Consider the following 57,671-nt stretch of genomic DNA (forward strand, 5'->3'; position numbering starts at 1 on the left):
CGAGGAAACGGCCCTGCACGCGCTCCCCCAGCCCTTCCAGATCGACCGTTCCGCTGCCCGTGACCGTTCCGCCATTGGGCGCGGTGCCCTTGAAGCGCAGCAGGCGCAGGCGCGATCCGGCGAAATTGCCGCGCACGGCAACATCGCGAATATCCGTGCCCGATAGAGAGCTTCGCACTCGTAGCGCCGTGCTGCGCAGCGAGCCGCGCACGCGCGGGTTGGCAAGCGTACCGGTCACGTCCGCTGCAATGGCAACCGGGCCGGTCAGGTCGAAGGCGTCGACCGCAGCAAGCCTCCACAGGCTCTCCGCTGCGCCCTGATACCGCAATTGCGCCCGCAACGCGCCGCGCCGCAATCGCTCGTCGAGCGTTCCGTCCTGCGGCAATCCGGCAATCACGGCTTGGATCCGTCCGCGCCTGATATCCTGGTTCTCCACCACTACGCGGGCTTCCAGCCGGTTCGCAGTCAGATTGGCAACCAGCGCGAGGTCGACCGGCCGGCTCGACAGGACAAGGCCCGAACGCGTCAGATCGTCTACCTTCACGCGCGCCTGGCCCTGCGGCAATCCATCGGCGCCCTTCGCGAATTCGATCCGGCCCGAAATCGTGCCACCGAGGCCCAAATCGGGCACGGCGATATCGGTGAGCGAAAGCGGCATCTGCGAAAGGGCCAGATCGAATGCGGTTTCGCCGCCTCCGAACCGTCCTGATGCAAGCACGCCGCCTTTGCCGAACTTCACCAGAGTGCGGTCCATTCGCCAGCCGCCATCCTCCAGCTTCGCGAACACGGCGCGGCGCGGCATGGTAATGCGCCGTCCGGCAAATTCGCCCTGCGCCGCCAGCGTGATCCGTTCGGGCGCGATGCCTGCTTTCAGATCCATCGCGAAGCTGCCGCTGCGGCGTCCGGCGATCGAAGCATCAATCGTGCCGCGCCCATTCGTCACTTCGCCCTGCGCAGCGAAGCGACCGATGAAGAGCGTTCCGTAGGTAAGACCCGCGCCGCGCGTAGTGCCGGACACGGTCGAATTGCCATCCGCGATCAGCCCGCGCGCATCGACCGTCGCGCGCGCGATCGTGATCGGAGTGGCACCGCCGAACACCGCGTTGCGCGCTTCCAGATCGAGGTCGAAACCCTGCCCGCCGCCGCGCGGCGCCAGCGCTATCGTGCCATCCAGACCCCCGCCCGCCAGCGCCAGATCCCCGGCAATGCCACTTTCCGTCAGCGTCAGATCGCCGCGCACATTGGTATTCGAGACGCTGAGCCGTTCAATCGCGATCCGCGTCGGCCCGTCACCCGGAGCGAGCACGGTCAGCACGCCGTCGAACGGGCCGAGCGTGGAGCCGCCCTCGGTCTCGATCCGGAAACCGTTTTCGCTCGGCGCTATCGCGAGGCGCACATCTCGCAGCCCCGCGGCAGGCAGAGGATCGGCGAAGACGAGCACAGCCTCCGGCCCGCCAGGCGCAAGCCGTCCTTCGATCGTGAACGGCCCGTAATCGACATGGCGACCCGTCCCGGCCAGCGTCGTCACACCCTGCGCGATCATCCCGTCGAGCCGCGCCGTCAGCTTGCTCGCGGCGACGTTGAGACCGTCGAACCGCAAGGGCGCGCCGGAGCCGAATTGCAATCCACCGCGCAACCGGATCGGCTCGCCCACCAGATTGGCCAGCGTCGCATTCGTCACCGGATTCACCCGCGCATCGAGATCGGCGCGCACCTGCCAGGTTCCGGGTGCGATAGCCGCTCTGATCCGGGCCGAACCGCTCGCCCGCCCGATATCGTCGAAGGCGACCTGCTGAGCGCGCACATCGCCTGCAATGCCGAAAAGGCCGCGCGCCAGATCGCCCTGTACCGCGACATCCGCACTCGCCGTGGGAAACCGCAGAGCGAGATTTTCGGCGGTCAGTCTGCGCCCGCTGAGCACGGCCGTGCCGCGCACCGAGCCATTCGCCAGCCGGGGGTCGAGAAGCGAATTTCCTGTCGTGATGCGCGCCAACCCGGCGTCGAGCGGGAAGGTCCAACGCGAACCGTCATAGCGCGCCGTGCCCCGCTGGACGAGATCGGCGATACGCGTGCCGCCGCTGACCAGCTGTCCGACTTCCAGCGTATGATCGACGGCCAGATCGCGGAACGCACCGTCGATTGTCGCCGCGAGCCGGGCATTCTCCAGCCGAATACCGCCGAACAGGCCGGGATTGCGCAATGTGACGGACAGGGCGAATTCGTCCACGCGATTTTCGGCGAGATCGATCAGCCCTTCGGCCTGCGCGGCGAAGGCGGGTGCCGAGACGGCATAGGTCCCGTCAATCCGGCGATTGTCGATCCGCGCTTCGGCTCTCACCGAAACGGTTCCCTCGAACATGTCCGCCAACAACCCCTCAAGCGCAGGCGCAGGCGTCGCCTGGCCGAGCAGGCCGAAACGCCCGGCGCGATTGGTGATCCGGAAGGCCGCGAAGCGCTCGTCTCCCCGTCGCACCAACAGCGATCCGTCCCATCGGCTCCAGCTGCCATCACCGACGATGCGCGCACGATACGGCGCTTCGGCGCCCAGCAGCCGCGCGATGGCCCCGGTTTCGGGCGCGACGTAATTCAGGCCGAGATCGAAGCGGTCCCGGTCGGGTGCGGCATCGATCAGAGCGGCAAAGCGATCGCCCGATCCCATCGAGCCGCGCGTATCGACCTTCAGCCGACGATCTCGCAGCTGGGCCTCTGCGAGCAGATCGAGCGTCTCGGCCCGGCCGCCCAGGATGCCTTCGGCAAGCGTCAGGCGTTCGATGGCCAGCCTGTCTATCGCGATATCGAAACCGGGCAGGATCGGCCCGTCCTTCTCGCTGGGCAAAAATTCGGGCAGGCGCATCAGCGTGGCGCGCCGCGCGGTGAATTCGTCGATATCGAGCGTATTGCGCAGCCATGCGCCCGGATTCCAGTCCACCTCCGCTTCCGGAATGGTCATGAACGGTCCGGTCGGATCGGAGAGCACCACATCGTGAAGCGTGGCGCGCCCGTAGAGATTGCCCTCGATCCGCCCGATACGGATATTGAGGCCGTTGGGCAGCGTGCGCGCCGCAATACGGTCCGCCAGAAAACGCTCCCCGACGGGTGTGTTCAGCGTGACGACCGCTGCGACGATCAGCAACAGGATTCCCGCCACGATCCCGGCCAGCCATTTCGCCGACCGGCCAGCAATCGCGCGCTTGCGTCCTTTCGGACGCGCCGCATCGTCGGGCGCCGTTTCGACTTCGCGTGGGGGAACGGTCTCCTCGTCCATCAGAACGCCTGACCGAGCGAGACGTAGACTGCGACCGGGCTGTCATTGGGCCCGGGGTTGAGCGGAACACCGACATCGACACGCAAGGGACCGAAGCCGGTGTAATAGCGCAAGCCCACGCCGACCCCCAGCTTGATCTCCTCGAAATCGGGGATCACGTCCGGACTGACCGAGCCTGCATCGAGGAACGGGACGACCGATACCGCGCCGTCGAAAAGCCCGGTGCGGATCCGTGCCTCGATCGCGCCTTCGACCAGGCTGCGCCCTCCGCTGGGGTCGCCCAGAGTGTCGCGCGGGCCGATCTGGCGGAAGCCATAGCCGCGCACCGATCCGCCGCCGCCCGCATAATAGCGGCGCGAGGGAGCGATGTTTTCCAGATCGGTTCCGGGAACGGCGCCGAATGCGACGCGGCCCGCCACCACGACGCTGTCAGTGACCCGGCGATAGGTCGAGGCATCGGTCCGGGCGCGCAGATAGAAGCTCTGCGTTCCGCGATTGCGCGAAACCTCGGGGGACAGATTCGCCGAGACGCGGAAACCTTCGGTCGGATCGAGCAGATCGTCGGTCGTATCGAGCTGGATGAAGCCGGGTATACCCGCGACGAGGAAGGTCGAACGCGGCGCCGCGACGCCATTGACCGCCGGAGGGCGTTCGTCCGTGGCGACCAATTCGACGCCTATCGACCAGCTTACTGGTTTCTGGAACAGCAGCGTCGAGCGCCGCTCATACGTCGCGAGAAGCCCCGCCGTGTTCGCGTCGAAAGCCGGGCTGTCGATCGTGCTGGCATAGGCATCGAGGCTCAGAATGCGGTCGCGCCCGCCGAAATTGTTCTTGCGCAGCCCGACGCCGAGCAATTGTTCCTGCGTACCCAGAATACCGCGCACCTTCAGCGCGCCTTCCGGCGGGAAGAGATTGCGATGCTCCCAGCTCGCCGCGACGCGCACGCCTTCTTCCGAACCGTATCCGATCGCGCCTGCGATGGTGCGCAGGTCGGCGCGTTCGATCCCCACATCCATCGCCACCACGCCCGGCTCGTCTCCCTGCGGCGCGCTCACTTCGCGCGGGTCGATCGTGACCGAAGAAACCAGTCCGGTGGCCGTGATCGCACGGCGCAGATCGAGCTCCAGGCTGCGCTGATAGATATCGCCCGGATCAAAGCGCGCGATGGCGGCGAGGTGATCGCCGGAGAGGAAATCCTCGTCGCTGCTGGTCACCGCGCCGAACACATATTTGCCGCCGGGCGTGACCGGCATGGTCAGATCGCCTTGATTGCGCTCGTGATCGATCAGCAGTTGCGGCTCGTCTATCCGCGCAAAGGCATAGCCGAATTCGCCTAGCGCCGTGTCGAGGTCGAAGCGTTCGGTCTCGATCCGGTCGCTCTGCATCGGATTGCCGCTCTCGATCTCGAAGGCGCGCCTTAAGGTTTCGGCATCTTGCGCCATGGCGAGCGCGCCTAGATCGATCGCGCCGAAGCGATAGCGTTCGCCGGGAATGACATCGAACCGCACGGTAGGATTCGGCGTCGCGCCGTCATTCGCGCTTGCGCCGCCTGGCGCGTTCGTCCCGATGGAACGCGCGATCCGTCCGTCGTAAAAACCGTAAACCCGCAGCAATTCGGTCAGCAATTCCTCGTCCTCGCGAGCACGCGCGGCGAGCTGGGCGATATTCTCGTCGTCGCCGTCCAGCTCCTCGATGGTGGAGAGCGCTTCGAACCGCTCCACGAAATCGCCGCGCTCGGTGAAGGGCGGATCGAGCTGCGGAAAGCCGAGCGTGAGCGAATCGTTGAGGCGCACCAGATCGGCCTCGGTAAAGGCGACATCCGGCCCGGCGACGTCGAGATCGGCGAACTGGATGTCTTCTTCGGGAAGGTCGATTTCGAGCGGCGACAATTGGAGATCGTCCGGCCATTGGACGGCGATCTCCGGAGAGTCGTCCAACGGCGTTTCGGGATCGAGTTCTTCCCCGCCCAAATCCGTCTCGTCCGGACCTTGCCCGAATTCTTCAATGGCCCAGTCCTGCGGGTTCTCCACCGCGCTATCGGGGATCAGGTCTTCCAGGGCGGCGTCGGTCGCCTGATCCTGCGCAGCCAGCGGCATGGCTATGGCGAGGGTGACCATCCCGCTCGCGCAAAGGAAGCGCCCGGCAACCGGACGCAAAATTTTGCCGAAGGTTAGGAAAAGCGTGTCAGCCGACGAAGTCGTAGCGTGCGGATTCCGACGCGTCTGAAGGCACCGCGTCCTTGCAGGCGCGGGCCTGAAGTCGGTCGGCCTTGCGTTCGGGCGAGCGCGAGGCGGTGGCGGAGGCGATGAGCCTCGTCTGCTCCTCATCCGAAATCCGCTCCCATCCCGACCGGGCAAGCCGCTCCAGCGGCCGGAACCTGACCTTGTATTGCATACGGTCCGACCCGGCGACCCAATAGCCGAGATAGACATATGGCAGCCCACGCTCTGCCGCCAACCGCATATGATCCAATATGATATAGGTGCCAAGCCCCGAACGCTCCGCATGGTCGGGATCGTAGAAGCTGTAGATCATCGAAAGCCCGTCGGCCTGCACATCGGTGAGGCAGGCACCAACGAGGCGGCCCGGCCGCCCATCTTCGGTAGGCTCACGATATTCGATGACGGTGCTGGTGACCGGCGTATGCTCCACCATGTCGGCGAAGTCGGTTTCTTCCATATGCGTCATCCCGCCGCCCGGATGGCGAACGGAGAGATATTTCTGCAACAATTCGAACTGTTCTTCGGTCGCCCAGGGGCGGCAATCGGTCGCCACCAGATCGCGATTGGCCTTGATCAGCCGCTTCTGGCTGCTGGACGGGCGGAATTCCGGCGCCACCACGCGCACCGAAACGCAGGCCTGGCAATCGAGGCAGCTGGGGCGATAGGCCACGGTCTGGCTGCGACGGAAACCGATCCGGCCCAGCGCCTCGTTCAGCTCGTCCGCATTCTCGCCGCGCAATTCGGTGAACACCTTACGCTCGCTCTTGCCCGGCAGGTACGGACAGGGCGACGGGGCGGTCACGAAAAAACGGGGGAAGCGGATCGGTGCCGTCACGGCGGGCTGTCTCCTGGGCCTTTACGGACAGGGCGAAGGATGCCGCCCTTGTCTGGAGACATGTTTATGCCTGTTTCGATCCGCCGTTAAAAGGTTCTTAACCACGTTTTCTGCGTAGCCTTGATCCGATGGTCGCATTCGCGGAACGGGACGCGTGGTTAACGGCTGAAAAATCGCCCTCGCGTCAATCGACGGCGACTTCCTCGACCGAATAGCCTTTGTCGCGCAAGGCCGCGACCAGTCCGCGCATCTGCGCCTCGTCCCGGGCCTCGCACTCGATCTCGGTGAACAGCCCCTTGGCGGGCAGCGAGGTGAAGATGCGCTGGTGGTGGATTTCGAGAATGTTGACATTGTGCGCGTCGAACACGCCCATCACCCGGAACAGAGCGCCCGGCCGGTCCTGTAAGGTGATCCTGAGCCGCGCCATCCGTCCGCTGCGCACCAGATCGCGCAGCAGCACATTGGCGAGCAGGCGGGTGTCGATATTGCCGCCGCACAGCACCAGCCCGACCTTGCGCCCGGCGAAGCGTTCGGGATGGTCCAGCACTGCCGCTAGCCCCGAAGCGCCCGCGCCCTCGACCACGGTCTTTTCGATCTGCAGCAGCAGCGAGACCGCGTGTTCGAGCGCCGGTTCGTCCACCAGCAGCACTTCGTCGACCAGTTCCGCGATGATCTGCGAGGTGAATTCGCCCGGCGCCTTGACCGCGATTCCCTCGGCCAGCGTGTCCCCGCCGCAGGCCATGTCCTGCCCGCGCAGATGCGCATACATGGACGGGAACAGCTTGGCCTGAACGCCCACCATCTCGATCGCCGGATTCAGCGCCTTGGCCACCGTGGCCATCCCGCTCATCAGGCCGCCGCCCCCGATGGGGACAACCAGACAGTCGAGATCGGGCTTGGCCTCCAGCATCTCCAGCGCCACCGTTCCCTGTCCCGCCGCGACATGCGGATGGTCGAAAGGGTGGACGAAAGTCAGCCCGCGCTCGCTTTCCAGCTTGCGGGCATGGGCATAGGCCTCGTCGAAGGTCTCGCCATATTGCTCGACCTTGCCGCCCACGCTCTCGGTCTGCATCACTTTGACGGTCGGCGTGGTCGTTGGCATCACGATCGTAACCGGCACGCCCAATCGCGTCCCGTGATAGGACAGGCCCTGGCTGTGATTGCCGGCAGATGCCGCAATCACGCCGCGCGAACGTTGCTCTTCCGGCAATTGCAACAGCGCGTTCAGAGCGCCGCGCTCCTTGTAGGCGGCGGTGAATTGCAGGTTCTCGAACTTGAGCCAGATATCGGCGCCCGTGATCTTGGACAGCGTCTGCGAATGCAGCATCGGCGTTTCCACGATCTGCCCCGCGATACGCCCGGCGGCGGCGCGCACGTGATCGATGGTGAGAAGAGCGGTGGCCTTCTCGGAAGATGCGGTGCTGTCCTGCTGCTGGCTCATGGTCGGTGCCCCTACGGCGCGCGGCCAATCGGCGCAATCGCGCAAAAATGCCGGATGGCTTCGCGCTTAGCCCTTCCGCAAGGCGCCCTTCCCCGATAACCCGTCATCCCATGACATCCATAAAGACCGCCCGCCGTCTGTTCCTCGCCAGCGCCTGCGCGCTCGCGACCGCTCTCACCGCAACGCCCGCTCTCGCCGATCAGCTGATCGAAAATGTCGACGGCGTGCGGATCGACGAGGAGGGGAATATCGACCGCTTTACCGCGCTGCTGATCGACGATGGCGGCCGCGTGAAGGCGGTTTACGACCGGAACGAAAAGCGCCCGCGCGATGTCGATTATCTGCTCGACGGGGAAGGCCGGGTGATGCTGCCGGGCCTAGTCGACGCGCATCTTCACGTGATGCAGCTCGGCATCGCTCAGCTCACGCTCGACCTGTCGGATACCAATTCACTGGAAGAAGCGCTCGATAAGATTCGCCGATTCGCTGCCGAAAATCCCGCCCGCCCTTGGATTTTGGGCCGCGGCTGGAATCAGGAGAAATGGGGCCTCGGTCGCTTCCCGACCGCTGCGGAACTCGACAGTGCGGTGTCCGATCGGCCCGTCTGGCTGAGCCGGGTGGACGGCCATGCCGCCTGGGGCAACACGCTGGCGCTCGAAGCGGCAGGCGTAAGCGCGGCCACCGCCGATCCGGAAGGTGGCCGGATCGAGCGCCTGCCCGGTTCGCGCAAGCCTTCCGGCGTGTTCGTTGATGCCGCCGAAGCGCTGGTCCAGCGCGTCGTCCCCGCCCCGCGCCCCGCCGAGCGCGATCTGGCTCTCTTGCGCGCGCAGGAACTGCTACATTCGATGGGGATCACTGCCGCCGCCGACATGGGCACCAGCATGGACGATTGGCACACCTTCCGCCGCGCGGGCGATGGCGGGCGGCTGACATTGCGCATCATGTCCTATGCGACCGACGCCGATACGATGGAAGCCATCGCCGGTCCGCGCCCGACGCAATGGCTGTATGACGACAAATTGCGGCTCAATGGCATCAAGCTCTATCTCGACGGGGCGCTAGGTTCGCGTGGGGCCTGGCTGAAGCAACCCTATGCCGACGATCCGGGCAATACCGGCCTGCCGCTGATGAGCCCGGCGCAATTGCGCAACGTCATGGTGCGCGCCGCCAGCGGCCAGTTTCAGATCGCCGTCCACGCGATCGGGACCGCCGCCAATGCCGAAGCGCTGAATGCCGTCGCCGATATTTCCGACAGCTTTTCGGGCGATCGGCGCTGGCGGATCGAACATGCGCAGATCGTCGATCCGGTCGATATCCCGAAATTCGCGTCGGCCAAAGTGATTGCCTCGATGCAGCCGGTCCACCAGACCAGCGATCGCACGATGGCCGAAGCGCGCCTCGGCCCGAACCGGCTGGACGGCGCCTATGCCTGGAAGACGATCGCCGCGACGGGCGCAATGCTGGCTTTCGGTTCGGATGCGCCGGTCGAATCGCCCGATCCCTTCGCCGGGCTCGCCGCTGCCTTCACGCGCACCGATGTGAACGGACAACCCTTCGGCGGCTGGCGGCCGCAGGAAGCGGTCAGCCGCGAACAGGCGCTCACCGCCTTTACCGCGAATGGATCCTATGCCGGGTTCGGCGAAGGGCGATTCGGCAAGCTGGTGGTCGGCGAACGGGCCGATTTCGTGCTGGTGGATCGCGATCCTTTGCTGGCCACGCCAGAACAGATCCGCGACACCATGGTGCTCGAAACCTGGGTGGGCGGGCGCCGGGTCTATGCAAAGGATGCCGAATGAGTCTTTGTCTACGGCGTCGGTCGGTCGGGGTTCCGGATCGCGTTAACCTCAGCTAAACCAACCCTCGTCTAGGTCCATGCACGCGATCGGGCCGCACGGGCTCGGTTGCGCCTATGGTGAGATTGTTCGTGTTTGGGAGCGGCCTGACCCGATCTGGGGCTGGTCCGATCCAAAAAGGGGATATCGATGCTTCGCAAGATTTGTTTGGTCGGTGCAGCTGGGGCGATCGCCCTGTCTCCTGTGCTCGCCCAGGCCGAAACGCGCGGTCACGCGCCGATCGAAGGGGAAAGCGCAATCGGCGGACAATCGCCGATCGTTTTTCTCGCCGGGATTGCCGCAGTAGCCGCAGCGATCGTTTTCCTTTCGGAAGATGATGATCCCGTCAGCCCATAATACTTAAATTGTCGCTTTTGGGGCGATATTTAGGTCTTGCATCCAACTCCCACCCTTCCTATCACCGCACATGAACGAGAAACGCTGTGTTCTCCGAAGGAGATTGAAATGAAGATTCGTAACCTCGCTGCAGTTGCTGCTGCTGCCACTCTGGTTTCCGCCCCGGTTGTCGCTGCCGAGCGCAGCGCTGCTCCGGTCGAAGGTGAATCCGAACTCGCCGGCGGCGTCGGTGTGGTCATCGGCGTTCTGGCCGCTGCCGCCATCATCACCGCGGTTGTGATCGCTGCCGACGATGGCGACGACGATGCCGTCAGCCCGTAAGCGGACTGATCATTCCGATTAAGAAAGCGGGGCCGATCGGCCCCGTTTTTTTTGGTCTATCACTGTCGGGCGTTCTGTCGTCGGGGGCAGGACCGAAGCGCGTTCAGCCCATCCCTTCGGTCGAGGATTTCGAAGATCCAAAAGGCGCGCTCGACCGGGTGATCGGATTGCGCGCTCAAGCCAATCGCGCGGCCTGCAACCTGAGACGGACGAATGGACCGCGGTTCAGATAAAGCCGCATTACGAAACGTCGACCGATGAGCCGGTTTCAGAGGCTCTCGGTACTGCCCTTGGACGCATCGCCGCTCTCGTCCTTCGCGTCTTCCTCGCCGCCGGTCTTCCGATCCGCAAGGCGCATCAGGATAAGCGATCCCTCGAACAGCAACAGCAAGGGTATGGCCAGCAAGAGTTGCGATCCGGGGTCCGGCGGCGTGATGACCGCCGAAAGCGCGATCACGAGCACGATGATGTATCGCCGCGCGCCCACCAATTGCTCGCGCGACACGATGCCTGCGCGGTGCAGCAGCAGGAGCAGGACGGGCAGAAGAAAGCTGATCCCGAAGGCGAGGATGAACTGCATCACCAGGCCGAGATATTCGTTCGCTGTCGGCAACGCCTGGATCGCCATTCCGCCCGCTTCGCCCTCGAAGCCGAGAAACCATTCGAACGCAGTCGGCATGACGACGAAATAGGCGAGCGACGCGCCGCAAGCGAACAGCAGCGGGGTGGCCAAAATGAATGGCAGAAATGCCTTCTTCTCGCGCGCATACAGCCCCGGGGCGACGAAGGCCCAGAGTTGGTTGGCGATGATCGGGAAGCTGAGGCAGAAGCCTGCGAACAGAGCCACTTTCAGCTCGACGAAGAACACCTCGTACAGCTTGGTGAAAATCAGCTGCCCTTCCCCGTCGGGGAAGGCGCCTTTCAGCGGCTGGATCAGAAAGCCGAGGATCGAATCGGCGAAATAGAGGCAGATGCCGAAAGCGACGACCAGCGCCAAAACGCAGCGAACCAGGCGCGTACGCAGTTCAATCAGGTGTTCGAGCAGCGGTGCCTGGGTCTCGTCGAGATCCTTCATCGTCCGGCCTCGCCGTTTTCGGGCGGTGGGGGCGGATCGAGCGGCAATTCGGGCTCACCGGCCGCTTCGCCAGACGCTTTGGGCTTAGCGCGCTCGATCGCCGCTTCGGCCCGAGCGTCGGCTTCGTTCGCAACGGGTTCCGGCGCCGGGCCGGGAAGCGGCTCCATTGCCGGTTCTACCGGATCGCTTCCGAACGTCTCGCCGCCCGAACGCGCCATGATCTCGCGATTGCGCTCGCGCCATTCCTTTTCGGCCTCTTCCATTTCCGCTTCGCGGATCATGGCGTCGAGCCCGGTGCGGAAGTGATTGGACATGCGCCGCATCTTGCCGATCCAGCGCCCGGCGGTCCTCAAGGCGCGCGGCATCTCTTTGGGGCCGATCACCACAATCGCAGTGATGACGATCACCAGAAGCTCGGCGGCTCCGATATCGAACATTTACGGGTCCGCCCGCCGTTGCGGATCAGGTGCGGTCCGAAGGCGTGTGCGCCTGCTCGTCCCTCACCGTTTCGGATGCGGGCTTCGCATTGTGCGACGGACCTTCGATCCGGGGCGAATCCCGGTGATCGGACTTGCCGTCCTCCTCGTTCATGCCCTGTTTGAAGCTTTTGATACCCTTGCCGAAATCACCCATCATTTCGGAAATCTTGCCCCGTCCGAACAGGACGAGAATGACGAGAGCGATAATGATGAGCTGCCATGGACCGAGCGACATTTGAGTACCTTTTGCTAGCTGTTCCTCCGATATAGGGGCCCGCGTGCGATTAAGCCAGCGGATCGCGCACAAAACCGTATGTTTCGATGTCAGGCCTCGCCTGCATCCTCGCGATCGGGATCGCTGCCTTCGCCCATGATATCTTCGTACGCCTCCTCCACCGGATCGAGCAGACCGGCGGCGCGCAATTCCGCAAGGCCGGGAAGATCGCGGCGGCTGGAGAGCCCGAAATGGTCGAGAAAGGCGGGCGTCGTCGCATAGATCGTGGGCCGGCCGGGCGCTTCGCGGCGTCCGGCGATACGGACCCAGCCCTCCTCCATCAGCACGTCGAGCGTGCCGGAAGACGTCTGCACCCCCCGGATCGATTCGATTTCGGCCCGGCTCACCGGTTCGTGATAGGCGACGATCGCCAGCACCTCGGTCGCCGCGCGGCTGAGCTTGCGGATCTGTTCGCGCTCCCGCCTGAGGAAATGCGCCAGATCGGGCGCGGTCTCGAAATGCCAGCGCCCTGCCCGCTCGACCAGATGGATACCGCGCCGCTCGTAATGCTCCGCCAGAGCGCGCAGCCCCTCCTTCACCTCGCCGAGCGGCGCGTCGCGCAGGAAGCCGGCAAGCGATTCGGCACTCATCGGCTCGTCCGCCGCGAAGAGAGCCGCTTCGAGCGCGCGCTCCAGATCGGTGCTCATCGTGCGACCCTGCGCAAACGCAGGGGTCCGAAGACCTCGTCCTGCGCCAGCTCCGCCCTGCCCAGTCGCGCCAGTTCGAGCGCTGCGACGAAGCTGGATGCGAGCGCGGATTTGCGCAAGCGCGGTTCGGCATGGGGCGGGAGGAATTCTTCCAGCCGCATCCAGTCGAGCGTCACGCCGAGCATGGCCGACACCCGGTCGAGCGCCGAATCGAGCGTCATCACCGGACGCTCGCGCACCATGTGAACGGCAGGCGCGGTGCGCGCCTTGACCCGGCCATAAGCCTCGATCAGCGCGAACTGGTCGCAGCGCCAGCGCGTCTTGCGCGCGATCTCAAGCCCCTCCGGCCTTCCGCGCAGAAAGACGTCGCGCCCGATACGGTCGCGCGCCATCAACCGCGCCGCCGCCTCGCGCATCGCGCTTAGGCGCTGGAGCCGCAATTGCAGTTTCAGCGCCAGTTCTTCGGCAGACGGCTCTTCCTGTTCGTCCTTCGGCAGCAGAAGCGCGGATTTGAGATAGGCGAGCCATGCCGCCATCACGAGATAATCGGCCGCCAGCTCCAGCTTCAGCGCCTCCGCCTCGTCGATATAGGTGAGATATTGATCGACGAGCGAGAGGATCGAGATCGACCGCAGATCGACCTTCTGGCGGCGTGCGAGATCCAGCAGGAGATCGAGCGGCCCTTCCCACCCGTCCAGTTCGAGATAGAGCGCTTCGTCGGTGCCTAACCGGTCGTTGGCCCTCTCGTCGGCGATTTCCTGCCCATCGGATGCCCGCTGCTCCTCCGCATTGTCGCCGAAGAGAGAGAGCGTATCGCTCACGCGGCGTCCCGCGCGGCGGCGAAGAAGGCATCGCGGCGGGCGATCAGGTCGGCGGTCTCGAACCCTTCAGGCATCGGACCGATCGCATCCATGACCCGATCGAACCGCGCGCGGGCCGAATCGCTTAGATCCGGATTGCGCGCAGCGATGCCCTCCATGTCCGGCATCTTCGCCCAGCAATTGAGCGTCACGTCGCACCCTGCGGCCAGCGCGCATTCGGAGCGCTCGGGCACACTGCCTTCGAGCGCTTCCATGTCGATATCGTCGGTCAGCAACAGTCCGTCGAAGCCGATCGCGCCGCGGATCACATCTTCGATGATCGTCGGCGACTGGGTGGCGGGATGCTCGCCATCCCAGGCGGGAAACATCAGATGGCCGGTCATGCCGAGCGGATGGCCTGAAAGCGCGCGGAAGGGCGCGATGTCCTCTTCAAGCTCCGCTTCGCTCGCATGGACCACCGGCATTTCCTTGTGGCTGTCCACCGTCGCGCGGCCATGGCCGGGCATGTGTTTGAGGCAACCCAGCACGCCCCCACGCGCCATCCCTTCCAGCGTGGCGCGCCCCAGCGCTGCGACTTGCAGGGGATCGGTGCCCAGCGCCCGATCGCCGATCACATCGCTCGTTTCGGGGCGACGCACATCGAACGGCGCGTGGAAATCGACGGTGACGCCCACTTCGGAAAGCTCGCGCGCGATCGCTTCGGCGTTCAAACGGACCGCCTCGATCGCGCTGGCGGGCGCGATCTGGTACAATTCGTCAAAGGCCTGGCCAGCCGGGTAGCGGTTCCATTCGGGCGGTTTCATCCGCGCGACACGGCCCCCTTCCTGGTCGATCGAGATGAAGGTCTTCTCGCGCCCGTGGATCGCCTTCAGCTCGTCGGTCAGCGCGCGCATCTGATCCCGGTCGATGCAATTGCGGGCGAACAGGATGTAGCCGACCGGATCGCAATCCCTGAAGAAAGCGCGCTCTTCAGCGGACAGGCGCGGACCGGCGATACCGAATATGGCAGGTGTCATAGCCGAAAGAATCGCAGCTTTGCCCCCCTGCCGCAAGCATCATAGCAAGCATCGGTGTGGACAGGCCGCGCCTGCCCCTCAGCTATTTGACTCGGCCCTATTTGACTTGGCTCTATTTGACTTGGCAGGGCAGTCCGTCGGACTGAAGCGCGTTGCAGAGGCGACGCGCACCGGCATTGTCGCCGCCCGCCGCCTGAAGCCGGAAGACGGTCCCGATATCGGCGCGACCTTCGACGATGCGATAATCGACGCCCGACAGCGCGTCGGTCTGCCGCTGCAAGGTGCGCCACCCTTCTTCCGCATCCGCCCGGTTGGAATAGGCGCCGACCTGCACCGCCGTGCCGCGCGGCAGGGCGTTGGATCGCGGCGCGGGCGTTTCGGCGGGCGCAGGCTCGCTCGCGGCTGTTTCGGTGGGGGTGGGCGTAACCGCAGGCGCAGGCTCGCTGGCCAGGCGGCCTTCCCGCGCCTGGCCTTCGCCGACTGCGAAGCTGGTATCGCCCGTTCCGGCAAAGGTCTTGCCGCCGGCATCTTCGGGCCGGGTGCGATAGGGCTCGTCCGGCGCTTCCACCAACGAACCGTCCGGCTCGGGCCCGCCTGCGGCGGTCGAATTGGTGAACCACCAGATCGCGCCCACGATCACACCCAGCGCGACGATCATCAGCAGCGCGATTCCGATCAGCTTGGTGGTGTCGAAACCGGTCTGTGTTTGCTCGTCATCCGATTCGAGCCAGGGGAGGCTTTCGTCCCCATCGCCGAAATCGAGCGTCCGGCTGTCGTTAGTGCCCTCCGCGCCCTGCATCACCGTTCAATTCCCTCACATTTCCTCGACGGCTTCGACCCCCAGGATCGCCAGCCCGTTGCGGATTACCTGCCCGATCTGCACCGCCAGGAAAAGCCGCGCTGCGCTCAACGTCTCGTTTTCGGACTGGATCATGCGGAGCGAGGGATCGTCGTTCCCCGCATTCCAGAAACTGTGGAAGGCGGCGGCCAGGTCGCCGAGATAGAAGGCGATGCGGTGCGGCTCGCGCGCGATCGCGGCGGATTCCACCACGCGGGGGAATTGCGCCGCTTCGCGCACCAGCGCCAGCTCCGCCTCGCCCAATCGGTCGAGATGCTCGCCCGAGGGGACGATTCCCTGCTCCTTCGCCTTGCGCAGCGTCGAATGGATGCGGGCGTGGGCGTACTGGACGTAGAAGACCGGATTGTCTTTCGATGCTTCGACCACCTTTGCGAAGTCGAATTCCATCTGTGCGTCGGGCTTGCGGGTCAGCATCGTGAAGCGCACGACATCCTTGCCGACCTCCTCGACCACTTCGGCTAAGGTCACGAAAGTGCCTGAACGCTTGGACATCTTCACCGGCTCGCCGTCGCGCAGGAGCTTGACCATCTGCACCAGCTTGACGTCGAACGGCACGCTGCGCCCCGCCCCTTGCGTCAGCGCGGCGACGGCTGCCTTGATCCGCTTGACCGTGCCCGCATGGTCCGCGCCCCAGATGTCGATCAACGCATCGGCACTTTCCGCCTTCTGGAAGTGATAGGCGAGGTCGGCGCCGAAATAGGTCCATTTCCCGTCCGATTTCTTGATCGGGCGATCCTGATCGTCCCCGAATTGCGTGGAGCGGAACAGGGGCAGTTCGACCGGCTCCCAGTCTTCGGGCGGCGCCTTGCCCTTGGGCGCTTCGAGCACGCCGTCATAGACGAGGTCGCGCGCGCGCAGCCATTCCTCGGCCTCTTCCGGCTTTTTCGCGGCCTGCAACTCCGCTTCGGACGAGAACAGGTCGTGATGAATGCCGAGCAGGGCGAGGTCGGCGCGGATCATTGCCATCATCGCCGCCACGGCGCGGGTGCGGAACAGGGCGAGCCATTCGCTTTCGGGCGCATCGGCGTAGCGATCGCCGAATTCCTCGGCCAGCTGCTCGCCGACCGGGATCAGGTAATCACCAGGATAGAGCCCTTCGGCGAGTTCGCCCGCATCTTGCCCCAGAGCCTCGCGATAGCGGTGGTGGGCCGAGCGGGCGAGCACGTCGACCTGGCCGCCAGCATCGTTGACGTAATATTCGCGCGTGACCGTGTGGCCTGCGAATTCGAGCAGGCCGCACAGCGCATCGCCCACCACCGCGCCGCGGCAATGCCCCATATGCATCGGCCCGGTCGGATTGGCGGAGACGTATTCGACGTTCACGCGCTTGCCGCCGCCCATCGCCGAGCGGCCATATGCATCGCCCATCTCCGCGATCGCGGCGATCTCGCGCCGCCAGGCTTCGGGTTCGATGCGCAGATTGATGAAGCCCGGCCCCGCGATGTCGAGCGACACCACGTCGGGATCGCGCTCAAGGTGCGAAACGATCTTCTCCGCCAACGCGCGCGGATTGCTCTTCGCCTGCTTGGCGAGGACCATGGCGGCGTTGGTCGCGAGATCGCCATGCGCAGGATCGCGCGGCGGCTCCACCGCGACGTTCGCGCGGTCGGTTTCCGGCGGCAGCGAGCCTTCCATTTCGAGCGCGTCGAGCACCGCATCGATCCGCGCGGCGAAATGGGCGTAGAGAGTCGTCGTGTCGGTCATAGAATCGTCCATGGCCGCGCGGTGCCCGCGCGGCAACCAGTGTCGCGTGTCGAATGGCCGGAGCGCGAGGCCCCGATCGGCTTAGCGCGTGGCGTTGTAGGCGAGTTGCTGTTCGGTCAGCTGAAAGCCGATCAGCAATTCGAACGTGGCGCGCTGCACTGCCGCGCGCACCGCCGGATCGGCCAGCGGGTCGAGCGCGGCGTCGGGGTCGCCCGGCTTGCGGCGTCGCGTGATCTGACGGCGGATATCGTCGGGCAGAGTGGCTTCCGAACGATCGACGAAGGCCCCGGCTTTCGCGCTGGCCTGCGCGCGCTCCGCACCGGCGGGGAAATTCAGCGTCACGCTGCCGACCCGCTTGGTCACGATGGCGCTGCCGCCGCGCAGGACGGTGCTGAAATAGGGCAGCGTAACCTGGCGCGCCGCGCTCGTATCGGTCCGGCGGGCGACCACGTCGAAGCTCGCCTCGCTATACACCCGGTCGCCGCTTTCATTGCAGGTCGAGCGGACATTGGTGATCGCCGCGGTCACGTCGATATCGCTGGCGAGCCGCGAATTCGGGCTGCGGAAGGTGGTGATGTCGCCGGTGTAGTCGGGCACGCCCACTGCGGGGCAGGCGGTGCGCACCGCCGTGATGCCGACGCCCTGGTCGAGCACCAGCTCGCCTTCCGAACGGCAGCCCGCCAGAGCGATACCGAGAGCGAGGATCGAGAACAGGCTGGAGCGCGAGGTCATGAGCTGGAACGTCCCTGGCAAATTGGGTCAATACGAAGGCAGCGGACCGGAGCCCGCGAGAAAGCGCTTCCCCTAGCGAGAGCGCGCACAAAGCGCTAGGGGTCGGGTTATGAACGCCCCCTTGCACCCAAGCCCCCTCTCCGCATCTTCGACCGACTCACAGGACAAGCCGCCGCTGGCGCTGCTGATCGCCGCCCCGCGCGGATTCTGTGCCGGAGTCGATCGCGCGATCGAGATCGTGGAGCGCGCGCTCGAGAAATACGGCGCGCCGGTCTATGTCCGGCACGAAATCGTCCACAATCGCTACGTGGTGGATGCGCTGCGCGAAAAGGGCGCGGTCTTCGTCGAGGAACTGGACGAGGTGCCCGATGGCGCGCCCGTTGTCTTCAGCGCCCATGGCGTGCCCAAATCGGTTCCCGCCGAAGCCGATCGGCGCGAAATGCTGTATGTCGACGCCACCTGTCCGCTGGTCAGCAAGGTGCACCGCCAGGCCGAACGCCAGATCGAAAAGGATCGGCACATCATCTTCATCGGTCATGAAGGCCACCCGGAAGTGATCGGCACGATGGGCCAGGTCGAAGACGGGCAGATGACGCTGGTCGAAACGGTGGACGATGTCGCGAAGCTCGATTTTCCCGCCGGGACCGAGCTGGCCTATCTCACCCAGACCACCTTGTCGGTCGACGATACGGCGGATGTGATCGCCGCGCTGGAACGGCGTTTCCCCGACATCTCCGGCCCCAAGGCGGAAGACATCTGCTATGCCACGTCCAATCGCCAGGCCGCAGTCAAGAAAATCGCGCCGGGCAGCGATCTGGTGCTGGTGATCGGCGCGCCCAATTCGTCGAACTCGCTGCGGCTGGTCGAAGTGGCCGAGCGGTTGGGGACGGATGCCTATCTGATCCAGCGCGCATCGGATATCGATCCGGAATGGCTCGAAGGCGTCGGGACGCTGGGGCTCACGGCCGGCGCCTCCGCGCCCGAACTGCTGGTGCGCGAAGTGGTCGACAGGCTCGGCGAATGGCGCACGGTGGAAGAGACCACGATCATGGCCGCCGAAGAAAAGATGGTCTTCAAGCTGCCCCGGCAATTGCTCGACTGATCAGGCGGCGGCGGACGCATGGCGGTCTATACCGATCTCGGCACCGAGCGGCTGGCGGAGCTGATCGCCGCCTACGATGTCGGCGATCTGGTGTCGGCCAAGGGCATTGCCGAGGGTGTGTCCAACAGCAATTGGCTGATCGAAACCTCGGGCAAGGATGGCGGCCCGGGGAAGGACTCAGCGCAAAGCGCGCGGTTCATCCTCACCATGTACGAACGCCGCATCGAAACGGCGGACCTGCCCTTCTTCCTCGACCTGCTCGATCATCTTTCCGCCGCCGACTGCCCGGTGCCGCGCACCATTCACGACCGCGAGGGCGCAAGCTTCCGTATGGTCGAGGGCAAGGCGGTTGCGCTGATCGAATTTCTGCCCGGCGTTTCGCCCACCGCGCCCAGCGCCGCTCAGGCCCACGCCGTCGGCGTGGCCCTGGCGCGAATGCACGCCGCGGCGCAGGATTTTCCCGGCTCGCGCGTCAACGATCTGGGGCCGCAAGAAAACTGCGCCACGCTCGAATCGTGCGGTAGCGCCGCGCTCGCGCAGATCGACCCCGACCTTCCCGAAGTGCTGCCCCGCGCCCGCGCCGTTGCGCAAGCCTGGCCGAGCGACCTTCCGCGATCCATCATCCATTCCGATCTCTTTCCCGACAACGTCCTCATGCTGGGCGACCGGGTCAGCGGCCTGATCGACTTCTATTTCGCCTGCCACGATACGATGGCTTACGATCTCGCCGTGACGCACGCCGCATGGTGCTTTTCCAAGGACGGAAGCCGCTTCGATGCCGCGCTAGGCCATGTGCTCGTCGGCGGGTACGAATCGGTGCGCCCGCTGGGTCGGGACGAGCGCGATGCGCTTCCCCTGCTGGCCGAAGGCGCCTGCCTGCGCTTCGTCGCCAGCCGCGCGCACGACTGGATCGAAACGCCCGCGGGCGCGCTCGTCATCCGCAAGGATCCGATGGACTTCGTGCGGCGATGGAACACCTATCGCGATCTTGGCCAAGAGGCTTTCGCCTGAGGGCGAGAGCGCGCTAAGAGCCCCGACGATGAAACGCGTAGACCTGTTCACCGATGGCGCCTGCAAGGGCAATCCCGGCCCCGGAGGCTGGGGCGCGCTGCTGCGGCTCGGCCAACACGAGAAGGAATTGTCGGGGGGCGAGGCCGACACGACCAACAATCGGATGGAAATGACCGCCGCGATCCGTGGGCTGGAAGCGCTGATCGAACCTTGCGAGGTCGATCTCTATACCGACAGCAAATACCTGATCGACGGGATCACCAAATGGGTCCACGGCTGGAAGAAGCGCGGCTGGATCAATGCCAGCAAGAAACCGGTGCGCAACGCCGATCTGTGGCATGAACTGATTGCGTTGACCGAACGGCACCGGGTCGAATGGCATTGGGTGAAGGGCCATTCGGGCCATGCCGAAAACGAACGCGTGGACCGCTTGGCGAGCGACGCGGCCGAAACCTTTCAGGGCGGCTGAGGGGCGCTAGCCGAAGCGTTCCGGCGCGTAGAGGCCGGCATCCAGAGCGCGCGTCATCGCATCCCGCTCCAGCCCGAGCAGGATCTGCGATGCGAGGCGCGCGGCAGCGGGTGCCGTCTGGATGCCGAAACCGCCCTGCCCCGCAAACCATGCGAAGCCTTCGGCGCGCGGATCGTAGCCATAGACCGGACGCCGGTCGGGCGCGAAGCTCCTGAGGCCCGCCCACCGTCGCTCGACCGCTTCGACCCGCCAGTCGACCACGCCCTGCAACCGGTCGATCGCTTCGGCCACTGCCAGTTCTTCGGGCGCCGCATCGCAAGCCTCGCTCGGCTCCTCGTCATGCGGGCTCAGCCAGACGCGCCCGGCCTCGGGCTTGAAATAGAAGCGCCCCGAAATATCGAGCACCAGCGGCATGTCGGATGGCGGGGCGGGATCGACCCGCAATTGGACGACCGTCCGGCGCAAGGGCTGAATGCCGAGCGGGCGAATGCCGGCAGCCTCGGCGAGTCCGTCCGCCCACGCCCCCGCCGCATTGACGAGCGTGGCGGCACGGAATTGCTCGCCGCTTTCGGAGGCAAGGGTCCAAGCCCCATCCTCACGCTCGACCTGCGCAATTCGGGCTCTCGTACGCAGGTCTACGCCGCGCGTTTTGGCTTGTTGCAGATAATCGGCGTGCAGTCCGGCAACGTCGATATCGGCGCAGGCCGGCTCCCACACCGCGCCGGTCCACTCGCTCCGCAGGCCCGGTATCCTTTCCGCCAGCGCGGGGCGTTCCAGCCGCTCGATCGTCGCGCCGGTATCGCCGAAGCGGTCCATGAACGCATCCAAAGCGCCACGCTTGCCCTCGCGCCCGACATACAGCGCGCCGCGCCGGTCGAGAAAGCCGCGATCTCGAAGGTAAGTGCCCGAAGCCAGCGTCAGCGGGACGATCTCCGGCCCACCATAGCATTCCTCCCAGAACGCGGCGGAACGGCCGGTGGCGTGATAGCCGGGCGCATCTTCGGCTTCGAGCAGCAGGACGCTGGCATGCTCGGCCAGCTCGGCGGCGAGGCTTGCGCCCGCCATGCCGGCGCCGACGATGGCGAAATCGTAAACCGTCACTGGGCCGGTTGGGGTGCGGATACGGGTACTACGCGATCGAGAAACTCGCCGATCGCGTCCATCGCCCTGCCGCGCACGCTATCGGTCTCGCGCAGGATTTCGTGCCGCGCCTCGGGCCCGAATTCGGCCAGCTCGCCTTTGGGCAACCGCGCGATTGCCCGTTTGATGGCGGCGTGGGAGACGAGCTTGTCGTCCGATGTCGCCACGATCAGGACGGGCACGGCGAGCCGTTCGAGGCGGCCGTGCTCGAACAGCGCTATGGTGGAGGCATAGGCGCGTTCGACCCAGCGCCAGCTGCCCGGCCCCATCACCAGCTCGGGGCGATGCTCGCGCCACCAGAGTTCGTCTTCGTAGCGATCGTCGTCATGGGTCAGGAGGTCGCGCCGCCGGGTCGGCATTTCGCCGGGCTTCTCGCTCCATTTCCAGGCCGGACGCGCGGGATCGCCGATCAGCGTCATCAGCTTGGCGATGGGTTGGAGAATGCTTGGCGGCAAAGGCGGCCCGGCCATGCCCAGCATGGGCGCGGACAGGACCACCGCATCGGGATCGACCAGATGTTCGACTGCGGCGCGCAGGACGATATGCCCGCCCATCGAATGCGCGGCGAGCACGTGAGGGCCGGGCGTTGCCGTTTTCCACGCCCGCCAGAAGGCCGCCAGATCGTCCAGCCAGATCTGGAAATCCTCGACATGGCCGGTCGTCGCATCGCCGCCCAACCGGCCCGAGCCCGCCTGGCCCCGCCAGTCCGCCGCCGTGACGCGCCAGCCCGCCCGGTGCCATTCTTCCAGCGTTTCGAGATATTTCTCGTAATGATCCCCGCGCCCGGGAAAGAAAAGGATCGATCCGCGCGCCGTATCGTCTTCTATCGGCCAGTCGATCCGGCGCACCTCGTGCCCATCGGGCGCGGTCCACACCGTCTCGTGCGCCGCGTTCGGGATCGTTCGCCGATCGATCGGGTCGGATGATGCGCTTCGAGTGATCGCCCGCGTCCTTAGGTATGGTTACCGTTTGGTAAGCCGCACCCTGTAGCACGGCCCATCGAAAGGGGCCCCTGTGGGTACGACGCTACATCAGATCGCGCATTACGGACTGCTCGGGGGCTTGGCAATCGCGCTGCTGATCGCGATCGCCACCGACTTGAAGAGCCGCCGCATCTACAATTGGCTGACGCTCTCCATCGCGCTTGCAGCGCCCTTGTATTGGTGGAGCAGCGGCCTCGCACCCTGGCCCGGCATCGCCATCCAGATCGCCGCCGGTTTCGGTGTCTTCGCAGTCTGTTACCTGTTCTTCGTTCTGGGTCAGATGGGCGGAGGCGATGTCAAGCTGCTCGGCGCGCTCGCTCTGTGGATCCCGTTCGACCGCCTCCCCGCCCTCGTCGTGATGATGGCGATCATCGGCTGGCTTCTCACCATGGGCATGGCCGCCTGGCGCGTTCGCGCGTCGAGCGGCGGCGGGCTGAGCCGCGACATGATCGTGTTGAGCGTCTGTTTCGTCATCGCTCTTGCGATCGGTACGATGCTCCTCGGCGGGCTGGCCATGCCGCCCGCTCTGCGCAGCTTCGGCGCCAGCGGCCTTGCCGGAGCGCTCGTGGTCGCGCTTGCGCCCTCGCTCGTTCTGCTGGTCGCCACCCTCGTCTCTTTGCGCGTGATCAAGCGCCACGCCCGACGCATCCAGGTGCCCTACGGTCTCGCCATCGCGATCGCAGGACTGTGGATCATCGCCAGCGATCTGGCGGCGGTTTCCGGCGGCCCCGCGCTCACGGCCTGAATACGCGATGTTAACCACTCACCCTTAAGCCGGAAAACCATACCTGCCCGCCATCCGGGCGCGGGCCATCGAAGGGGGCTTATCAAGCCATGGACAGGAAGAAACTGGCTCTGCTGCTTGTCGCGCTGATCATCGCGGTCGGCACGGCAATGGTCGCGCGGAGCATGTTCGCAGGCGCTTCCGCGCCGCAGGCGCAGGCGGCGCCCGTCGTTCCGACCGGGCCGAAAGTGCTGGTTGCCCAGCGCGCCCTGCCCGCAGGCACGATTATCACCGCCGAATCGATCGGTTTCCAGTCCTGGCCTGCCGAAATGGTGGCCGACGCCTATTTCCTCGAAGGCGAATCGGACCTTGCGAAATTGTTGGGCACCGTGGTGCGCCATCCGATCACTGCAGGTGAGCCGGTCACGCAGGGCTCGCTCGTGAGCCCCGGCGATCGCGGCTTCCTCGCTGCGGCTCTCAGCCCGGGGATGCGGGCCATCACCGTGCCCGTCTCCGCGCAGACCGGCGTCGCCGGCTTCGTCTTTCCGGGTGACAGGGTGGACATCATGCTGACGCAGGAAGTGGCCGGCGTGGAGGGCGCGGCGCTGAAGGCGTCCGAGACCATCATGCGCAATCTGCGCGTGCTCGCCACCGATCAGTCGACCTCGCAGGAGACCGAGAACGGCAAGACCGTGGTGCGTGAATCGCGCACCGTCACGCTCGAAGTCACGCCCAAGATGGCCGAAAAGATCGCAGTTGCGGAAACCATCGGCCAGCTCAGCCTGTCGCTCCGCTCGCTCTCCGACAATCAGTCCGATCTCGAAAGCGCGCTGGCTTCGGGCGATATCTCGATCCCCGACAATGCGACTCCCGAGCAGGAAGAACGCCTGCTGCGCCGTGCGATGGCCCGACCGGACGACAAGATCGGCTCGTTCTCGACCGGCGGCGATGTCTCGCGCTTCCAGCGCTCGACAATTCCGCCGCAGGTCGCGCGCAATCAGGGGCCCCAGCAGATGGGCGGCACAGGTCCGGTGCAGAATGCGGTCGGCGCAGAGCCCGCCAGACCGACCGGACCGCAGGTGCGCATCATGCGCGGCACACAAACCGACGCCGTGGGAATCGACAAGAACGGCCAGGCCGTGCCCGCCGGGGCTGGCACGCGATGAGCCGCTTCAATTCCGACCGTATATCAGGCGAAGCCATCAGGGGGCTTGCAACCATGAAACCGCGTATCTTCAACAAAGTGCTGCCGACCGTCTGGCCCAAGGCGGTCATGGCCGGACTGGCGCTCGCACCGGTGGCCGCCGCCGCGCCCGCCACAATGGCAAACGCCCAGACGGTGGTGCGCCCTTCGCAGGATATCGTCCTGTCCATCGGCCGCGGCGAGCTGATCAACGTACCCGGCGCCATGGCCGACGTCTTCGTCGCCAATAGCGAAATTGCGGACGTGCAGCTCAAATCGCAACGCGCGCTCTACGTTTTCGGCGTCGGCGGTGGAGAGACCACGATCTACGCCAGCAATTCGCGTGGCGACATCATCTGGTCGGCCAATGTCCGGGTGGGATCGAACATCGGCAGCATCGACCAGATGCTGGCCCTCGCCATGCCCGAAGCCAAGATTGCGGTCGCAACCATGGGCAATAACACCGTGCTGCTGACCGGCACCGTCGCCGCCCCGGAAGATGCCGCCGAAGCGCAGGATCTGGTGGAAGCCTTCGTGGGCGATAACACCAACGTAATCAGCCGCCTGCGCATGGCGACGCCCCTGCAGGTCAATCTCCAGGTGCGCATCGCCGAAGTCAGCCGCAGCGTCGTGCGCTCGCTGGGCGTGAACCTCGCCACGGTCGATAGCACGCAGGGCTTCCAGTTCGGCGTGGGCCAGGGCCGCCAGGGCACCTTCCCGCAATACACTCCGGGAAGCCCCGCAGGTTTCGGCGTCAACTTCCAAGAGGCACCTGACGGCGGTTCGCTCGTCACCAAGATCGGCCAGGGAACCACTCTGGGCCTGGCCGGCGAATTTCTCGGCCTCGACATCGGTGCCGCGATCGATCTTGCCGAAACCCAGAACCTCGCCGTAACGCTCTCGCAGCCGAACCTGACCGCGCTGTCAGGCGAAACCGCGGAATTCCTTGCAGGCGGCGAGTTCCCGATCCCGCTCAGCCAAGGCCTCGGCACCACCACCGTCCAGTACAAGAATTACGGCGTCAGCCTGTCCTATACTCCCACGGTGCTCGCCAATGGCCGCATCTCGCTGCGGGTGCGACCCGAAGTGTCGGAACTCACGAGCCAGGGTTCGGTCAATCTCAACGGGTATCAGGTGCCCGCACTGATCACGCGCCGTACCGAAACCACCATCGAACTCGGCTCGGGCCAGAGCATGATGATCGCCGGCCTGCTGTCCAATTTCTCGCAGAACGCGATCGAAAAGGCGCCCGGCCTCGGTGACGTGCCGATCCTGGGCAATCTGTTCCGGTCCACCAATTTCCGGCGCGGCGAGACCGAGCTGGTGATCATCGTGACGCCTTATCTGGTGAAGCCGATGAACGCCGCAGATGTTCGCCTGCCGACGGATGGCTATCTCAAGCCCACCGAGAACCAGCGCATCCTGCAATATCGCGACGCCGATGGGGTGACGGGCGGAACGCGTCCGGAACCGTCGGCAGTGCCCGCAGCTCCGGCAAATCCCGCCATTTCGCGCAAGGTCGAGGCCGAGCCCGTGCTCGCTCAGTCCTACGTTCCACGCAATCGGGAAAAGAGCGCATCCGCCAAGCCCGGCTTCAGCTTCAAGTGAGGGGACCGATCATGCCTTCCCATTTCCTGTCCCGCCCGTTCACGCGTATCGGGGCACCACTCGCCGTCCCTCTGGCGCTCGCGCTGGGCGCGTGCGCGGGAACGGTGAACACGGACAATCGCTCGCTCTATAGCGTGAAACAGCCGGTCGTCGAACGGACCAACTTCGCGCTCGACGTCGCCACCACCGGTGACGGCTTGCCGATTTCGGAACAACGCCGCCTTGCCAGTTGGTTCGAGACGATGGAACTCGGCTATGGCGATCGTGTCGCCATCGACGATCCCACCAGCTCCTACGGCGTGCGTGACGATGTCGCGGCGCTGGCGGGTCGCTATGGCCTGCTGCTTTCCGAAGCGCCGCCGGTGACGGCGGGGGCGCTCGCACCGGGCCAGGCGCGCGTGATTTTGACCCGCTCAGTCGCTTCCGTTCCCGGCTGTCCCGACTGGTCGCACACGGCCGAAGGGAACGATGCGAACGCCACCAATCCGAATTACGGCTGCGCCACCAACGGCAATATCGCAGCCATGATCGCCGATCCCGAGGATCTGGTGCAGGGCAAGCGCGGCACGGGAGAAACCGTTTTGCTGACCTCGACCAAGGCGATCGAAGCCTATCGCGAAGCCGCACCCACGGGATCCGAAGGCCTTACCGAACAGCCTACCACCGGAGGGAACTGACGTGAACGCACCCTTGAAAGTCAATCCCAACGGCGACCGCATCCCCTTCGCCGCCTATGTGTGCGACGAAACCGCGCTCGACACGCTGCGTCCGGTGGTGATCGAGCTCGGCTGGGCACCCGAAAAGTGCAACAAGGGCGGCCTGCGCAACGCGATCCAGTCGCTGTCGGTCAGCGCGAGCCCCAATATCCTGCTGGTCGATCTGTCGGAAAGCGGCGATCCGCTCAACGATATCAACTCGCTGGCGGAGGTGTGCGAGCCTGGAACGATCGTGATCGCGATGGGCCAGGTCAACGATGTGCGCCTGTATCGCGATCTGCTGGCAAGCGGTATCTACGATTACCTTCTGAAGCCCTTGTCGGCCAACACTCTGCGCGATGCGCTGACACAGGCTCAGGCGTCCTTCAACGCTCCCAAGGCGAACGATCCCGATGCGGCCCACAACCACGTCTCCACTGCGGTGGTCGGAATGCGCGGCGGTGTCGGCGCCTCCACTCTCGCCACTTCGCTCAGCTGGTATTTCGCTTCCAAGAAGAACCTCCAGACCGGGCTGCTCGACCTCGACGTGCATTTCGGCACGGGTGCGCTGGCGCTGGATCTCGAACCGGGTCGCGGGCTTACCGATGCCATCGACAATCCGAGCCGCATCGACGGGCTGTTCATCGAACGCGCCATGATCCGCGCGCACGACAATCTCTCGATCCTGTCCGCCGAAGCGCCAATCAACGCGCCGCTGATGACCGATGGAGCCGCCTTCCTCCAGCTGGAGGAGGAATTCCGCCAGGCCTTCGAGATGTCGGTGATCGACCTGCCGCGTTCGATGCTGATCACCTATCCCCACTTGCTCAACGAGGTTAACGTGGTGGTGGTGGCAGTCGAAATGACGCTGGCCTCGGCCCGCGATGCGATCCGCATCCTGTCCTGGCTCAAGAGCTATGCGGCGCACGCGGTCCCGATCGTGGTCGCCAACAAGGTCCAGACCGGTGCGCTGGAAATCAGCAAGGCCGATTTCGAAGCCTCGATCGAGCGCCCGATCGATTTCAGCATTCCCTTCGATCAAAAGACCGCCGCCAATGCCGCCAAGCTCGGCCAGGCCTTCATCGAGGCCAATTCGACGAGCAAACCGGCCAGCGTGATCAAGGCTCTCGGAGAGCGGATCATCGGTGCGAGCGAAGAGGACGCGCAAGGCGATGACGCTCCGCATGCGGGGAAGAAATCGCTGCTCGGCAGCTTCGATCTGAAATCCCTGCTCGCCAAGAAGACCAAGCCCGTACCCGCCACGGCGGAATGACGGGCCGCAGCTTCACGAGATCCGCAATCGCTTCGAACGGAGACACGGCATGGACATGATGCAGCTGGCCCTCTTGCTCGTGGGAGCGATGGCGGCGTTCGGGATCGCGGGCTACGCCTTCGTCGGCCCGTCGCCGAGCAAAGCCTCGCAGCGGCGGCTCGAACAGCTGCGTTTCCGCCATTCGGAAAGCACGGATGCGAAGGTCCAGTCGCAGTTGAAGAAGGCCATCGCCTCGCGGCGCCCCACGCGGCAGGTGATCGCGGGATCGACGTCGCGGGTGGATGCCCTGGCCTTGCGGCTCGACCGGACGGGCAAGGGCTGGACGCTGATGCAATATGCCTATGCCTCGATCGGCCTGGGTCTGGTGATCGCCCTGCTTCTGTTTCTGCGCACCGGCGCGCTCCCGCTCGCGCTGGGCGTGGGCCTTCTGTTCGGTGCGGGCGTGCCGCATTTCATCGTCAATCGCGCGATCAAGAAGCGCACGACGGCCTTCAACGCCAAATTCGCCGACGCCATCGATCTGCTGGTGCGCGGCCTTCGATCCGGTCTTCCCGTTACGGAGACTCTGTCCGTCGTCGCGCAGGAAGTGCCTGGGCCAGTGGGCGAGGAATTTCGCGGCGTCGTGGAACGCATCAAGATCGGTCGCACGATGGAGGATGCTCTCCAGCAGACCGCCGATCGGCTGGGAATCCCGGAATTCAACTTCTTCTGCATCACGCTTGCAATCCAGCGGGAAACGGGTGGCAACCTCGCCGAAACGCTCGCCAACCTGGCCGAGGTGCTGCGCAAGCGCGCGCAGATGAAGCTCAAGATCCGGGCGATGAGTTCGGAATCCAAAGCGTCGGCCTATATCGTCGGCGCCCTGCCCTTCATCGTCTTCGTCCTGATCTGGTGGATCAATCCAGGCTATATCGGGACCTTCTTCGAAAACGAAACTCTGATCGTGATCGGTATGGGCGGGCTCGTCTGGATGTCGATCGGCGTGTTCATCATGGCCAAGATGGTCAGCTTCGAAATCTAATCGCGCAGAACGGGACGAGATCATGGAAAGCCCTGCTGGCCCTACGCTTCTCGGTGTCGACATCATGGTCGTGGGCTCGATCCTGGCCGCCGTCGCCGCGATGGCCGTGCTGTTCGCGATCTACACGGCCGTCACGATTACCGATCCGATGTCGAAGCGGGTCAAGGCGCTCAACGCCCGGCGCGAGGAGCTGAAGGCCGGGGTCGTCACCGCGACCGCAAAGAAACGCCAGAGCCTGACGCGCAAATCGGACACCACAGAAAAGGTCAAGGAACAGCTTGGCCGCATGAAGGTGCTGCAGGATTCGCAGGTCCGCGAAATGCAGCAGAAGCTGGCCTGGGCCGGATATCGCAACCAGGAAGTCGCGGTCATCCTGATCGCGCTCCGCGCCATTCTGCCGATCGTCGTCGGCGGGTTCGCCTTCGTGATGCTCTACATGGTCGAGATCTATCCCGACTGGCAGATGAAGCGAGTGGGCGCGCTCGCGCTGGTGATCTTCCTTGCCTATAAGGGCCCGGAACTGTTCCTGAAAAACAAGGCGACCAAGCGAACCGACGCCATCCGCAAGGGTCTGCCCGACGCGCTCGATCTGCTCGTGATCTGTGCCGAAGCCGGACTCACTGTCGATGCCGCCTTCAATCGCGTGGCCAAGGAACTGGGCCGCGCCTATCCCGAACTGGGCGACGAATTCGCCCTTACCGCGATCGAACTGTCCTTCCTCAACGAACGCAAGAAGGCGTTCGACAATCTCGCTTTCCGCGTGAACCTGGAAGCGGTGAAGGGTGTGGTGACCACCATGGTCCAGACCGAACGCTACGGCACTCCGCTCGCGTCCGCGCTGCGCGTGCTGTCCGCCGAGTTCCGCAACGAGCGCATGATGCGCGCGGAAGAAAAGGCCGCGCGCCTGCCCGCGATCATGACCGTGCCGCTGATCATGTTCATCCTGCCGGTGCTGTTCATCGTCATTCTCGGCCCGGCGGCCTGCTCAATCACTGCGGCGTTCGAATAAACGACCGCAGACGCGAGGTCAGTCCTCCAGCGCCGCGGCGTCGAAGTCGCCCGCCGCTTCGCGCAGACGCAAGAGCATGGATTTCAACTGCTCGCGCTCGCTCTCGTCGAGGGCGGAGAACAGTTCGCGTTCGATGTCGAGCGCCAGCGGCATGATCCGCGCATGGACCGCCCGCCCCTCCGCCGTCAGTTCGAGCAAGTGCGAGCGCCCGTCGGCCGCGTTCGGCTTGCGCTCTGCAAGGGCGCGGCTCTCCAGCGTCTTGCAGGCCCGGTTGACCGGCACCTTGTCCATCAGCGTGATCTGCGACAGGTCGCGCTGGGTCAGCGGGCCGCTATCGCCGAGCACGGCCATGATCCGCCATTCGGTGGTCTTGAGCGCGAAGCGGCGCCGATATTGTTCGGCGATCCGGCTCGACACCGCGTTGGACGCGATGGAAAGCTGATAGGGCAGGAAATCGGCGAGCCGCTGCGAGGTGTGCGGCGAAGGAGATTTGTCGGGCATGAACCCGTCCTACAATTCGCCCGCGCAAGCGCAAGGCCGTCGCAATCGCAACTATCTATATTCCGGCTCGTCCCACCACGGATAGAAATCGGGCATGTCCGCGCTGACCGTATCGGGATAGTCGGGCGGACGCTTTTCGAGGAAGCTGGCGACCCCTTCCTTCGAATCCGCGCTCTTGCCGAGGCGGTAGATCGAGCGGCTGTCGATCCGGTGCGCCATCATCGGGTGTTCGGTGGACGACAGGCGCCACAACATCGCGCGGGTCATCGCGACCGAGACGGCGGAGGTGTTGTCCGCGATCTCGCGCGCCAGTTCGATGGCGGCAGGCATCAGGTCTTCGGGGGCGTGGAGAGAACGGACGAGCCCCTGGTCCAGCGCATCCTGAGCGGAGAATATGCGCCCGGTCATGCACCATTCGAGCGCGGTCTGCATCCCCACGAGGCGCGGCAGGAACCAGCTGGAACAGGCTTCGGGCGTGATCCCGCGCCGGGAGAATACGAAGCCGAAGCGCGCGGTCTCGCTCGCCAGCCGGATGTCGAACGGCAATTGCATCGTCGCGCCGACGCCCACCGCCACGCCGTTGCAGGCGCCGATCAGGGGTTTTTGCGAATTGAACAGGCGCAGCACCACCCGCCCGCCCCCGTCGCGCACTCGCTCGTCGGACAGGTCCTCGACCGGATCGTGGCGCGCGAAGATATTGCCGCTGCTGCCTTCGGGCGTCAGGTCCGCGCCCGCGCAGAACGCCCGATCGCCATGGCCGGTGACGATCACGGCGCGCACGCTGTCGTCCGCGTCCGTCACGTCGATGGCATCGATCATCTCGTCCATCATCGTGCGGGTGAAGGCATTCATCTTGTCCGGGCGATGCAGCGTCAGCGTCGCGATCCCGTCGGCGATATCGAGCTTGATCTGGGTGTAGTCTGTCATCGTCCGGTCCTTCAGAGAGTGTCTCCCCGCCGGACCGTGTCCGGCGGGGATGGTCGCATCAACGCGGCGCCATGCGGATCGCGCCGTCGAGGCGCACGTCCTCGCCGTTGAAATAGCCGCATTCGAGCATGGTCAGTGCAAGCTTGGCGTATTCCTCGGGATTGCCCAGACGCTTGGGGAACGGGACGCTGGCGGCCAGCGCCTCCTTCACCTGCGGCGGCGCGGCGTTCATCAGCGGGGTGTTGAAAATACCCGGCAGGATCGTGTTCACGCGGATACCCTCGCTCATCAGGTCACGTGCGATGGGCAAGGTCATGCCGATCACACCGCCCTTCGACGCGGCATAGGCGGCCTGGCCCATCTGCCCGTCTTCACCCGCGACAGACGCGGTGTTGACGATCGCACCGCGATCTCCGTCCTCGCTCAGCGGGTCCAATGTCAGCATGCCCGCCGCCGACTTGGCGATGCAGCGGAAGGTGCCGATCAGATTCACCTGGATCACGAAATCGAAGGCGGAGAGCGGGAAATGCTTGATGCTACCGTCTTCCTTCGATCGGCTGGCGGTCTTGATCGCATTGCCGATCCCTGCGCAATTGACCAGGATACGCTCCTGCCCGTGGGCCTCGCGCGCCTTGGCGAAACCGGCATCGACATCCTCGTCGCTGGTGACGTTCACCTTGCAGAAGATGCCGCCGATATCCTTCGCGACCGCTTCGCCCTTTTCCTCGTTCATGTCGAAGATCGCGACCTTGGCGCCCTTCGCCGCGATGGCGCGCGCCGTCGCTTCGCCGAGGCCGGACGCGCCACCGGTGACGACGGCGGGAGTGTTGCTGCTGATTTCCATGGGGTAGTCCTCTCTATCTCTCGAAAAATTCGGGTGTAACGGGGTCAGAGCGCCTCGACGATGGTGACATTGGCGACACCGCCGCCTTCGCACATCGTCTGGAGCCCGTATTTCTTGCCGTGGCGGTGCAGCGCGTGGACCAGCGTCGCCATCAGCTTGGTGCCCGACGCGCCCAGCGGATGGCCGAGCGCGATCGCGCCGCCGTGGACGTTGAGCTTGTCCGGGTCCGCGCCGGTATGCTTCAGCCAGGCGAGCGGCACGGGGGCGAAGGCTTCGTTGACCTCGTAAAGGTCGATATCCTCGATCCGCAAACCGGCACGTTCCAGCGCGCGATCGGTCGCGAACAGCGGTTCTTCCAGCATGATCACCGGATCGCCCGCCGTCACCGTCAGATTGTGAATGCGCGCGAGCGGCGTGAGGCCGTATTCCTTAAGCGCCCGTTCGCTCACGACCATGACCGCGCTCGATCCGTCGCAGATCTGGCTGGCGCTCGCCGCCGTGATCTTGCCGTCCGGGCTCAGCAGCTTGACGCCCGCAATCCCTTCCAGCGTGGCGTCGAAACGGATGCCCTCGTCCACCAAGTGGCAGGCCTCGCCCTCCGGCGTCTCGATCTCGACGCCGACGATTTCCTTTTCGAACGCGCCGCTTTCGGTGGCCCGGATCGCCTTCTGATGACTTTCCAGAGCAAAGGCGTCGAGCTGGTCCTTCGAGAACCCGTGCTTGTCCGCGATCGTCTGCGCGCCGGTGAATTGGCTCCACTGGATGCCGGGATATTTGTCTTCGAGACCCGGCGATTTGTAGTGGCCCAGCCCCTCTTTCATATGCAGCATCGCGGTCGATCCCATCGGCACGCGGCTCATGCTTTCGACGCCCGCCGCGATCACGACATCCTGCGTTCCGCTCATCACGGCCTGCGCGGCGAACTGGATCGCCTGTTGCGAAGACCCGCACTGGCGATCGATCGTGACGGCAGGCACGCCTTCGCCCAGCCGCTTGGCCGCCAGCACCGCATTGCGCCCGACCTGCATGGCCTGTTCACCGCCCTGGCTGACGCAGCCCATGACGACATCGTCGACCGCCTGGGCCTCCAGCCCCGTCCGCTCCATCACCGCATCCAGCGTGACTGCAGCGAGATCGACCGGGTGAACCCCTGCGAGCCGCCCCCCGCGCTTGCCCCCGGCAGTACGGACGGCTTCGACGATATAGGCTTCGGGCATCGGTCACTCTCCTCGTCGCGTTTCGGAACGCGTTGCTTTTCAGGACCGGGTTATGGGAGGCTTACGTAAGCGTCAAGTTGCCGATCCGGTTTCCTATCGTGAGGGGGCTCCTGCCACCCGGCGCTTGCAATTGGCGCGGAGCCCGCCCTAGTCATCACGCCATGAGCGAAGCGATCAACATTTTCGAAGTCAACGGCGCGCTGGATACGGCAGGTCTCGCCGAAGAATTCGCCCGCAACCGCCGGATTCAGATCCGCAACGTGCTGACCGATCCGACGGCGGAGGCCCTGCGCGCGGCTCTGGCCCAGACCACCCCGTGGGGCATGGCGTTGCAGGCGGCGGATGGCGAACCGCAGGATTTCCGGGTGGAGGAACTGCGCCAGCAAGCGCACGCCCAGCGTGCTCAGGCGCTCAACAAGGAGGTTCACGAAGCGGCGGCGAAGGGGCATTACTCCTTCCGCTACGCCCGCTATCCCATGGTCAGGGCCTATCAGGAGGGGTGGAATCCCGGCGGGCTGCACGATGTGCTGATCGAATATATCAACACCGAACCCTTTCTCGAACTGGTGCGTCAGGTCACGCGCATTCCAGAATTGAAGAAGGCGGATGGGCAGGCGACTCTGTTCGGCCCGCAACACTTCCTCGGCCTGCATCAGGACCAGCAGCTCGAGGAAGGGTGGCGTATCGCCTATGTGCTCAACATGACAGCCTTGGAATGGCGGCCCGACTGGGGCGGTTATCTGCTGTTCTTCGACGACGATGGAGACGTGATCGAAGGCTTTATGCCGCGCTTCAACACGCTCAACCTGTTCGCCGTGCCCCAGCATCACGCGGTCAGTTTCGTCCCCCCCTTCGCGCCGCAGGGCCGGATCGCGATCAGCGGCTGGTTCCGCGACAGGTGAGCGGCAAATCCCCCCGGCAATGGCTCGAACAGGCCGGAGCCGCGGAGCGACGGGGCGAGCGGGCAGAGGCGCTCGCCGTGATCGCGCAGGCCGTCGCAGACCATCCGCGCGACGCCGCTCTTATCAACGATGCCGGTTCGCTGGCCCAGCGGCTCGGCGAATACGAGCTGGCGGAGGCAAGGTTCGCCGCCGCTCTCGCGCTCGCTCCCGATAACACCGATTTCGCCGTCAATCGTGCCATCGCCCTGACGGCGCTCGGCAGACCGCGCGAGGCGGTGCAAATACTGCATCCGTTCGAAACTTCGGGAGAGCGGATCGCGCGTTATTGGTCGGTGCGCGCCAATGCGGAGCGCGCGGCGGGCATGGCGGCGCAGGCCGGTCGATCCTACGATCGCTGCCTCGCCTTGCAGCCGAACCATCCCCGCGCCCTGCACGGAAGGGCCCGCATCGCGATCGAGCGCGGAGAAGGCGATGCAGTGGCCCGCTTCGATCGCGCTCTCGCCGCCAATCCGCGCGATCCCGATCTCTGGCTGGGAAAGGCGCAAGCACTGGACGTGGCGGGAGACATGGCGGGTGCGCGCGACCTCGTCCAGCAGATCCTGGCACAGGCCCCCGGCTGGATGGACGGCCTGCGGCTGATGGCGCAGCTGAACCTCGCGCAGGGACGCTCCGATTTTGCCGAGCACTACGCGGAGGCCGCCGCCCGCGCGCCGGACAATCCCGCCATTCCCGTCGCGCACGCAAACCTGCTCGCGGTCCACGATCGCTTTACGCAAGCCGCAGACATCGCGACGGAAGCGCGTGGCCGCTTTCCCAACGATCCGTCGCTCGCTTTGCTCGAAGCGAGCTACACCGCCTCTGCCGGAGACGATGGGCGGGCCGAGGTGCTGTTCGCCGCGCTGGATTTGGAGACCAGCGAACGCTGGCTGCAGGAAGCGCGGCACGCTCTGCGCCTTCACGATGTCAGCCGCGCCCACGCTCTGCTCGACCGAGCCGAGGAGGAAACTCCGTGGAGCGTCAGCGGGTGGGCCCTGCGCGGCCTCGCCTGGCGCCTTTCGGACGATCCGCGGGCGGAATGGCTCTATCGTCCCGATGAAACGATCCGACCGCCCCCCCTTGGCGGGGCCGACGATCTGATCGAACGCGCCGTCGCGGTCCTGCGCGATCTGCACCAAGGCTCTCCCCTCCCGCTCGGCCAATCGCTAAGAGGCGGCACCCAGACGCGGGGGCGCTTGTTCGATCGTACCGAGCCGGTTCTCGCGGAACTGCGCCAAGCTATCGAAGGCGCGGTCGAACGCTATCGACAGGGCCTGCCGGATGCGGATCCCGAACATCCGCTCCTTCGCCATCGCGATGCCGGTTTCGCTCTCGCCGGATCCTGGTCGGTTCGGCTGACCGGAGGCGGCGATTTTCACATCGCGCATATCCACCCGGAAGGCGTAATCTCGTCCGCGCTCTATCTCGTCGTGCCGGACGATGCGCATGGGCCAGATAAAAGCGGCTGGCTCGAACTCGGCCGCCCGCCGCCCGACATGCGCCTCGACCTTCCCCCCATAGCGACGATCCAGCCCGAACCAGGCCGGCTGGCGCTGTTTCCCAGCTATCTCTTTCATGGCACCACGACCTTCGGTAGAGCCGAACGAATGACGGTCGCCTTCGACGGCGTGCCGCGCGACCAGGGGCCGCAGAACTGAGCGGACCGAGAATGGCGTATGGGGGAAAACGATATGGCGCAGGCAAGCGAACAGGCGGCGTGGAACATGTTCTGGGAACAGAACGCGCGCGGTGGATCATCCGGCTGCCTCCCGCATAGCTGGCAGGCCATCGAACAGGCACAGAAAAAGGCCTGGCAGGCCTTCGCAGCCCAGATCCCGAAAAATGCCAAACTGCTCGATCTGGCGACCGGCGACGGCCGCGTCCCGGCCTGGATCGGCGCGGACCGTGCCGATCTGGAATGCCACGGGGTCGATCTCGCACCCAGCCTGCCCCCGGCCCCGCCGGGCGTTACAGTGCGCGGCGGGGTGCCGATGGAGGAGCTGCCATTCGAGGCTGCGAGCTTCGATGCGGTGACCAGCCAGTTCGGGTTCGAATATGGCGACACCGCCCGCGTCGCGACCGAGATCGCGCGAGTGCTCAAGCCGGGCGGAGGGATCGGGCTGATGATGCACCGTGGGGACGGGCCGATCGTCGCGCATAACCGCACTCGGCGGGCCCAGCTCGAATGGGCGTTAGAGGAAAAGGCGATTGTGGCGAAGACGCGTCAGTCGATCGGCACTGGGTCCGACCTTTCGCCTGCCCTGCCCTATGCGACCGAAACGGCCCAGGAAGGGCTGGAGCAGTTTGGTGAGAGTTCACCCGCATGGGAAATCCCCGAGGCCGTTCGACGCACTCTGCTGATGGGCGCGCGTGCGGGGCGGCAATTCGTACTCGACACGCTGAACGCGATCGAGGCGCAGGCAGGAAACGAGATCGGCCGCATAAAGGCCCTGATCCGCGCCAGCGCCGTGGCCGACGATCGCCAGACGATCGAGGATGGCTTCGCATCGACCGGCATCGAACTCGTCGAATCCAAGACGATCGAGGACGAGACGGGCACCGCCTTCGCCGGTTTTGTGGTGCTGACCAAAGGGTGACCTAACCTAAGAGATCGGGCGAACCTCACTTAGCGGTTTGTACTGACTTTCAGGACATAAAAAAGGGCGGCGGACCGAAGTCCGCCGCCCCTCTTTTTCTGCTTTCTCAGCCCGCGGCTTAGAACCGGTAGGAAGCCGAGATGAAGAAGTCCCGACCCAGCACGTCGAAGGTGCTCGGATAGGTGTTCGCCTGTTCCTGTTCGAAACCGAGGAGCAGCGAGTTGACGTCGTTCGTCACGTTGAGCCCAGCGTCGAGGATCGGCGTGGTCGGCAGCGTGTCGAAAAGGTTGTTCACACCGAAGTTGAGAACGAACCGCTCGCTTGCCGCGAACGAGAAGGCGAGGTCGAGCAGATCGTAGCTGTCGATCGATTCGGCCGGATTGCCTTCCTGTTCCACGCCGTCGAGGTGACGCCAGCGCAGCGAGGTCGTGATCGGACCGTCGATGAACGAAGCGCGGCTGGTCCACTTGAACTCAGGCGTCGGCTCACCGCAGTTTCCGCCGAAGAAGCCCGCGCACTCGAACTCGTTGGTCGGGTTGCTGGCATCGGGACGGAAGAACGAGCTCTCATTCCAGGTTCCGAGGAAGGACAGATCGAGGCGCTGCTCACCCGTGTCGGTGAAGACCGAGAACGGAATGTCGAGCCCGTAGTTGATCTCGAGATCGATACCCGAAACGCCGAGCGACGCGATGTTCGCACCACCCTGGAGCGGCGGGTTGGTACGAGTGAAGGCACCATTGGCATCGCGGATACCGACGAAGCCCGAGCACTGCGGCGAGGCCAGATTCTGAACCTGATCGAAGCAGATGTCGAACGCGGTCTGAAGCGAGATCGTGGTGATCGCATCTTCGATCTCGATGTCGAAGTAGTCGGCCGTGATCGTCAGGCCCGGAACGAAGCTCGGCTGCAGGACGACACCGAAGGTGTAGCTGGTCGAGGTTTCTTCGGACAGGTTCGGGTTACCGCCGAAGTTCGTCTGGATCTGCGAGTCGGGCTGCACCAGCGAAGGCACGCCCTGGAACAGATTGCCCGCCGGAACGCCGCTGTTGACGCACAGCTGACGGATCGTGGCGTTACCCGCATTCGCACGGTCGGCACACGGATCGATAGCACCCGGGAAGTTCACCGCTGCGCCCTGGAAGAGCTCGGCGATGTTGGGTGCGCGGATCGCGCGCTGATACTGACCACGCAGGATCACGTCGGGGATCGGTTGGAATTCGACGCCGCCCGCGTAGGTGAACACGTCACCAACGGCTTCCAGCGAGTAGTCGGAATAGCGACCTGCGCCGGTGAGCTCGAGACGAGCCGAACCGAATTCGATCGGAATGTTCAGCTCGGCGAACACTTCCTTCACATCGTAGCTACCCGAGGTCGGCTGACCGGCGTTGAAGCCCTGAACGTCGCCCGAAGCCAGGAACTGGTCCGGCGTGAAGTCGGCCGAAACCTTGCGGTATTCGGTACCCAGAGCGAAGCCGACCGGAGCCGAGTTGGCGCCGATGGCGAAGTCGCCGAACGTACCCGAGATAACCGCAGAGGTAACCTGAAGCGTGGACGTTTCACCGTTCTGCGCCTGGACGGCGAAGGCGTTGACCTGCGCGTCGGTCAGCTGGTTGGCACCGAAAATGTTGATCGGGATCGACGTGCCGAGGTTACCCGTCAGACCGTCGATGAAGCGCGACGTCGAAGCGTTGCCCTGCTGGGTCTGGAAGTTGCGGGTACGAGCGAACTGATAGTACACGTCGTAGTTCAGGTAATCCGTGATCGGACCGGTTACCCCGCCGAGGACGCGGAAGGCGTTGCGCTCGTCGAGATTATTACGACCGCCGACCTCTTCGAGGCGACGACGAACCTGAACGTTGACCACACCGTCACCAGCCTGCGTGCCGGTTTCGGCAGCGTCGAGAGCACGGAACGCGGCCAGCTGCGACGCGGTCAGGAACTGACCGATGCGGTCGAGCGGAAGACCGACATTCACTAGGATCGGCGTCGCAGCCAGCTCGGCTGCAACACGGTTATTCACGAAGGTGACTTCGGTGTAGAAGGTGTTGCCACCACCGACATCGAAATCAGCATAACCACCGATCAGGTACCGTTCCTGCGGAAGCTGCAGGTAGTTCACCGGCGCATAGTTGTAGAGATCCTGCGGCGTCACATACGGACGCAGCTGGCCCGGAGTCCCGAAGATGCCGAGATTGTTCGCGCCGAAGCCGGCCGCGAGACGAGCGGCAGACGGAGCGTTACCCTGATAGGTCAGGCGGGTTTCGGGCGGAAGCGACGAACCGCCGGCAACCAGCGTTCCCGCATTGTTGTCACCGTTGAGGGCGACGGAGGAGAAACCGCGATCGCCCTGGAAGATCGGCTTGCGGTTGTAGTACTCGGCAAAAACCGTCGCGTTGCCGCGACCGTCAGCGAGGCTCGTTCCGATGGCACCATGCACTTCGTAACGGGCGCCGTCTCCACGCTCAGTGAGGTTGTACTGGCCACCAAGCTCCACGCCATCGACCTTGCGAAGGCGGAAGTTGACGACACCGGCAAGCGCGTCGGAACCATAAACGGCCGAGGCACCGCCGGTCACGACGTCAACCGAATCGAGCAGGAAGCTCGGAATGGTGTTGAGGTCGACGATCTGGTTGGTGTCGTAAGACAGGTAACGGCGGCCGTTCACCAGCACCAGGGTGCGGTTCGATCCGAGACCACGCAGGTTCAGCGTAGCAGCACCGTTGCCGGGGTTGTTCGAGAAGGACGTCGTGCCCGGAACCACCTGCGGCAGAGTGTTGATCACGTTCTCGACGTTGACCGTACCCGAGAGCTTGAATTCCTCGTCGTTGACGACGGCGATCGGAGCTGCGGTTTCGACGTTGCGGCGTGCGATGCGCGAACCGGTGACGACGATCAGACCTTCGGCTTCATCGGGAGCGGCCTGCAGTGCGGGCTCCTGATCGGTCAGGTCATCGGTGTTGTTGGTGGCGGTAGTCTGAGCCGCCAGCGGAGCGGCCATCATGGCACCCGCCATGATGGTGCCGGTCAGCAAAGAGGCCTTGGTGAAGCGATAAGACATTGCAATCCCCTCATATGCGGGAGGCCGGAGGGCGTCCCGATCGCATGAAAACGGATTCAGACATGTGTCCGAATAGGGGCCCTCTATGATAAGGGGCTCGTATCGGGCAATGCATCCCACACCTTCGCAGATGCGGAAGCTTTCGAGTGTGACATTCGAGAGACACCGCCTGCACCCCCTCTCCGAGGTCGCCGGGGATAGGCATAGTCGAATTTTGGAAAAGCATTTAAGGCGTTACAGCTCTGATGGAGATTTACGAATGACCCGCGCCATGAACGTCGCAGCCGAAAGCACCGAACCCCCTCTTATCCGTTCGCGAGCCAGCACACGTTCTGCCGCGGCGATGCTTCTATTCGCCAGCCTCGCTTTCGCCTCGCCGACCTCAGCTCAAGATGGCACTGGAGAGAAGGATTTGCTCGCAGAACTGCAAGCCTGTCGCTCGATAGCGGTGCCGGCGGAGCGCCTCGCATGCTTCGACCGTGCTTCGGCTACGCTCGTCGAGGCGCGTGACAGCGGCGAGGTGCGTCTCGTCGATCGCGAGGAGATCCAGCAGACTCGGCGCGGCCTGTTCGGCTTCACCCTGCCCAAACTCGACATCTTCGGCAGCGGGAATGACGATGAAATCGACATGCTGGAATCGACGATAACCGGGGTCAGCCGCTATGGTCGCAACGGCTACCGGATCAAGATCGAGGAAGGAAGCGTCTGGCAAATCGACAGCGCTCCTTCGCGCCTTCGCATGCCCAGGCCGGGAGACGAGATCGTGCTTAAGAAGGCCTCGCTTGGATCCTTCTTCATTCGAATCGCTGGCCAGATCGGCGTGAAGGGGAAGCGCGTGGAATGAACGCGCCCCCCGTCCGATAGAGGGCTGGGCAACGGATCAGCCTGTGCAGCGATCCGGTATTTCAGCAAGCGCCACGCAAGGGTGTTGCAATTGTGTTACTGATACCGTGCAATCATGCCGGTCATGCAGCATTCATCACCGCCGCGCTTGCCTTGCCTCTCGCCTCTATGCTTGTGTCCTCAGGCGGGTCGGAGCAGACCGACCTTCTTGTAGGGGATAATCCAGATGAAAACCACCTTCGCCACCGCGCGAGGCCGCGCCCTTCTTTGCGCGGGCGCAAGTTTTGCCGCACTAGCCCTTTCCACACCTGCATTCGCCCAGAATGCCGAAGACGACGGTACCGTCACTCCGGATTGCGCCGATGTGGACAATGATGGCGAATGCGATCCGTCAGCCGATGCCGGTGCGGGCGCGACGAGCAGCGGTCTGATCATCGTGTCCGGTACGCGTATCGCGCGGCCGAACCTCGACTCGCCGGTTCCCGTCACCTCGGTCGAGGCGTCGGAAATCCTCGACGATGGCGCCATCTCGCTCGGCGACGCGCTGAACGACCTTCCCTCGCTGCGTTCAACGTTCTCTTCGTCGAACTCGCAGCGCTTCATCGGCACGACCGGTGTGAACTTCCTCGATCTTCGCGGCCTTGGAACGAGCCGCACGCTGGTCCTCGTCAACGGTCGTCGCCACGTCACGTCGAGCGCGGGCGACTTCCAGGTCGACGTCAACACCATTCCCTTCGAACTGCTCGAGCGGACCGACATCATCACGGGTGGCTCTTCGGCCGTGTACGGTTCGGACGCCATCGCCGGGGTGGTGAACTTCATTCTCAAGCGCGACTTCGAAGGCCTTGAACTGAACGCTCAGGCCGGCATTTCCGAGCGTGGCGACAATGGCCGGTATTCCACCAGCCTCGCCTTCGGTCGCAATTTCGCGGACGGTCGCGGCAACATCGCCCTCGTCGGCGAATACAGCAAGATCGAAAGCGTCCTGAATTCGCAGCGTCCCGAAATTTCGGGCTTCGGACGGGGTTTCCGGTCCTTCATCACGGTCGATAGCGACACCGAACTGACCAATTCGGACGGCAACCCCGACACGATCCTCGCTGATCGTCTGGTGTATGACTTCATCTCCGAAGGCGGTACGGTCGCTTCGTTCTGTCGTCGCGGCTTCGAAGCTCGTCAGCCCACCAGCTGCCCGACCGGCAATTCCTTCGGACGGTATCGCTTCGGTCAAGACGGCCGTCTCTTCTACGAGACCAATGGCCCGATTTTCGGTAGCTTCACGCAAGGCGGGACCGGTTCCACTCTCTCGGACGGTTCGCTTATTCCCGACATCGAACGCTACAACATCAATCTGCTCACCCATTTCGATGTCAGCGATGCGTTCCGCCCCTACCTCGAAGCGAAATATGCTCGCATCGAAGCCCTCGGCCAGGGTACGCCGACCTTCTTCAACAGCTTCTGTGGCGGCCTGAACGGCCTGTCGGGCCTCGATCCCAGCTGTACGAACGGCCTGACCTCCCCGCCCTTCTTCATCCGCTTCGACAATCCGTATCTGAACCCGGCCGATGCGGCGGTGATCCGGAACAACGTTCAGGGTGAACTGCTCCGGGCATTCGGTGCAGGTGGTTTGACAGCGGCATCGCAAGGCTTCTTCATCAATCGCAACAACAGCGATTTCGGCACCCGCAATGACAGCGTCGTGCGCGAAACCTATCGTGTGGTTGCCGGTGTCGAAGGCGATATCGCGGCCAACACGCGGTACGATGTTTCGTTCAATTACGGTCGGTTCGAAAGCGAGCTCCTCGCTCAGAACCAGATCATCTACCAGAACACCCGTAATGCTCTCGACGCCGTGCGTGCCCCGTCGGGCCAGATTGTCTGCCGTATCAATGCGGACGCCGATCCCAGCAATGACGATCCGGCCTGTTCGCCGCTCAATGTCCTCGGTGCCGGTGCTCCGAGCCAGGCCGCGCTCGATTACATTCTTGTCGACGCTGGGCTGAGTGAGCGTGCGGAACAGTACAACGCGCTCGCCTATATCAGCTCGGACAGCTCTTCGTTCTTCGAACTTCCCGGCGGGCCAATCGGCGCGGTTCTCGGCACCGAATGGCGCCGTGAAGAAGCCTTCTCCGAGCCCGACGAACTGTCGGCGAGCGGGGCGACGTTCTTCAACGCGTTCCAGGTGTTCGATCCTCCGGCACTCGAAGTGTTCGAAGTGTTCGGCGAACTCAGCCTGCCGCTGCTTGCCAACGTTCCGTTCTTCAACGAACTGACCGTTTCCGCAGCCGCTCGTTACTCGGACTACAATTCGGGTGCCGGCAACACCGGTGGTGTCTGGGCCTATAACGGCAACCTCGTCTGGGAGCCGGTCGACTCGCTGCGTCTGCGCGCGAACTATTCGCGAGCGGTTCGTTCGCCGACTCTGAGCAATTTGTTCTCGCCGCCGACGGAAAACTTTCTATTCCTGAACGATCCCTGCGACGCCGACAACATCCAGAACGGCACCGCCACCCGCGAAGCTAACTGCCGCGCCGCCGGTGTTCCGGTCGGGTTCCAGGATCCGGTGACGGGCAACCGTTCCGTGCTCCAGGGCGGTAACGATCTGCTCGAAGCGGAAAAGTCGGACAGCTACACCATCGGTGCGATCTTCCAGCCGGACTTCCTTCCCGGGTTCACCGCCTCGGTCGATTACTACAATATCGAGGTGGAAAGCGTCATCGCGAACATCAGCGGTCAGCAGATCCTGACCAACTGTTTCGATGCGCCGTCGCTGGACAACCGGTTCTGCCCGCTTATCGCTCCGCGTCTGCCCGATGGCTCGCTTGCGAACACCAATGCGATCAACATCGCGCCGATCAACTACGCGAACCTGACCGCCGAAGGCATCGACTTCGACGTTCGGTACACGAAGACGTTCGACAACGACGATCGGATCAGCTTCCGCGTCTTGGCCACCCACGTCATCGACCGGACGAACTTCCTCGACGTCGACAATCCCGATCTGCCGAATATCGTCAAAGGCGAACTCGGCGATCCGGAGTGGCAGTTCAACTTCAACGCGTCGTATCAGACCGGACCGATCTCGTTCAGCTATAGCTGGCGCTGGATCGACTCGCAGTACATCGGAGCTGCCGAAAACTACATCCCGTACACCACGGAATGTATTTCGGACGGTGCCGGTGGCGGCGTAATACCGCGCACCACCACCAGCTGTACGGTCGGCGAATTGGTGACTGCACCCCCGGCCAATCCGGACTTCACGGCTGAGCGCAAGTATCCGGTCAAGGCGTTCCACGACATTCGCTTCGGTTACGACGTGAATGAAGAGTTCACCTTCTACGCCGGTGTCGACAACCTGACCGACGAACTCCCGCCCTTCGGCCTGACGGGCGCAGGCGCTGGATCGGGTATCTTCAGCAATACCGGTCGGTACTTCTATGCCGGGATCACCGCCGACTTCTAAGTCAGCCGGAGAGATCCGCTCAAAACCAAAAGGGCCCCGGGAGACCGGGGCCCTTTTTCGTTATTGCTTACGCAGTCGAGGGCGTGATGGTCGGAACGTCAGGCGTTTTACTCCACCGCCATCTCCAGCGCCCCGTCGCCTTCGTCGATCCTTACCGAGCTGCCATCGGGCACTTCACCGCGCAGCATCTTGTCGGCGAGCGGGTCCTGCACATAGCGCTGCACCGCACGTTTCAACGGTCGCGCACCATAGACCGGGTCGTAACCGACCCTCCCCAGCCAGCGCTTCGCCGCTTCGGTCAGGTCGAGCGCGATCTTGCGATCCTTCAGGAGCTTCTGGACTCGCGCGACCTGGATTTCGACGATCGGGGCCATGTGATCCTGACCGAGACGGTGGAACAGGATGATCTCGTCCAGCCGGTTGAGGAATTCGGGGCGGAAATGGCCGCGCACCACGTTCATGACCTGCGGTTCGACATCCTCGACCTGCTGGTCGTCGGTCATCTGGGCGAGGAACTGGCTCCCGAGGTTCGATGTCAGGATGATCAGCGTGTTCGAGAAATCGACCACCCGGCCCTGCCCGTCCGTGAGGCGTCCGTCGTCTAGCACCTGCAACAGCACGTTGAAGACGTCGGAATGCGCCTTTTCGACCTCGTCGAAAAGCACCACCTGATAGGGACGCCGACGGACCGCTTCGGTCAGCACGCCACCTTCTTCGTAGCCGACATAGCCCGGAGGCGCGCCGATCAGGCGGGCAACGGCGTGCTTTTCCATGAACTCGCTCATGTCGATGCGCACCATCGCCTGGTCGTCGTCGAACAGGAATCGGGCGAGCGCCTTGGTCAGCTCGGTCTTGCCGACGCCGGTGGGGCCGAGAAACAGGAACGAGCCGAGCGGCCGATTGGGATCCTGCAAGCCCGCGCGCGCACGGCGCACCGCTTTCGACACCGCATCGATCGCCTGCGATTGGCCGATCACCCGCTTGCCGAGAATCTCTTCCATCTGGAGCAACTTCTCGCGCTCGCCTTCGAGCATCCGGTCCATCGGAATACCCGTCCAGCGGCTGACGACGCCCGCGATGTCGTCCTCGGTCACTTCTTCCCTGAGAAGCGCGTTCTCGGCCTGGCCGGATGCTTCGTCGAGCTTCTTTTCAAGCTCGGGAATACGCCCGTAAGACAGCTCGCCCGCCTTCGCGAGATCGCCCGCGCGCTGCGCCTGTTCCAGCTCCAGCCGCGCCGCATCCAGCTCTTCCTTGATCCGCGCTTCTGCATGGATCTTGTCGCGCTCGTTCTGCCAGCGCGTCGTCAATTCGCTCGACTGCTGTTCGAGCTCGGACAACTCTTTTCGTAGCGCGTCCAGCCGATCGCGGGACGCTGTGTCGCTCTCTTTCTGGAGCGCCTGCTCCTCGATCTTCAGCTGGATGATCCGCCGGTCGAGACCTTCGATCTCTTCGGGCTTCGATTCCACTTCCATACGGATGCGCGACGCCGCCTCGTCCATCAGGTCGATCGCCTTATCGGGCAGGAAGCGGTTCTGGATGTAGCGGTTCGAAAGCTGCGCCGCCGCCACGATCGCACCATCGGTGATGCGCACGCCGTGATGAAGCTCGTATTTCTCCTTGATGCCGCGCAGGATCGAAATCGTATCCTCGACACTCGGCTCCTCGATATAGACGGGCTGGAACCGCCGCTGGAGCGCGGGATCCTTCTCGACATATTTCTGATATTCGTCGAGCGTGGTGGCGCCGATGCAATGCAACTCGCCGCGGCTGAGCGCCGGCTTCAACAGATTGCCCGCATCCATCGAGCCTTCGGATGCGCCCGCCCCGATCAGCGTGTGCATTTCGTCGATGAAGAGAATGATCTGCCCGTCCGCGCCCTTCACCTCGTCGAGCACCGCCTTCAGCCGCTCTTCGAACTCGCCGCGATATTTCGCGCCTGCGATCAGCGCGCCCAGATCGAGCGACATCAGCGTACGGTTCTTCAAGCTATCCGGCACGTCGCCATTGGCGATCCGCAGGGCCAGACCTTCCGCGATCGCGGTCTTACCCGTGCCGGGCTCGCCGATAAGAGCGGGATTGTTCTTGGTGCGCCGCGCAAGGATCTGGACGGTGCGACGGATTTCCTCGTCACGGCCAATCACAGGGTCGAGCTTGCCGTCGCGCGCCGCCTGCGTCAGATCGCGGGCGTATTTCTCCATCGCGTCATAGGCCTGTTCGGCGTTGGCGCTGTCCGCCCGGCGCCCACCGCGCAATTCGGTGATCGCAGCCTCCAGCTTGGCCGGATCGACCTGCCCGGCCTTCAGCGCCTGCCCCGCCGAGGTCGTGGTGGCGAGCGCCAGCGCGACCAGCAGCCGCTCCACCGTCACATAGGAATCGCCCGATTTCTGCGCGATCTGTTCGGCCTGGTCGAGCACGCGCACCGCATCGTTATCCAGCCCCGGCGTCGCCTGCGCGCCGCCGCCCGTAACCGCCGGAGTCTTTGCCAGCGTCGCGTCCAACTCGTCTTCCACCATGCGCGGCTGGCCTCCCGCACGTGCGATCAGGCCGGACGCCATGCCCTCGCTATCCTCGATCATCGCCTTTAGGAGATGCGCGGGGCTGATGCGCTGGTGGTTCATGCGAATCGCAACGGTCTGCGCGGCCTGGAGGAAGCCCTTGGCGCGGTCGGTGAACTTTTCGAGATTCATGGGCGGCTACCTTTGATGCTGTGTCTCGAACGATATGGTGTTGCCATTCCGCAACACAAGTGTGGTCTAGATATTCTCAAGCCACAAGGGTGTGTTAGTCGAATATAGGACCCGCATTCCGGCTGGACAGTCCCTCGGGCCAAAATTTTCCGGCACCGGGCTTGTTCCTGCGCTCCGCCCGTCTAGGCAGGGCGCAGGAGAGATTTGCGATGAAAAGATGGTTGCCGCGCGTCGGCTTTGTCCTGCTGGTCTTGCTGATGGCGGCTTTCGTCGCTCTGGCCACGTGGGAGCCTTTCTTCGCCCGGCAGGATACCAGCGGCAGCTCGTCCGGCCGGATCTACAGCGCGGAAATCATCCGCGACGAATTCGGCGTGCCGCACATCTACGGCGAAACTGATGCGGACGTCGCCTATGGCGTCGCCATCGCCCATGCAGAGGACGATTTCTTCACGCTGCAGGATGTGATGGCGATGAGCCGGGGACGCTATGGCGCGATCGCGGGACAGGACGGGGCGCAGGTCGATTACGTCTATCACCTCCTCGACGCGCGCGGCACGGCGGAGCGGCGCTATCCAGACCTTCCCGCCGATACCCGTGCCCTGTTCGAAGCCTATGCCAGCGGCCTCAACCAGTTCGCGGCCGCCCATCCCGACGAGCTCAAGATCGCCAATCTCTTCCCCGTCGACGGAACGGACGTGGCGGCGGGCTTCGCGCTACGCCAGCCATTCTTCTTCGGGCTCAACAATGTCATCGGGCCGCTGGTGGCGGGCGAGGATTTGCGGCCGGAATTCGGCCCGCCGATCATGCCCGATCCCACTGCCGCGGACGACGGCATCCCGCCTGCCCGTGTGATCGAGGATACGGCGGACCATAGCGCCGCCGCCCGGCCCGAACCCGCTCGCGCGCCCCTCCCCCTCGGTAGGGACGGCGCGCTGGCAGGCTCCAACGCCTTCGCCATCGCGCCGGAGAAATCGGGTGGGCCCACTCTGCTCGTCTCCAATGCACACCAGCCCTGGCGGGGCGGCGTCGCCTGGTACGAGCTGGTCGTCGAAAGCGGCGAAGGCTGGCATTATGCGGGCGCGAATTTCCCCGGCAGCCCGTTTCCCTTCCTCGGCCATAACGAGAATCTCGGCTGGACCAACACGGTCAACCGGCCCGACATGGTCGATGTCTACGAGCTCGTGATGGACGATAGCGGCACGCGCTACCGCCTCGGCGACCGCTGGCTCGAACTCGAGGAGAAGACCGTCACTCTCCCGGTCAAGATGGGACCACTGGTTCTGCCGATCCGCCGCACGGTCTATCGCAGCGTCCACGGGCCGGTCATCAAGAACGACAGGGGCGTCTTCGCCTTCCGCTATGGCGGGATCGACAATCTCGGCCAACTCGATGCGTATTACCGGCTGAACAAGGCAGAGGATTTCGAGGAATGGGAGAGCGTGCTGGCGCGCATGGACATCCCCAGCACCAATTTCATCTACGGCGATCGCGAGGGCAATATCGCCTATATCTACAACGCCGCTCTGCCCGACCGGAAGCCGGGCGTGGACTGGCGCGGCATCCTTCCGGGTGACGATCCCACGCTGATCTGGACAGGACCGGTCGCCTACGACCGCCTGCCGCGCTATTTCAATCCGGCGAGCGGCTGGCTCTACAACGCGAACAATGCGCCCTACACCGCCGCCGGGCCGGGCAGCGACCTGTCGCCTGACGATTTCGCACCTGAACTGGGCGTCGAGACCAAGCAGACCAATCGGTCGCGCAGGGCCTGGAAACTGATGAGCGAATCCAGCCTGATCGACCGATCGCAGCTTGAGGAGATCAAATACGACACGGGCTACGAGCGGAGCGGCTATCTCGCGCGCATGTTCGCGGAGATGGAAGCGCTCGACCTTTCGGATGCGCCCGAGCTGGCCAAGGCACGCGACCTGTTGCTGACATGGGATTTCACCGCCGACAATGTCGGGAGCGCGGATGCGCTCGCCCTGCTGCTGGTGCGCGATTTCATGTCGTCGGAATACCAGAACAATCCCTGGCCCGATGCGCGCGAGGAACTGGCCGACGCGGTCGAACATCTCCAGACTCATTTCGGGCGGATCGATCCGCCGATGGGCGATCTGCTTCGGCTGCGCCAGGGGCCGGGGCCCTATGCCGTCGATCTGCCGCTGGACGGAGGATCGGACACACTGCGGGCATCCACCACCTGGGATGTCGCGGATGACGGGCGGCTCGCCGTGCGTCACGGGGACAGCTTCATCCAGTTCGTCGAATGGCAGGACGGGCAGCGAGTCCGTTCGGAATCGATTCAGCCCTTCGGCGCGGCGACCACACGGCCGCAAAACCCGCATTTCACCGATCAGGCTACGCTGTTCGTCCAGCACCGCTTGAAGCCGGTGCATTTCTGGCGCGAGGATGTCCTCGCGAATGCCGCGTCTCGAAAGCGAGTGACGAATGCCCGCTGACGCGATACGACTTCACTTTAAGCTGTTGTCTGGCTTAACGAAAATCTTGGGGGACTGACCATGCGCATAAAATCCATTCTTGCCGCGAGCGCCGCATCGCTCGTGCTTGCCGCCTGCACCACCACTGCAACCGATACGGACATGGCGCGCACGTCCACTGCCGCCGCGCCGATGGCCGATGCGGGCGACATGACGACGGCGGAGCCTGCCGAGCTCGCCTCGCTGATCGACGAAGTCGAAATTCCGTACGAGAAGTTCACGCTTGAAAACGGACTGGACGTGATCGTCCACACCGATCGCAAGGCACCGATCGTGGCGGTCGCGGTGTGGTACAATGTCGGCTCGAAGGACGAGCCCAAGGGCGAAAGCGGCTTTGCCCACCTGTTCGAACACCTGATGTTCAATGGATCGGAAAACGCGCCGGAAGACTATTTCCAGTATCTGCAGGAAATGGGTGCCACCGATTACAACGGCACCACCAATTTCGACCGCACCAATTATTTCCAGACCGTCCCCACCGCCGCGCTGGAACGCGCGCTGTGGCTCGAAAGCGACCGCATGGGCTATCTGCTCGGCGCGGTGACGCAAGCGAAGCTCGATAACCAGCGCGGCGTCGTCCAGAACGAGAAGCGCCAGGGCGACAACCAGCCGGGCGGGCTCGTCTTCTACGAGATCGTCAACACGCTGTTCCCCGCGCCCCACCCCTACGATCACACGCCGATCGGTTCGATGGCCGATCTCGATGCGGCGACGATGGACACGGTGCAGAACTGGTTCCGCGACAATTACGGCCCGAACAATGCCACGCTGGTCCTTGCCGGCGACATCTCGCCCGAACAGGCGCGCCCGATGGTCGAGAAGTATTTCGGCCCGATCGCGCGCGGCCCGGTCAACGAGCCCGCCATGGCCGAAATCACCGAGCTTCCCGCCGATGTACGCACCGTGATGAAGGATCAGGTGGCGGCCACCAACATCGCCAAGTACTGGACCGCGCCGGGCATGCTCGATCGCGAGCTGACCGCGCTCACCGTGGGGATGCAGATCCTCGGCGGCCTTGCCTCCAGCCGTCTCGACAACGCGCTGGTGCGTGACGAGAAGCTGGCCGTCGGTGTCTCGGCCGGCAATTTCAGCTTCCAGCGCGTCGGGATTCTCAATGTCGGTGCCACTGCGCGCCCTGGCGTCGATCCGGCGGTCGTGGAAAAGCGCCTCAACGAATTGGTCGCCGATTTCATCCGCACCGGCCCGACCGAAGACGAAGTGCGCCGTGCCGCTACCAGCACCGTCTCCAGCACGATCCGTGGCCTCGAACAGGTCGGCGGTTTCGGCGGCAAGGCCGTCACTTTGGCCTCCGGCGAAGTGCTGGCCGACGATCCCGATTATTTCGCCAACCAGCTGGAAATCCTCGCCACGCTGACGCCGGGTGAAGTTCAGGCCGCGATGCAGCGCTGGATGACCCGCCCGGGGATGACGCTGGTCCTCGAACCGGGCGAGCGCGAAGGCAAATACGCCGAAGCCGCCTCCGTCGCCGCCGAGCCGACCGCTGCCGAAGAAGCGGCTGCCGAAGAGCAGATCACCGTCACCAAGGTCCGGCCCAAGCCGCCGATCTCCGGCACGGCGGAACTGGACTTCCCCGATGTCCAGCACGTGACGCTCGCCAATGGGATGCGCCTCAATTACGCGCAGCGCGACGCGGTGCCGGCGACTTACGTTACCATGTCCTTCGATGCGGGCAGCGCCGCCGATCCGCGCGACAAGCGCGGGCTGGAATCGCTGGCGCTGGGCCTGTTCGACGAAGGCACCACCACCATGACCTCGCAGCAGATCGCCGAAGCGCGCGAGCGGCTTGGGGCCAGCATTTCGACGGGAGGCGGCGCCGATCGGTCGAGCTTCACCCTGTCCTCGCTCTCCGCGAACCTGGTGCCCTCGCTCGAACTGATGAGCGACATCATCCGCAATCCGGCCTTCGCCGAGGCGGAGATCGAGCGAGTCCGCAATCAGCAGCTCACGGGCATCCAGCAGGAACTCCGCACGCCGCAGAGCATCGCGGTGCGCGCGCTGGCACCGCTCGTCTACGGGGCGGACAACCCCTATGGCGGGCCGGGCAGCGGCACCACGGAATCGGTCCAGTCGATCACCCGCGCGGACATCACCGGCTTCAAGGATCGCTGGATCCGGCCCGATAACGGCCAGGTCTTCGTCGTTTCCGACCGTCCGTTGAACGAGATCGTCTCCGCGCTGAACGCCGTCTTCGGCGATTGGCAGGCGCCGAACGTGGCGAAAGGCACCAAGAGCTTCGGCAGCATGGCCGCCATGCCGACCGAGCCGCGCATCGTGCTGATCAACCGCCCGAACTCGCCCCAGAGTTTCATTCTGGGCGGACAGCGCACGCCGGTCGATCCGCGTGAGCCGACCTATGTCGACTTCCTCAACGCCAACAACGCGCTCGGAGGCAATTTCCTCGCGCGCCTCAACATGAACCTGCGTGAGGACAAGGGCTGGAGCTATGGCGTGCGCGGCGCGCCGCAGACGAACGAGAACGCGGTCGGCTATCTCATCTCCGCCCCGGTCCAGGCGGACCGGACGGGTGACGCGCTGGCCGAGCTGATCCGCGAAACGGGCGAATTCCTCGACAGCGACGGTGTCACCGATGCCGAGCTGGAGCGGATCGTCACGGCGCAGATCGGCGAATTGCCGGGCCAGTTCGAAACCTCGGGCGCGGTCCTCGGCGCGATGCAGCAGAACGCGCTCTATGGCCGTCCCGACAATTACTACGAGACGCTGGCGGCCCGTTACCGCGCGCAGACGGGTGAAAGCCTCGATGCCGCAGTCCGCGCCGCGATCGATCCGGACCGCTTCGTCTGGGTCGTGGTCGGCGATGCGAGCGTGGTGCGCCCGCAGCTCGACAGCCTCGGTCTCGACATCGAAGTGCGCGAGATGGGCCAGTAAGGTTTGGGCAATCGCGCTTATTGACATCCGTGTCAGCAAGCGCGATTGAACGGGCCGTAATTCGAACTGCCTCAACCTTTTTCTTCAGGAGAGCATACATGTCCGTAGCCGGAACCTACGATACCGTCGTCAAGAGCCCGATGGGCGACCAGAAGGGCACCTTCACCGTCGTCCCCGGTGACGATGGCAACACCTTCACCGGCTCGATGGCCGGCGGCATGGGCTCGATGGACGTCAAGGACGGCACCATTGCGGGCGATACGCTCAAGTGGAAGATGGACATGACCGTCCCCATGCCGATGACGCTCGATTGCGAAGCCACCGTCAACGGCGACCAGATGACCGGCAAGGTCAATGCGGGCGCATTCGGCGACATGGCGCTGACTGGCGAACGCCAGGGCTGATCGCCGTCGAAACGACACATAAGGGGCCGCCGGAGCGATCCGGCGGCCCTTTTCGTTTGCGCGCCGTCGATCGATGCGGAACCGGCAAGCCCTCTCGCGGCTTGAGAAAGTAGCAATGGACGACGATTTTCCCGACACTTTCGATTCATCCCGCCACCGCGCCGTACCCAGCAGCCGGGTGGCGCGCCTCGGCACCTTCGGGCGGCTGGCGGGCGGTGTGGCGGGCGGCGTTATCGGTGAAGGCGCACGCCGACTGGCGCGGGGCGAACGCCCGAAAATGCGCGACTTGCTGCTGACGCCCGGCAATGTCGGCCGGCTTGCGGACCGGCTGTCACATCTGCGCGGGGCGGCGATGAAGCTCGGCCAGATGATTTCGATGGATGCGGGCGATTTCCTGCCTGCCGAACTGGCCGCGATCATGGCGCAATTGCGCGAGCAAGGTTACCGCATGCCGCCCAAGCAACTCGGCGATGTGCTGGCGCGCGAATGGGGCGCAGACTGGAAATCGCGCCTCTCCGCCTTCGACGCGAACCCCATCGCTGCCGCATCGATCGGCCAGGTCCACCGCGCACGGCTGCCCGACGGGACCGAGCTGGCGATCAAGGTGCAATATCCCGGTGTTGCCGAAAGCATCGATGCCGATGTCGACAATGTCGCGACGCTGCTGCGCGTTTCCGGCCTGCTGCCACGCGAACTCGATCTCGGCCCGCTGCTGGACGAAGCCAAACGACAATTGCACGAGGAGGCCGATTACGAGCGCGAGGCGGGCGAGATGCGCCGCTTCGCCGATTGGCTGGAGGACGATGCCCGTTATCACGTTCCGCGCCCGATCGAGGCGCTGACGACGTCGCGTATCCTGGCGATGGAATTCGTGGCGGGCGAGCCGATCGAAGCGTTGGAAACCGCACCGCAGGCGCTACGCGACACGGCGATGCGCGACCTGATGGCGCTGGTGCTGCGCGAGCTGTTCGAATTCGGCGCGATGCAGACCGATCCCAATTTCGCCAATTACCGCTACGACCGCGAAAACGAACGCCTGGTCCTGCTCGATTTCGGCGCGGCGCGCGATCTGAAGCCCGACACGGCGGGAGGCTATCGCGCCATACTCGCCGCAGGATTGGCTGAGGACCGCGCGGCTGTGCGCCGCGCCACCATTGCGGCGGGCTTTCTGGGCGAAGCGGCGGCGGAGCGGCACGGCGCGCTGGTGGATCGCATGATCGACATCATCGTGACCGAAATGAACCGCCCCGGCCCCTTCGATTTCGGGGATCGCGCTTTCGTGGCCACCTTGCGCGAACAGGGCATGGAAATGGCCGCCGACCGGGCGACCTGGCATATCCCGCCGGTGGACACGCTGTTCGTCCAGCGCAAGATCAGCGGCACTGCGCTCCTCGCCGCGCGCCTGAAGGCCCGCGTGGACGTGCGCGATCTCGTCCGGCCCTACGTCACGACATGAAAAAGGGCCACCGGATCGCGCCGACGGCCCCTTTCTTTGTCGCGAACGGATCGGATCAGTCGACGATGTCCATCTCATCGATCAGCGCGTCGGCGCCATCGACCTTGTCCATCACCCACAGCATGTAGCGCGTGTCGACATGGATGGTCCGCGTGGTCTTGGGGTCGAAATCCCAGTCCGAATTGACGCTTTCGTACGTCCCGTCGAACAATAGCCCGACCAGCTCGGCCCGCGAATTGAGCGTCGCCGAACCGCTGTTCCCGCCGGTCGAATCGAGGTCGGATAGGAAGTTCACCGGAACGCTGCCGATGCTGTCGAGCTTGTAGGGCCCGTAATCGCGCTGGCGGATTTCCTCCAGCTGCTTGGCAGGCGCATTGAAGGGCTCCTCGCCCGTGTCCTTCTCCAGAATGCCTTCCAGCGTCGTGAAGGGCAGATAGGCCATTCCGTCACGCGGCACGCCGCCCAGCACCTTGCCATAGGTCACGCGCAGCGTGCTGTTGGCGTCGGGATATGTGACGACGCCCTGCGAGCGCTGCCAGTCTGTGATGGCTTCCATATAGGTCGGGCGCACCGCCAGCATCCGGCCCGCGCGCGCTTCGCCCTCGGTCTCCTGCGCCCGCTCGTAATCGTAGAGCGCCACGGCGAGCTTCATGAAAGGATCGCTGCTCGCTTCCAATTGCGCGGGCGTCGCATCCATCAGGGCCAGCCGTTGTTCGGCCGTATCGAGATCGGTCTGAGCGTAATAGCCATCGAGCCGCTGCGACAGCGCGGCGCGATCGACTGTGCCGGTCAGCCCCAGCGCCCGGTCGAGAACGGCCACGCGCTCGCTCGCCGGTTGGTCGAGATACTGGTCGAGGAACAGCATCCATTCCGCCTTGTCGACCGCCGGGTCATAGCGCCGGTCGAGCGCCTGGAGGCCCTGGCGGAAGAACGTCATGTCGCGTTCCTGAAAACCCGGATCGCGCTGAGCATCGGGCTTCTGGCGCTCCTTCGCCAGACGATACAGGCGCTGCGCGGTGCTCAGCATCTGCGAATTGGTGGCGTAATTGTAGAGATAGTCCTCCCGCGCCGCTGCCGCGCTTTCCGCGCTCAGCGCCTGAAGCTCGCGCACCGCACGGCCATATTGGGCGCGGGCACGATCCTGCGCGATCCAGTCCGCCAGCGACGCTTCGCGAATGCGGCGCCGGTCGATCAGGCCAACGCGGCGCGCGCCTTCGATCTGCCCGCGCAGATTCTTCTCGTAATTGTTGAGGCCAGCGAGGCGCGATTCGTATTTCACCCGCGCGTCCGATCCTTCGGGCGCGGTTTCCTCGATCGTGTCGATCCACTCGTTGAGCATCGTCACCATCGTCGGATACTGCCAGCCGAAGGTGTTCTCAACCTCGGTCAGCGTGGCGTAGCGCGAGGTCGAGCCGGGATAGCCCGCAGCCATCACGAAATCGCCATCCTCGAGGCCGGCGCGGCTCACCTTCAGATGGTGCTCGGGCTTGAACGGCACGTTGTCGGGCGAATAGTCCGCAGCCGTTCCGTCGGGCGCGACATAGGCGCGGTAGAAGGCGAAGTCGCCGGTGTGGCGCGGCCACATCCAGTTATCGATATCGCCACCATATTTGCCGATCGAATCGGCAGGCGCATAGACCAGCCGCACGTCGCGCACTTCGAGGCGCTTGATGAGCTTGTATTGGTCCCCGCCGTAGAAGCTCGCCACGAGGCAACGATAGCCTGCGTCCTGCTCGCATTCGGCAGTGATGTCCTTCATGCGCTGCTCGATCGTGTCGTAACGCGCATTGGGCGTGAGGCTCTCGGTCCCGGCGCGCATCCGCTCGGTCACGTCGCTTTCCGCGACCGTCACGTAGATCCGCGAACCCGGGGCGGCCTGCAATTCGGCGCCCTTGGTCTTGGCGAGGAAGCCGTTTTCGAGATAATTGTTCTCAGCGGTGGAATTGTACTGCACCGATCCGCGCGCGCAGTGATGGTTCGTCACCACCAGCCCTTCGGGCGAAACGAAGCTGGCCGAACAGCCACCCAGAGAGACGATCGCGCCCATCGGGAAGCCGGTGAGGTCGCTCAATGCCTCGGGCGAGATTTCGAGGCCCGTTTCGCGCAGATCGGCGGCGATTTCGGGCAATTGATCGGGCGTGTACATGCCCTCTTTCGCGGCGGCGGGCATGGCGATGGTGGCAGCACCGGCGAGCAGCGCGGCGATGGTAACGTGTTTACGCATGATATGGATCGGTTCCTTTCCCCGACGCGCTTTAGGGGCGCGTCCTGCGGCATGGGCTAGGCCGATCGCGGACGCGCTTCAAGCGAGCTTATCGGCGAGCGACTTGAGCGCTCTACCGGGGTCGAGCGTCAGATATGCGCCCGCACCGCCTGATAGGCCGCCGCCGCCACCGTGTTGGCGAGATTGAGCGAGCGTACCTGGTCGGATCGCATCGGCAATTTCACGAGCGCATCGCGATGGGCGGCCAGAATCGGCTCGGGTATCCCCTTGGTTTCGCGCCCGAACACCAGATAGGCGTCCGCCGGATAGTCGGGTTCGTAGAAGCTGCGGGTGGCGAATTCCTCGAACAGGAACATCTGGTCGCCGCGCGGCGCGCGCTCGGCCATGAACGCCTCCCACGAAGCGAATTCGACCAGCCGGATATGCTGCCAGTAATCGAGGCCGGAGCGCTTCACGCGCTTGTCCGAAATCTCGAAGCCGAGCGGGTGGATCAGCACCAGCTCCATATCGAGCGCCACACAGGTGCGCCCCACCGCGCCGGTGTTGCCGGGGATCTCGGGCTGGACGAGGACGATGGAGGTCACTTGGTGCCGCTCGCCGGTATGATAGCCCTGACAGTGTAGTCCCCTGGCGGAAGCAACAGCGGAATATCTTCGCCGGGTTCCAGATAGACACGGTCCATCGGCACGGCGGAAAAGGGATCGCCCGCCCGGAACGCTTCGACGATCAGCGGCCCGGCGCGGTTGCGCAGCTCTGGCGGCAGGTTAACTTCGGCGTCTCCGACCTCGCGCCGCCACATTGGACGGCCGCGTTCGAAACGCGCCACCGGCTGCGACAGGACCAGATCGACCAGCCCCGCGGGTTCGTCCTGCGGCAGCTCGGCGAGGAACGGCAAGCCGCCATCGCTCCGGCAAAGCGTCTGCGAGACCGTGAGCGGATCGATGCCCGTCAGCGCCTTGAGGCGCGCCGCCATCCAAAGGTTCTCGCTTCCGTCTCCGTTCGGAAG

The 57,671-nt window shown here is 64.5% G+C and carries 45 protein-coding genes (2 of these 45 only partly in view); 21 read left to right on the plus strand and 24 right to left on the minus strand.

Annotated elements, in window-relative coordinates:
* From J7347_RS07110 to J7347_RS07125, 4 genes are all read right to left on the minus strand, one after another.
* Window positions 1-3,265: the 5' portion of a translocation/assembly module TamB domain-containing protein gene (locus J7347_RS07110; protein WP_209161476.1), read on the minus strand. The gene continues 971 nt to the left of window position 1, outside the view; only the first 3,265 of its 4,236 coding nucleotides appear in the window; the start codon lies at window positions 3,263-3,265; the stop codon falls past the left edge of the window.
* Window positions 3,265-5,382 (minus strand): BamA/TamA family outer membrane protein, encoded by a 2,118-nt coding sequence (locus tag J7347_RS07115; RefSeq protein ID WP_209161477.1) that lies wholly within the window; start codon window positions 5,380-5,382, stop codon window positions 3,265-3,267. Before J7347_RS07115 ends, J7347_RS07110 begins: the two co-directional genes overlap by 1 nt.
* A gap of 67 nt (window positions 5,383-5,449) precedes the next feature.
* Window positions 5,450-6,322, minus strand: a complete 873-nt coding sequence (locus J7347_RS07120) for an arginyltransferase (RefSeq protein WP_209161478.1) — start codon at window positions 6,320-6,322, stop codon at window positions 5,450-5,452.
* Window positions 6,323-6,506: 184 nt separating this feature from the next.
* Complete coding sequence (locus J7347_RS07125) at window positions 6,507-7,763, minus strand: threonine ammonia-lyase (RefSeq protein ID WP_209161479.1); 1,257 nt, start codon at window positions 7,761-7,763, stop codon at window positions 6,507-6,509.
* Window positions 7,764-7,873: 110 nt separating this feature from the next.
* Here J7347_RS07125 and J7347_RS07130 point away from each other — a divergent pair, with 110 nt between their 5' ends.
* Together J7347_RS07130 and J7347_RS07135 are read left to right on the plus strand one after the other, a co-directional pair.
* Complete coding sequence (locus J7347_RS07130) at window positions 7,874-9,559, plus strand: amidohydrolase (RefSeq protein ID WP_209161480.1); 1,686 nt, start codon at window positions 7,874-7,876, stop codon at window positions 9,557-9,559.
* Between the two features lie 501 nt (window positions 9,560-10,060).
* A complete protein-coding gene (locus tag J7347_RS07135) occupies window positions 10,061-10,273 on the plus strand; it encodes a hypothetical protein (RefSeq protein ID WP_067679983.1) in 213 nt (70 codons plus the stop codon).
* A 268-nt stretch (window positions 10,274-10,541) separates the two neighbouring features.
* Here the strand turns inward: J7347_RS07135 and tatC are convergent, their stop codons facing one another.
* The 9 genes from tatC to J7347_RS07180 form a co-directional block, all read right to left on the minus strand.
* On the minus strand, window positions 10,542-11,348 hold the full coding sequence (gene tatC, locus J7347_RS07140) for a twin-arginine translocase subunit TatC (protein ID WP_067679980.1): 807 nt from the start codon (window positions 11,346-11,348) through the stop codon (window positions 10,542-10,544).
* The gene (gene tatB, locus J7347_RS07145) at window positions 11,345-11,785 is read right to left on the minus strand and encodes a Sec-independent protein translocase protein TatB (RefSeq protein WP_067679977.1); all 441 of its coding nucleotides are present in this window, start codon (window positions 11,783-11,785) and stop codon (window positions 11,345-11,347) included. Before tatB ends, tatC begins: the two co-directional genes overlap by 4 nt.
* A 25-nt stretch (window positions 11,786-11,810) precedes the next feature.
* Window positions 11,811-12,062 (minus strand): twin-arginine translocase TatA/TatE family subunit, encoded by a 252-nt coding sequence (gene tatA / locus J7347_RS07150; protein WP_209161481.1) that lies wholly within the window; start codon window positions 12,060-12,062, stop codon window positions 11,811-11,813.
* A gap of 89 nt (window positions 12,063-12,151) precedes the next feature.
* The gene (gene scpB, locus J7347_RS07155; protein ID WP_209161482.1) at window positions 12,152-12,748 is read right to left on the minus strand and encodes an SMC-Scp complex subunit ScpB; all 597 of its coding nucleotides are present in this window, start codon (window positions 12,746-12,748) and stop codon (window positions 12,152-12,154) included.
* Window positions 12,745-13,503 carry a ScpA family protein gene (locus J7347_RS07160; RefSeq protein ID WP_348521595.1) on the minus strand — a complete coding sequence of 253 codons (759 nt, stop codon included), beginning with the start codon at window positions 13,501-13,503 and terminating at the stop codon, window positions 12,745-12,747. Before J7347_RS07160 ends, scpB begins: the two co-directional genes overlap by 4 nt.
* A gap of 62 nt (window positions 13,504-13,565) precedes the next feature.
* Window positions 13,566-14,585, minus strand: a complete 1,020-nt coding sequence (gene nagZ / locus J7347_RS07165; protein ID WP_209161484.1) for a beta-N-acetylhexosaminidase — start codon at window positions 14,583-14,585, stop codon at window positions 13,566-13,568.
* A gap of 112 nt (window positions 14,586-14,697) precedes the next feature.
* On the minus strand, window positions 14,698-15,384 hold the full coding sequence (locus J7347_RS07170) for an SPOR domain-containing protein (RefSeq protein ID WP_209161724.1): 687 nt from the start codon (window positions 15,382-15,384) through the stop codon (window positions 14,698-14,700).
* A 15-nt stretch (window positions 15,385-15,399) separates the two neighbouring features.
* A complete protein-coding gene (gene argS / locus J7347_RS07175; RefSeq protein ID WP_209161485.1) occupies window positions 15,400-17,148 on the minus strand; it encodes an arginine--tRNA ligase in 1,749 nt (582 codons plus the stop codon).
* A gap of 81 nt (window positions 17,149-17,229) precedes the next feature.
* Window positions 17,230-17,880: a hypothetical protein gene (locus tag J7347_RS07180; RefSeq protein WP_209161486.1), complete on the minus strand. Its 651-nt coding sequence runs from the start codon at window positions 17,878-17,880 to the stop codon at window positions 17,230-17,232.
* A gap of 109 nt (window positions 17,881-17,989) precedes the next feature.
* Between J7347_RS07180 and ispH the strand changes: the two genes are divergently transcribed.
* The 3 genes from ispH to rnhA are packed head-to-tail and all read left to right on the plus strand — an operon-like array spanning window position 17,990 to window position 20,462.
* Window positions 17,990-18,982, plus strand: a complete 993-nt coding sequence (gene ispH, locus J7347_RS07185; protein ID WP_209161487.1) for a 4-hydroxy-3-methylbut-2-enyl diphosphate reductase — start codon at window positions 17,990-17,992, stop codon at window positions 18,980-18,982.
* Between the two features lie 18 nt (window positions 18,983-19,000).
* Window positions 19,001-19,993 carry a homoserine kinase gene (locus J7347_RS07190; protein WP_209161488.1) on the plus strand — a complete coding sequence of 331 codons (993 nt, stop codon included), beginning with the start codon at window positions 19,001-19,003 and terminating at the stop codon, window positions 19,991-19,993.
* A gap of 28 nt (window positions 19,994-20,021) precedes the next feature.
* Window positions 20,022-20,462 (plus strand): ribonuclease HI, encoded by a 441-nt coding sequence (gene rnhA / locus J7347_RS07195; RefSeq protein ID WP_209161489.1) that lies wholly within the window; start codon window positions 20,022-20,024, stop codon window positions 20,460-20,462.
* 6 nt (window positions 20,463-20,468) lie between these two features.
* Here the strand turns inward: rnhA and J7347_RS07200 are convergent, their stop codons facing one another.
* Both J7347_RS07200 and J7347_RS07205 read right to left on the minus strand, forming a co-directional pair.
* Complete coding sequence (locus tag J7347_RS07200) at window positions 20,469-21,563, minus strand: FAD-dependent oxidoreductase (protein WP_209161490.1); 1,095 nt, start codon at window positions 21,561-21,563, stop codon at window positions 20,469-20,471.
* Window positions 21,560-22,477, minus strand: a complete 918-nt coding sequence (locus J7347_RS07205; protein ID WP_348521583.1) for an alpha/beta hydrolase — start codon at window positions 22,475-22,477, stop codon at window positions 21,560-21,562. The genes J7347_RS07200 and J7347_RS07205 overlap by 4 nt, the downstream gene beginning before the upstream one ends.
* A gap of 139 nt (window positions 22,478-22,616) precedes the next feature.
* On the opposite strand from J7347_RS07205, the gene J7347_RS07210 reads away from it, so the two are divergent.
* From J7347_RS07210 to J7347_RS07240, 7 genes are all read left to right on the plus strand, one after another.
* Window positions 22,617-23,330: a prepilin peptidase gene (locus tag J7347_RS07210; RefSeq protein WP_209161491.1), complete on the plus strand. Its 714-nt coding sequence runs from the start codon at window positions 22,617-22,619 to the stop codon at window positions 23,328-23,330.
* An 89-nt stretch (window positions 23,331-23,419) separates the two neighbouring features.
* Window positions 23,420-24,475, plus strand: a complete 1,056-nt coding sequence (gene cpaB, locus J7347_RS07215) for a Flp pilus assembly protein CpaB (RefSeq protein WP_209161492.1) — start codon at window positions 23,420-23,422, stop codon at window positions 24,473-24,475.
* 155 nt (window positions 24,476-24,630) lie between these two features.
* Window positions 24,631-26,100, plus strand: a complete 1,470-nt coding sequence (locus J7347_RS07220; RefSeq protein WP_245173954.1) for a type II and III secretion system protein family protein — start codon at window positions 24,631-24,633, stop codon at window positions 26,098-26,100.
* Between the two features lie 11 nt (window positions 26,101-26,111).
* Window positions 26,112-26,777: a CpaD family pilus assembly protein gene (locus tag J7347_RS07225; RefSeq protein ID WP_209161494.1), complete on the plus strand. Its 666-nt coding sequence runs from the start codon at window positions 26,112-26,114 to the stop codon at window positions 26,775-26,777.
* 1 nt (window position 26,778) lies between these two features.
* Window positions 26,779-28,068 (plus strand): pilus assembly protein CpaE, encoded by a 1,290-nt coding sequence (locus J7347_RS07230; protein WP_209161495.1) that lies wholly within the window; start codon window positions 26,779-26,781, stop codon window positions 28,066-28,068.
* 49 nt (window positions 28,069-28,117) lie between these two features.
* On the plus strand, window positions 28,118-29,089 hold the full coding sequence (locus J7347_RS07235; RefSeq protein WP_209161496.1) for a type II secretion system F family protein: 972 nt from the start codon (window positions 28,118-28,120) through the stop codon (window positions 29,087-29,089).
* A gap of 19 nt (window positions 29,090-29,108) precedes the next feature.
* On the plus strand, window positions 29,109-30,098 hold the full coding sequence (locus tag J7347_RS07240) for a type II secretion system F family protein (protein ID WP_067679934.1): 990 nt from the start codon (window positions 29,109-29,111) through the stop codon (window positions 30,096-30,098).
* An 18-nt stretch (window positions 30,099-30,116) separates the two neighbouring features.
* Here the strand turns inward: J7347_RS07240 and J7347_RS07245 are convergent, their stop codons facing one another.
* From J7347_RS07245 to J7347_RS07260, 4 genes are read right to left on the minus strand one after another with little or no spacing between them, the layout of a single operon-like run.
* Complete coding sequence (locus tag J7347_RS07245; RefSeq protein ID WP_067679931.1) at window positions 30,117-30,599, minus strand: MarR family winged helix-turn-helix transcriptional regulator; 483 nt, start codon at window positions 30,597-30,599, stop codon at window positions 30,117-30,119.
* A gap of 51 nt (window positions 30,600-30,650) precedes the next feature.
* Window positions 30,651-31,526: a crotonase/enoyl-CoA hydratase family protein gene (locus J7347_RS07250; RefSeq protein ID WP_209161497.1), complete on the minus strand. Its 876-nt coding sequence runs from the start codon at window positions 31,524-31,526 to the stop codon at window positions 30,651-30,653.
* Window positions 31,527-31,584: 58 nt separating this feature from the next.
* Entirely contained in the window at window positions 31,585-32,370 is a 786-nt protein-coding gene (locus J7347_RS07255) for an SDR family NAD(P)-dependent oxidoreductase (protein WP_067679925.1), read from the minus strand.
* Between the two features lie 44 nt (window positions 32,371-32,414).
* Window positions 32,415-33,587, minus strand: coding sequence for an acetyl-CoA C-acetyltransferase (locus tag J7347_RS07260; RefSeq protein ID WP_209161498.1), 1,173 nt, complete (start codon window positions 33,585-33,587; stop codon window positions 32,415-32,417).
* Between the two features lie 161 nt (window positions 33,588-33,748).
* On the opposite strand from J7347_RS07260, the gene J7347_RS07265 reads away from it, so the two are divergent.
* The 3 genes from J7347_RS07265 to J7347_RS07275 are packed head-to-tail and all read left to right on the plus strand — an operon-like array spanning window position 33,749 to window position 37,122.
* Window positions 33,749-34,489 carry a 2OG-Fe(II) oxygenase family protein gene (locus tag J7347_RS07265; RefSeq protein ID WP_209161499.1) on the plus strand — a complete coding sequence of 247 codons (741 nt, stop codon included), beginning with the start codon at window positions 33,749-33,751 and terminating at the stop codon, window positions 34,487-34,489.
* Window positions 34,486-36,183 carry a tetratricopeptide repeat protein gene (locus J7347_RS07270; protein ID WP_209161500.1) on the plus strand — a complete coding sequence of 566 codons (1,698 nt, stop codon included), beginning with the start codon at window positions 34,486-34,488 and terminating at the stop codon, window positions 36,181-36,183. The genes J7347_RS07265 and J7347_RS07270 overlap by 4 nt, the downstream gene beginning before the upstream one ends.
* A 33-nt stretch (window positions 36,184-36,216) precedes the next feature.
* Window positions 36,217-37,122, plus strand: a complete 906-nt coding sequence (locus tag J7347_RS07275) for a class I SAM-dependent methyltransferase (protein WP_209161501.1) — start codon at window positions 36,217-36,219, stop codon at window positions 37,120-37,122.
* Between the two features lie 118 nt (window positions 37,123-37,240).
* On the opposite strand, the gene J7347_RS07280 is transcribed toward J7347_RS07275, so the two are convergent.
* The gene (locus J7347_RS07280; RefSeq protein ID WP_209161502.1) at window positions 37,241-40,180 is read right to left on the minus strand and encodes a TonB-dependent receptor; all 2,940 of its coding nucleotides are present in this window, start codon (window positions 40,178-40,180) and stop codon (window positions 37,241-37,243) included.
* A 109-nt stretch (window positions 40,181-40,289) separates the two neighbouring features.
* Between J7347_RS07280 and J7347_RS07285 the strand changes: the two genes are divergently transcribed.
* On the plus strand, window positions 40,290-41,024 hold the full coding sequence (locus tag J7347_RS07285) for a hypothetical protein (RefSeq protein ID WP_209161503.1): 735 nt from the start codon (window positions 40,290-40,292) through the stop codon (window positions 41,022-41,024).
* 225 nt (window positions 41,025-41,249) lie between these two features.
* Window positions 41,250-44,486 carry a TonB-dependent receptor gene (locus J7347_RS07290; RefSeq protein WP_067679908.1) on the plus strand — a complete coding sequence of 1,079 codons (3,237 nt, stop codon included), beginning with the start codon at window positions 41,250-41,252 and terminating at the stop codon, window positions 44,484-44,486.
* 107 nt (window positions 44,487-44,593) lie between these two features.
* Here J7347_RS07290 and clpB read toward each other — a convergent pair whose 3' ends face one another.
* Window positions 44,594-47,173, minus strand: coding sequence for an ATP-dependent chaperone ClpB (gene clpB, locus J7347_RS07295; RefSeq protein WP_209161504.1), 2,580 nt, complete (start codon window positions 47,171-47,173; stop codon window positions 44,594-44,596).
* A 209-nt stretch (window positions 47,174-47,382) separates the two neighbouring features.
* Between clpB and J7347_RS07300 the strand changes: the two genes are divergently transcribed.
* From J7347_RS07300 to J7347_RS07315, 4 genes are all read left to right on the plus strand, one after another.
* The gene (locus J7347_RS07300; protein WP_209161505.1) at window positions 47,383-49,635 is read left to right on the plus strand and encodes an acylase; all 2,253 of its coding nucleotides are present in this window, start codon (window positions 47,383-47,385) and stop codon (window positions 49,633-49,635) included.
* Between the two features lie 60 nt (window positions 49,636-49,695).
* Window positions 49,696-52,581 (plus strand): pitrilysin family protein, encoded by a 2,886-nt coding sequence (locus J7347_RS07305; protein WP_209161506.1) that lies wholly within the window; start codon window positions 49,696-49,698, stop codon window positions 52,579-52,581.
* 98 nt (window positions 52,582-52,679) lie between these two features.
* A complete protein-coding gene (locus J7347_RS07310) occupies window positions 52,680-52,985 on the plus strand; it encodes a hypothetical protein (protein ID WP_067682626.1) in 306 nt (101 codons plus the stop codon).
* 115 nt (window positions 52,986-53,100) lie between these two features.
* Window positions 53,101-54,441 (plus strand): AarF/ABC1/UbiB kinase family protein, encoded by a 1,341-nt coding sequence (locus tag J7347_RS07315; RefSeq protein WP_209161507.1) that lies wholly within the window; start codon window positions 53,101-53,103, stop codon window positions 54,439-54,441.
* A gap of 55 nt (window positions 54,442-54,496) precedes the next feature.
* Here J7347_RS07315 and J7347_RS07320 read toward each other — a convergent pair whose 3' ends face one another.
* The 3 genes from J7347_RS07320 to J7347_RS07330 all read right to left on the minus strand — a co-directional run.
* Entirely contained in the window at window positions 54,497-56,665 is a 2,169-nt protein-coding gene (locus J7347_RS07320; protein WP_209161508.1) for a S46 family peptidase, read from the minus strand.
* A 128-nt stretch (window positions 56,666-56,793) separates the two neighbouring features.
* Window positions 56,794-57,249 (minus strand): tRNA (cytidine(34)-2'-O)-methyltransferase, encoded by a 456-nt coding sequence (locus J7347_RS07325; RefSeq protein ID WP_067682634.1) that lies wholly within the window; start codon window positions 57,247-57,249, stop codon window positions 56,794-56,796.
* Window positions 57,246-57,671: the 3' end of a hypothetical protein gene (locus tag J7347_RS07330; protein WP_209161509.1), read on the minus strand. It continues 756 nt past the right edge of the window; the window shows 426 of its 1,182 coding nt (coding positions 757-1,182); its start codon lies off the right edge, out of view; the stop codon is at window positions 57,246-57,248. Before J7347_RS07330 ends, J7347_RS07325 begins: the two co-directional genes overlap by 4 nt.

This window comes from Erythrobacter sp. A6_0 (assembly GCF_017744235.1).
GTDB lineage: Bacteria > Pseudomonadota > Alphaproteobacteria > Sphingomonadales > Sphingomonadaceae > Qipengyuania.

What these genes read in the sequence shown, in the direction of transcription:
- J7347_RS07115 (WP_209161477.1), bottom strand. Translation starts at nt 5,382, where the DNA reads ATGGTCACCCTCGCCATAGCCATGCCGCTGGCTGCGCAGGATCAGGCG.
- J7347_RS07125 (WP_209161479.1), bottom strand. Translation starts at nt 7,763, where the DNA reads ATGAGCCAGCAGCAGGACAGCACCGCATCTTCCGAGAAGGCCACCGCT.
- J7347_RS07130 (WP_209161480.1), top strand. Translation starts at nt 7,874, where the DNA reads ATGACATCCATAAAGACCGCCCGCCGTCTGTTCCTCGCCAGCGCCTGC.
- J7347_RS07135 (WP_067679983.1), top strand. Translation starts at nt 10,061, where the DNA reads ATGAAGATTCGTAACCTCGCTGCAGTTGCTGCTGCTGCCACTCTGGTT.
- tatC (WP_067679980.1), bottom strand. Translation starts at nt 11,348, where the DNA reads ATGAAGGATCTCGACGAGACCCAGGCACCGCTGCTCGAACACCTGATT.
- tatB (WP_067679977.1), bottom strand. Translation starts at nt 11,785, where the DNA reads ATGTTCGATATCGGAGCCGCCGAGCTTCTGGTGATCGTCATCACTGCG.
- tatA (WP_209161481.1), bottom strand. Translation starts at nt 12,062, where the DNA reads ATGTCGCTCGGTCCATGGCAGCTCATCATTATCGCTCTCGTCATTCTC.
- scpB (WP_209161482.1), bottom strand. Translation starts at nt 12,748, where the DNA reads ATGAGCACCGATCTGGAGCGCGCGCTCGAAGCGGCTCTCTTCGCGGCG.
- nagZ (WP_209161484.1), bottom strand. Translation starts at nt 14,585, where the DNA reads ATGACACCTGCCATATTCGGTATCGCCGGTCCGCGCCTGTCCGCTGAA.
- J7347_RS07170 (WP_209161724.1), bottom strand. Translation starts at nt 15,384, where the DNA reads ATGCAGGGCGCGGAGGGCACTAACGACAGCCGGACGCTCGATTTCGGC.
- argS (WP_209161485.1), bottom strand. Translation starts at nt 17,148, where the DNA reads ATGACCGACACGACGACTCTCTACGCCCATTTCGCCGCGCGGATCGAT.
- J7347_RS07180 (WP_209161486.1), bottom strand. Translation starts at nt 17,880, where the DNA reads ATGACCTCGCGCTCCAGCCTGTTCTCGATCCTCGCTCTCGGTATCGCT.
- ispH (WP_209161487.1), top strand. Translation starts at nt 17,990, where the DNA reads ATGAACGCCCCCTTGCACCCAAGCCCCCTCTCCGCATCTTCGACCGAC.
- J7347_RS07190 (WP_209161488.1), top strand. Translation starts at nt 19,001, where the DNA reads ATGGCGGTCTATACCGATCTCGGCACCGAGCGGCTGGCGGAGCTGATC.
- rnhA (WP_209161489.1), top strand. Translation starts at nt 20,022, where the DNA reads ATGAAACGCGTAGACCTGTTCACCGATGGCGCCTGCAAGGGCAATCCC.
- cpaB (WP_209161492.1), top strand. Translation starts at nt 23,420, where the DNA reads ATGGACAGGAAGAAACTGGCTCTGCTGCTTGTCGCGCTGATCATCGCG.
- J7347_RS07220 (WP_245173954.1), top strand. Translation starts at nt 24,631, where the DNA reads ATGGCAAACGCCCAGACGGTGGTGCGCCCTTCGCAGGATATCGTCCTG.
- J7347_RS07225 (WP_209161494.1), top strand. Translation starts at nt 26,112, where the DNA reads ATGCCTTCCCATTTCCTGTCCCGCCCGTTCACGCGTATCGGGGCACCA.
- J7347_RS07235 (WP_209161496.1), top strand. Translation starts at nt 28,118, where the DNA reads ATGGACATGATGCAGCTGGCCCTCTTGCTCGTGGGAGCGATGGCGGCG.
- J7347_RS07245 (WP_067679931.1), bottom strand. Translation starts at nt 30,599, where the DNA reads ATGCCCGACAAATCTCCTTCGCCGCACACCTCGCAGCGGCTCGCCGAT.
- J7347_RS07250 (WP_209161497.1), bottom strand. Translation starts at nt 31,526, where the DNA reads ATGACAGACTACACCCAGATCAAGCTCGATATCGCCGACGGGATCGCG.
- J7347_RS07255 (WP_067679925.1), bottom strand. Translation starts at nt 32,370, where the DNA reads ATGGAAATCAGCAGCAACACTCCCGCCGTCGTCACCGGTGGCGCGTCC.
- J7347_RS07260 (WP_209161498.1), bottom strand. Translation starts at nt 33,587, where the DNA reads ATGCCCGAAGCCTATATCGTCGAAGCCGTCCGTACTGCCGGGGGCAAG.
- J7347_RS07265 (WP_209161499.1), top strand. Translation starts at nt 33,749, where the DNA reads ATGAGCGAAGCGATCAACATTTTCGAAGTCAACGGCGCGCTGGATACG.
- J7347_RS07275 (WP_209161501.1), top strand. Translation starts at nt 36,217, where the DNA reads ATGGCGCAGGCAAGCGAACAGGCGGCGTGGAACATGTTCTGGGAACAG.
- J7347_RS07280 (WP_209161502.1), bottom strand. Translation starts at nt 40,180, where the DNA reads ATGTCTTATCGCTTCACCAAGGCCTCTTTGCTGACCGGCACCATCATG.
- J7347_RS07285 (WP_209161503.1), top strand. Translation starts at nt 40,290, where the DNA reads ATGCATCCCACACCTTCGCAGATGCGGAAGCTTTCGAGTGTGACATTC.
- J7347_RS07290 (WP_067679908.1), top strand. Translation starts at nt 41,250, where the DNA reads ATGAAAACCACCTTCGCCACCGCGCGAGGCCGCGCCCTTCTTTGCGCG.
- clpB (WP_209161504.1), bottom strand. Translation starts at nt 47,173, where the DNA reads ATGAATCTCGAAAAGTTCACCGACCGCGCCAAGGGCTTCCTCCAGGCC.
- J7347_RS07300 (WP_209161505.1), top strand. Translation starts at nt 47,383, where the DNA reads ATGAAAAGATGGTTGCCGCGCGTCGGCTTTGTCCTGCTGGTCTTGCTG.
- J7347_RS07305 (WP_209161506.1), top strand. Translation starts at nt 49,696, where the DNA reads ATGCGCATAAAATCCATTCTTGCCGCGAGCGCCGCATCGCTCGTGCTT.
- J7347_RS07310 (WP_067682626.1), top strand. Translation starts at nt 52,680, where the DNA reads ATGTCCGTAGCCGGAACCTACGATACCGTCGTCAAGAGCCCGATGGGC.
- J7347_RS07315 (WP_209161507.1), top strand. Translation starts at nt 53,101, where the DNA reads ATGGACGACGATTTTCCCGACACTTTCGATTCATCCCGCCACCGCGCC.
- J7347_RS07320 (WP_209161508.1), bottom strand. Translation starts at nt 56,665, where the DNA reads ATGCGTAAACACGTTACCATCGCCGCGCTGCTCGCCGGTGCTGCCACC.